The organism is Halarchaeum sp. P4 (assembly GCF_051195175.1).
In the GTDB taxonomy this organism is placed as follows: domain Archaea; phylum Halobacteriota; class Halobacteria; order Halobacteriales; family Halobacteriaceae; genus Halarchaeum.
In genome coordinates this window covers 428,063-480,317 of sequence record NZ_JBNTKC010000002.1, presented here as the reverse complement: position 1 = coordinate 480,317, position 52,255 = coordinate 428,063, and the positions used below count along the sequence as shown (strand labels likewise).

Below are 52,255 nucleotides of genomic sequence, written 5' to 3'. Positions count from 1 at the left end.
GGTGGTTACTCGCTCTCGCGTGCGAGCGCGAGCGAGTAGGTGAAGCCGTAGTAGGCGACGACGCCGCCGGCCATCGCGAGGTAGTAGGCGATGTCGGGCGCGCCGAACCCGCGGAAGAGCACCGTGACGAGGACGACCCACGCGATGGCGAACACGAGGTCGAAGAGCATCCCGTCGTGGTGCTCGACGACGTGGTCGCGGACGGCGTCGAGGGCGCTCATTCCGCGGCCTCCTCACCCTCCACGTCCACGACGAGCACGGGGACGCGGGTACGGCGAAGTACTTTCTCGGTGACACTCCCGAGGAGGGTGCGCGAGAGACCGGAGCGGCCGTGCGACCCCATCACGATGAGGTCGACGTCGGTCTCGTCGACGAACTTCCGGATGGCGCGCGCGGGCGACCCGGTGCGGACGTGCTCCTCGACGTCGAGGCCGCGTTCGCGTGCGGCGTCCGCGACGTAGCCGGTCGCCTCCTCGGCTTCGGCCTTGACTTCGGGCATCTCGTCGAGTTTGCCCTGTCGCAGCCGGTCGACCTGCTCGGTGCCGAGCGAGAGGTTGGTGGCATCCACGTCGATGACGTAGAGCGCGTGGACTGTAGCGTCGTATTTCGCGGCGAGGTCGACGGCGCGCTCGACGGCGGCCTCCGCGACGTCGCTGCCGTCCGTGGGGACGAGGATGTTGTCGTACATCAGTCGTCACCACTCACGACGTCCTCGGCGGCTTCCTGGCGGTTCATCGGCTCGGGGCTGTGACACTGCCTGACAAGGCGTTTCGTGTCGAGGTCGGGCTCCGGCGTCGTCATCGAGACGGCGATGGTGACGACGAAGACGATGGGGACGGCGACGAGCGCAGAGCCGATGGCGGGCACCCACTGTGCGAGCACCGGCGAGATGATGCCGTCGGAGCCGGCCATCCCGGCGAGGAGGCCGTAGGACGGCAGCACCTCGTTGAGCATCGGGATGAACCAGATGACGAGGCCCGTCGTCATGCCGGCGAGCGCGCCCTGGCGGTTCGTGTTCTCCCACCAGAGGCCGAGGAAGAACATCGGGAACAGGACGGCGCCGGCGAGCGAGAACGCGTAGGAGACGAGCGCTGCAATGGGTGCGGCGGGGTCGAGTGCGGCGAGCGTCGTGAGCACGCCGAGCGCGATGATGCTGAGGCGACCGACGAGCACCTGCTGGCGCTGGGTCGCGTCGGGGTTGATGAGGCGCTTGTAGATGTCGTGCGAAATCGCGGAGGAGCCGGTGATGAAGAGGCCGGCCGTGGTCGCGATTGCGGCGGCGATACCGCCGGCGGCGACGAAGCCGACGAACCACGTCGGGAGGCCGGAGAGTTGCGTGGCGAGCACGACGATGACGTCGCCGGCGGCGCTCGTCATGCCGGGGTCGCCGTAGACGGCGCCGATGTTCTTCGCGTAGAGGTCGGTGCCGAACGCGGCGAACGCGGGCGCGCTGAAGTAGAGGAGGCAGATGAAGCCGAGTCCCCAGACGGTCGACCAGCGCGCGGTACGCTCGCTCTCGACGGTGTAGAAGCGCACGAGGACGTGTGGCAGTCCACAGGTCCCGACGATGAGGCTGAATGCGGTGGCGATCCAGAGGTAGTAGCCGCCGTTGACGAACGGCGCGCTGAACTCGCGGCCGAGCGCGGCGAACATCTGGCCGTACTCGATGTGCGGGAGGACGGTGGAGTAGCCGTTCACCCAGCCGACGGCGTAGAGGCCGACGAGGAACGCGACGATGAGGATGGTGTACTGGACGGCCATGTTCTTCGTCGCGCCGAGCATCCCGGAGAGGGTGAGGTACCCCACGGTAATCGCCATCATGAGGACGACCATCGACTGGTAGCCCGACAAGCCGGGGATGCCGATGTCGCCGAAGATGTAGAGGCCGACGAGGCCCATGCCGCGCGCCTGCCCGATGGCGTAGACGAACCCGATGAGGAACGTCGTGACGGCGGCGATGGCGCGCGCGGTGTCGGAGTTGAAGCGGTCGCCGACGAAGTCCGGGGCGGTGTACTTCCCGAAGCGACGCATCTGCGCCGCCATGAAGATGAGGAGGATGAAGTAGCCGGCGGACCAGCCGACGACGAACGCAAGGCCGTAGAACCCGGAGAGGGCGATGAGTGCGGCCATTCCGAGGTAGGACGCGGCGCTCATCCAGTTGGCGCCGATAGCCATGCCGTTCTCGACGTTCCCGATGGAGCGCCCGGCGACCCACATGCTCTCGGTGTCGGCGACTTTGAAGACGAAGCCGATGACGAGGAAGGAGCCGAGCATCACCGTGACGAGGATGGCCGGCAGGAGCTTGAACGAGACGTTCAGCCCCTCGGGGAGGAGGCCGGCCTGCAGGACGAGTGCGTCGATCATTCTGCGGCCTCTCCGTGGCTGATGCCGTACTTCTCGTCGAGCTCGTCACGCTTGCGGGCGTACCAGAACGCCAGTACGAGCGCGCCGCCGGGCGCGCCGATGGCAACGAGGAAATAGTGGAGTGGGAAGCCGATGACGGGCATCGTGGTGGTCATCGCGCCGGGCGCGACGGCGGTGAGCGTTACCGGCCCGAAGACGATGACGGCCCACGCGACGAACCCGGTCCAGATGACCCGGAGGTGGTCGCGCATGAATGGCGTGCTCGGCCGGAGGAGGTTCACTTCGGAGGTGAGGTAGTCTGTCTCGCTGTGCGTCTGCGTGCCACCCGCGACTGCGCCGCCGTCCGGTTCGGCGTGCGGGCGGTCCGACGTATCGTGACTGTCTTTCTCTGTCATGGTATGTGGACCCATCCACCGCGCTCGGCGATGATCTGTCGAGAACGCGGCGGTTCTGGAGCCAGTTCGTCCGTTGAACTCGTTTCTCTCTCACCCGACTGCCGTCGGGGAATCCATAACAATCGTTACCAACAGACGGAATAAATGTTTCCATTAATCATGTGCCAGTGCGGGGTCAAAATACCCCCCGTTCACGCCCGCCACCGACGTACCACGAACTCGCCGTACCCCCCGTAGGCGAGGTCTAGACTCCCCATCCACCAGTTCCATCGGGACGCCACGCGCTCGTCCGGCGCGTCGCGCAAGTGCTCCGTCGCCTCCGCGGGCGTGAGCGGGCGGCCTGTGTCCGCCTCGTACTGCCTGCTCGCCGCGAGGTCCGCCGCAAACCGCGCGACGGCGTCGTGTTCGCTCTCGCTCCCCGCGAACGCCTCGAACGCCGCCCGGAACTCTGCTCGCGTCGCGCTCATGCGTCCCCCTCCGTCCCGCGTGCGGAAGACACTGGCCCCGGGCGTGCGGCGCTCGCCGAACTCGCGACGCTCGCGGCCCGGGACGTCACCGAGACGCGCCGGAAAGGCTTTTGCGCGGCCCGGTAGACGTACCGCCCATGAAGGTCCTGCTGGGTATCGGCGGCAGCGACGACTCGCTCGAAGCTCTCGACCGGACGGTCGAGCGGGCCGTCGAGGCCGGCGACGAACTGACGGTCGCGGTGCTCGACAACCCCGAGAGCGAGCGCTCCGCGGAGGAGGTCATCGAGCACGCCACCGAGGTCATCGAGGACGCCGGCCTCGACGCCGACGTCCGCCACATCACGGGCGACCCGGGGAGCGAAATCGTCCAACTCGCCGAGCGCGAGGAGTTCGACCAGGTCGTCCTCGGCGGCGGCGAGCGCAGTCCGATGGGGAAGATTCGGCTCGGCCACATCGCCGAGTTCGTCCTGCTGAACTCGCCCGTTACCGTCACGCTAGTCAGATGACAGACGACACCGCCACCGACGCGGGCGACCCCGGCGGCCCGTTCCCCGTCCCGCCGCTCTCCTTTACCGACGCGGAGGGCCACGAGATATCGGTTCGCCCGCTCACCGCGGCGGACGGCCCCGAGTTCGAGGCGCTCGTCGAGATGTACGTCGACTTCGACCCGAGCATGCGCGCGCAGGGCATCCCGCCCACCGGTGAGTCCCGCGTTCGGGAGTGGCTCGAAACGCTCGTCGGCGGCGACGACGGCTACAACGTCGTCGCGTGGGACGGTGAGGCCGCCATCGGGCACGCGACGCTCGTCCCGGACGGCGAAGCCGGCTACGAGCTCGCCATCTTCGTTCACCAGGACTACCAGGGCTGTGGCATCGGGACGCGACTCATCCGCGCGCTCCTCGGCTACGGCATCGAGAACGACGTCGAGAGCGTCTGGCTCACCGTCGAGCGCTGGAACCACGCGGCCGTCGCGCTCTACGAGAAGGTCGGCTTCGAGACGACGAGCGCGGAGAGTTTCGAGTTGGAGATGGCGATGGACCTCTCGGACGCTCAGACCGAGAGCACGGGCTGACTCGCGTAGAGCAGCACGTACTCGGCGACTTTCTCGAGGACGGCACCTGGCGGGTCGGCGCTCGAACGGCCCTCGCGCGGCAGGACGATGAAGTCCGCGCCCACCTCCTCTGCGCTGTCGAGGATGACGCTCCCCGGGTGGTGGGTCTTGCGCTGCGTGGAGAAGCCGTGCATGATTGACGTCGCGACGTCGACGCGCCCCTCGGCGTACGCGCGGACGTCGTCGAGGAACGCTCCGTGGTGGTCCGCGACGCCCTCGTCACCCGTCTCGATGTCGGGCGTGACGTCGTCGCCGAGGACGAACAGGGCGTGGACGTCCGCGTCGTAGCGCTCTGCGACCGCGACGGCGTACTCGGCGGCGGTCCCGGACGCCTCGCTCCCGTCGACGGGGACGAGGACGGTCTCGACTTCGAGGGTCATGTCGGGGCGTGCGCGGGCCGCCACCAAAAGCCCACCGAGGAGTGGGAATTAAGTGCGGACGCGGCGACGTCCCGCGTATGATAGACACCGTGGTCGTCGCGACCGACGGCTCCGAGAGCGTCCAGCGCGCCGTCGACGTCTCGCTCGACCTCGCGCGGCGCTTCGACGCCACCGTCCACGCGCTCTCGGTGGTGAACGAGAGCGAGGTGACGAACGCGCCCGAGGACGTTCGCGCCGAGGTGGAGGAAACGCTCGAGGAGCGCGCCGACGAGGCGCTCGCGGGCGTCGCGTCCCACACCGACCAGCCGGTGACCACGGCGGTCCGCGAGGGCCGACCCGCCGACGAGATACTGTCGTACGCGAAGGCGGTGGACGCGGACGTCGTCGCGACCGGCACCCGCGGGCGGCACGGCGAGAACCGCCTGCTCATCGGGTCGGTGGCCGAGGACGTCGTCCGCAACTCCCCCGTCCCGGTGTTGACGGTGCGGCAACTCGGCTCGGACGAATCGGCCCGCTAACCGTCGGCTTCTTCCGGCTACGGGCACTCCCACCGATATGGAAGACTGGGTCATCGACGACGACACCCTCTCGCTCGAACGGAAGTCCCGCCTCCCGGGCCGAGGGTTCTTCGTCCCCGACGACATCTCGGCCGCCCAGAAGGACGAGGAAATCCGCGAGCGCGTGGAGGATGCGGACGTCATCGTCGTGGCGGACCCGGACGCTGACGGCCTCGCGTGTGCCGCCATCGTCCGCGAAGTCCACGGCGAGGCCGCCATCGTCCCCGCCAGTCCGCACACCCTCGAAGACGGCCTCGAACGCGCCGCCGAGTACGGCCCGAAGGACGCGACGGTCTACGTCTGTGACCTCTGTCCGGACCGCTACAAGTACGTCGAGTCCGAACTCGAACGCCTCGTTTCGCACGCGAGCGCGGTCCACTGGTACGACCACCACCAGTGGACCGACGAGGCGATGGAGGGCGTCCGGGGCGCCGGCGTCGACCTCGTCGTCGGCGAGTCCGACGAGGAGTGCACGGCAGACGTCGCGGTCCGCTCCGTCGAGGCCGACCTGCCGCGCCACCTCGTCGAACTCGCGGCGGTCACGCGCGACCACGACCTCTGGATCAAGGAGGACCCGCGCAGCGACGACCTCGCGGACTACTCGCACTGGTCGGAGGACGAGGAGTACGTCGAGACGGTCCGCGAACACGGCCCCGACCTCCCGCAGGACGTGATGGACTTCCTCGAGGAGGAGCGCGTCGAGAAGCAGGCGCTCATCGAGAAGGTCACCGAGCGCGCCGAAATCGTCACCGTCGAAGCCGGCGGCGAGGAAATCGAGGTCGGACTCAGCTACGGCCGGTGCTCGCAGAACGAGGTCGCGGAGAACCTCCGCGAGCAGGGCGCTGACGCCGCAGTCGTCGTCAAACCCGCGGGGTCGGCCTCCATCCGCGGGAGCGAGGGCTTCGAGCGCTGTCACGAAGTTGCCCGCCAGGTGAACGGCGGCGGCCACCCGCGCGCGGCCGGCTGCAAGCCCGACATCTACGACGACATGCTCGACTACGCCCACCACTGGTCGACGGGCGGCGCGGTCGCGACGCAAGTCATCCTCTCGGCGTTCCGCGCGCTCCCCGAGGAGCCCGCTGACGACGAGGAGAGCGAGGAGTAACTACAGTTCGCGGACGAACGCCCGGAGTCGCTCGGCTTCGCGCTCTTTCTCGGCGTCCGCGTACCAGTACTCGAACCAGACCAGCGGCGCGAGCGTCGTGAGCAGGAGGTAGTCCCCGTAGCGTGCGCCGTGCTCGGAGCGTCCGTACCCCTCGTGGAGCGCCGCCCGAACGCGGCGGCGGCACTCGCTGTCGTGTGGCGCGCGCCCGCAGAGGTACTGCTCCGTCTCCGCGAGCGTGTACGCTCGGTCGGTGACGCGGACGTTCCCCCAGTCGAGCACCGCGGCGGTCGCGCCGTCGGCGTCCAGCAGGAGGTTCCCCAGGCGGTAGTCGACGTGCGCGAGCACGGGGTCGGCCTCGTGCGTGGCGACGCGCTCCAGCGCCGCCTCGACGCGGTCCGCCAGGTCGCCGTAGAGGTCGTCGAAGCGCCCGCTCGCCACTTCGGACGCGCTCGCGGGGTCGAGCTCGTCGAGGTGGTCGCGGACGATGCCCGCGAGCGAGTCGACCCAGTCGTCGTGTACGTCGGTGAGTGCGATACCGCCGTTCCCGCCCGGGAGTTCGACGGCCGCGTCACGCTCGGCGTCGCGCGCCGACCAGACCCGCCCGTAGGCGTCGAAGTCACCGATGGCGTGTAGCTCGGCGAGGAACTCTCCGGCGTCCCGCGCGGCCCGCTCGCGGCCCGCGATATCGAGGTCCCTGTCGGCGCGGCCCTCGGGGACGTACTCGGTGAGGACGAACGGCGCGGGCAACTCGTCGTGCGCGTCCACGAACCCGACGAGGCTCGGTACCGGAATCGACGTCCGGGTGGCGACGAGAGCGAGCAGCCGCGGTTCGACCCGAAACCGGGGTGGGTCGACGAACTGCGCGGCTTTCAGGACGTAGTCGCCGTTGGCGCCGCTGACGCGGTAGACGGCGTCCGTCCCGTCCGCGATGGGTTCGACGCCGCGCACCCGGACCCCGTCGTCGACGGCCGCGACCATCGCGCGGACCGTCGCCGCGTCGAACGGGTCGGCGTCGGCCGCGTCGAACCCCGCGACCATCCTAGCGCTCGCCGCAGAGCCAGCGCTCCGAGTAGGACGCGCCGCAGCTGCAGTGCGCGTAGGCGTGGACGACGGCGCCCTCCGCGTAGAGGCCGCCGACTTCCTCGTTCTGCGCCTCGGTGAACGCGAAGACGAACTCGACCTCGTGGTCCTCGCCGTCGCCGGCCTCCGGGCACTCGCCGCCCGCGAGGTCCGCGTCAATGTGGCCGTCCGACCCCATCGCGCCCTGCGCGAACTCCATCGCGTCCATCCCGGTGGTCTTCTTGAAGACGCTTCGGCCCTTCTCGCCGTCGACGACGAGCACGACGCCCTCGTCGGTGGCGACGGCATCGTCGCGGTCCGCGAGCGCCTCGACGTTCGAGACGGCGGCCTCGGTGAGGTAGAGTGCGACGTCCTCGTGGCGCTCGCCCGCGAGGAATTCGGTGTACCTGTCGGTCATACACGACCTAGTGGCTCGCGCAAGAAAAGCGGCGTGTGTCGGCGCGATGTGTCCGCGCTACTCGCGGGGCGGGCGGCCCGCTCGCGCGTTCGGTCGCCCCTCCGGGCCGACCTACTCGCCTTCCTCGCCGTCCTCCTCGTCCTCGCTGAGGAGTTCGGCGACGGACTGCTCGCCCGTCTCGACGACCTTCGCGTTAATCTGGACCGTCGCGTCCGAGACTTCGCTGCCGCGAACGCTGATGCGGCGGCGCTCGCCGTCGCGCTCGGGGTTGAAGCCGACGCCGCCCTTCGCAAGGACGTCGTCGAGGCCTGCACCGGGGACGTTGGGGCGCATCGGGCGCCCGGCCGCGTCGGAGCCGCCGGTGATTTCGAGCGTGCAGCCGGTCAGTCCAACGGCGTCGCCATCGACTTCGTCGCCGATATTCCGACCGATGAAGCGGTTCGCGTCCTGTCCCTCGACTTCGACGGAGTGAGCCGTCCCCTCGACGGGGTCGGCCACCACGACGTTGAACGTAGCCATACCCGATGGGTGGCTTGCGCGCCCTAAAAGTACGTCGAAACCCCCTACAGCGGGTCGGCGACACGCTTTTGGCCGTCACCGGGGTACCTCGGGTATGAGCGAGGACGACGCGACGCCGGACGCCGAGCAGGCCGAGTCCGACGGCGGGAGCGACCCGACGCCGGGCGTCCCCGACGACGTCCAGAAGTACGACCGCTTCAAGAAGATGGACGGCGCGGAGTACGAGCGCGTGAACGAATTCCTCCGCGACCGGACGTACATCACTGCCCGCGAGTGGGCCATCGCGCGCCTCTGCGCGGACTTCCGGACGGAGACCGGCGTCGAGATGACGAAGATCGGCGAGAACCTCCCCGAGCTCGTCCCCTTCATGACGGACACCTACACGCCACAGGCCGTCAATCAGGCGCGCTCGGCGTTCGAGGACAAGGTGACGAAGGCGGGTGCGACGTTCCTCTACGGCGCGATGAGCGACTTCTTCACGGCGGACGAACTGGACGACCTGATGTACGAGGCGACGGAGGTCGCGAAGTTCCTCCTCGAAGTCGAGGGCGTCGAGCTCTCCGTCGAGGAGGAACTCGACGCGGAGGACCGCATCTCCGGCGTGATGCAGGACGTCCGGGAGGCCAGCGACGAACTCCGGCGTTCGGAGTCGACGTGCCCGAACTGCGGGCACGAGATGTCCGGGGACGCCGGCCACGCGGACGACTGACGCTCAGTCGGCGTCGTCGCCGACCGCGTTCTCCCGTTCCTCGGAGAGTTTTCCGGCGAGCACGGCGTTCACGACGGCACCCACCAGCAGGACGAGCGCCGCGACGTAGAGCCACGTGAGGAGGAGCATCACGGCGCCAAGTACGCCGTAGGCCTGATTCGCGCCGGCGTAGGCGACGTAGGCGCGGAAGACGACGCCGAGGCCGAGCCAGCCGGCGGCGGCGACGGCGGCCCCGGGAAGCGCGTCGCGCAGCGACACCTCGGTGTCCGGGAGGACGTAGTAGAGCGGGAGGAACGCCACGGTCAGGCCTCCGAGGAGGAGGACGGGCCCGAGCAGGTCGAGGAGGAGTTGGTCGACGACGACGGTGAGCGCGACGCCGATGCCGACGAGCGCGACGGCGGCGGCGGCGAGGCAGGCGAGCGCGACGGCCCCGTCCTTCACGGCGTTGACGAAGCCGGCGTCCTCGGTGCCGTAGACGACAGCGAACGCCGTGTTCAATCCCCGGAACACTTTGAGTGCGCTCCACGCGAGGACGGCGACGCCGAGGAGGGAGGTGCCGAACGCGCCGGTCTTGCTCGTCAGCGCGCCGCGCAGGAGTTCGGCGGCGTTCGGCGAGAGGAAGCCCTGCAGGACGGAGACGACGGCGTCCGCCGCCCCGGGGCCGCGTATCGCGGCGGCGAGCGCGAACACGAGGACGAGTAGCGGGACGAGCGAGACGAACGCGGCGTACGCGATGGCGCCCGCGACGAACGGGAGGTTCCGGTCGCGGACGACCGCGACGCTCTCCACAATCGCTTCGCGGAGCCGTGCGACCGAGACGTCGCTCATACGTGACCCGTCGGGCGTCCGCGGGTTGAACGTTCGGGCTTCGACGGCCCGATTTCGCTCTCAGCGGACGTTCTCGCGGGTCGCCACTCCTCGCTCGAGTTGCCCCGAACCCTCGCTAGCGCTCGGCTTCGCGGACGTTCTCGCCGTCTGCGTCGCCGAAGCGTTCGCCGTCGGCCTGCCAGACGAACTCGCCCCGGCGCATCGTCCAGACGGGGAAGACGCCCTCGAAGCCCGCGAACGGCGTCCACTCGCACTTCGAGTGGAGGTCGTCGCCGCGAATCGCGCGGACGTCATCGGGGTCGTAGAGCGCGAGGTCGGCGTCGTACCCCTCGGCGACACGGCCCTTCGACTCGACGCCGAAGATTTCGGCGGGGGCCGCCGCGGTCACGTCGCGGACCCGCTCGACGGTGAGGTCGGTGTCGTGCGTGGCGGCGAGGAGGAGGGGCACCATCGTCTCGACGCCCGGCACGCCCGAGGGCGCGTTCCAGACGTCGGCGTCCTTCTCGTCCCGCGTGTGGGGCGCGTGGTCGGTGGCGACGACGTCGACCGTCCCGTCGACGAGGCGCTCGAAGAGCGCGGCGCGGCGCTCCTCGCTCCGCAGCGGCGGGTTCATCCGGCCGAACGTCCCCAGCTCGTCGTAGTCCTCGGTCGAGAGGAAGAGATGGTGGGGCGTCACCTCACAGGTGAGACCGCCCTCGCGGGCGATGTCGACGGCTTCCGGCGTCGAGGTGTGCGCGAGATGGACCTGTGCGTCGGCGTCGCCGGCCACCTCGACGGTGCGCTCGGCGGCGGCGATTTCGGCGTCGGCCGTCCGATAGTCGCTCCACGCGGCGACGTCGTCGCGCTCCGTGGCGCTCTCGTCGAAGCGCGTCGCGTCCTCGGCGTGCACGGTGACGGGGACGTCCGCGTCTGCGGCGCGCTCGACGGCGTCCGCGAAGAGGTCGGCGTCGATGCCCATCTCGCCGGTGGAGTCTGCCAGGAACACCTCGCCGAGCGCGAACAGCGGACGCTCGAAGAGCGAGTCGGGGTCCCAGTCCTCGGTGACGCCACCGTTGATGCCGTAGTCGACGAGCGAGTCGTCGGCGAACGCCGCCTTCTCGTCGAAGGCATCGCCGGTCGTCGTCGGTGGGTCGGTGTTGGGCTGGTCGACGACGGTGGTGACGCCGCCCGCCGCGGCGGAGCGACTCCCGGTCGCCCACGTCTCCTTCTGGGCCGCGCCGGGCTGGCGGAAGTGGACGTGGACGTCGATTGCGCCCGGGAGGAGGAGTCGTTCGGCCGCGTCGATGACGTCGTCGCCGTCGAGGGCCTCGCCGACGGCGTCGATGGTCCCGTCGTCGGTGAGGCGGACGTCGCGGACTCGGCCGTCCGCGAGCGTCGCGTCGCGAATCACGCGCATACCCGCATCTCGCGCGTGCGTCGCCTAAAGCTGACGGAGAGCGCGCGTGGCAGTGTGGTCGGCGCTCCGGGTGTCAGCGCGGCCTAAACGCGTCGGGTCGCGGGGACCGCACTTTTGACCGGGGCGACTGTACTCCTCGCGTGATGAATATCGAGGACGCCGTCGGAGTCTCCGAGCGGTTGATGCGCTACCTCGAAGTCGTCGCGGCGTTCGTCCTCGTCGGACTGTTCGCCGTCGGCGTCTTCGACTTCCTCCTCCAAATCGTCGCGCTCGTCCGCTCCGGCGCAATCGCACAGACCGAGGCCATCATCAACCTCATCGACGAGATACTGCTCCTCTTCATCATCGTCGAAATCTTCCAGACGGTCGTCGCGTACGCCCAGGAGCGCAGCGTCATCCGCATCGTCATCGCGGCGGGTCTCATCGCCGTCGCGCGGAAGATAATCAGCTTCCACTCGGGTGATTACGCCGGTTCGACGGACGCGACGATTGCCGCCACCGGCTACGCCGTTCTCCTGTTGGCGCTCGTCGCCGCGCTCTACGTCGTCCAGCGTACGAACGTCGCGACGCCGGCCGACCAGGACGTCTAAGGAATCCGGGGTGAGAGTCGGCGTCGGCCGAGAACTTTTCACGTGTGGAGTGCGTTGCACATAACAGCCGCGTTCCAGCGCGTACCCTAGGGGCGCTGGACCGTGGCCTCTCCCCAACCGGTCGGGGCGCCGGTCGCGGAGGGCCACCCGGAGACCCCGGGTGTACCGGCGACCGACCATCTGGGAACCCGGCATTTGAGGGGTGTCAGCGGCCACTGACACCCCGACGCCGGCTCAACCACGTTCCACTGATTCTGCACGCGCCAGCGCCGGCGCCGTCCTACTCGTACTCGATAGCGTCGCGCGTCGCCGTCTCGCCGAACAGCCACGCCGCGTGCTCGGTCGCGTACTCCCGGTGCTCCTCGTCGATGTAGCCGAGCGCGTCCTCGACGACGACCGGCCGGTAGTCCCGGAGGCCGGCGCTCGAGGCCGTGTGGAGGACGCAGACGTTCGCGAGCGTCCCACAAATCACGAGGTCGTCGATGCCGTGCGTCTCGAGGTATCCCTCGAGGTCCGTCCGGTAGAAGGCGTCGTAGGTGTGTTTTTCGACGACGTGGTCGGCATCCGGGAGCTCTGCGACGAGCTCGGCGTCCCACGAGCCCTCGACGACGTGCTCGCCCCAGCGGTCGAACTCGTCGTAGTAGTGGGTGTCCTCGAACTGGCCCTCAGGGTGGACGTCGCGCGTGTAGACGACGGACGCGCCGGCGTCGCGGGCCTGCTCGACGAGCTCGAGACAGGGGTCGATGGCGTCCTCGCTCGCGGGCGCATAGAGGCTCCCGTCGGGGTGACAGAAGCCGTTCTGCATGTCGACGACGACGAGCGCGGTACTCGACGAATCGAAGGTGGGCATACGTGAGGACGTGCCCGCGAGTCCCTTAGAAGTTCACTCGACGCGGACCGTTACCTTGCCGACGCCCTCGCCGGACTCCAGCCGGCGGTGGGCCTCGGAAACCTCGGAGAGCGTGTAGTCCACGTCGTCGAGGACGGGCCGGAGGTCGCCCTCGTCGACGAGTGTTGCGACGCGCTCGAGGATCTCGCCGTGACGCAGGCGGCCGGCGTGGTCGTCGTGGAGGAGCGGGATGAGCATGAAGACGGTGTCGAAGCTGAGCCCCTTCGTGTGGACGGGGTCGACGTCGACGGGGCCGTGCGAGACGGTGGAGACGACCCGGCCCTTTAACCCGGCAGCCTCGAAGGAGTCCTCGAGGTTGTCCGCGCCCGTCCCGACGGTGTCGAAGACGACGTCGAAGCCGTTCCCGTCGGTGTACTCCTCGACGTAGTCCGCGACGTCGCGACCGTAGTCGAAGGCGTAGTCCGCGCCGAGCGCTTCGGCGAGGTCGCGCTTCTCGTCGGTGGAGGCGGTGGTGTGGACGACGCCGCCCTCGAGGCTCGCGAGCTGGACGCCGATGTGGCCCACACCACCAGTACCGCCGTGGACGAGGACGTCCTCGCCGGGTTCGACGCCGGCGCGCGTCACGAGGCCGTCCCACGCGGTGATTGAGACGAGCGGGAGCGCGGCGGTCTCGCGCATCGAGAGCGACGCGGGCTTGTGCGCGAGCGTCGCGGCGTCCGCCGTCGCGTATTCGGCGAGCGTTCCCGTGGTGCCGGCGACGCCGCCCGGACAGCCGTACACCTCGTCGCCGACGTCGAAGCGCTCGACGCCCTCGCCGACCGCGACCACCGTCCCGGCGAGGTCGCCGTGGAGGACGGCAGGGAACTCGGCGCCGATATCGGCGGCGAACCCGCTGCGAATCTTCGTGTCCACGGGGTTGACGCTCGTCGCCGCCACCTCCACGAGCACCTCGTTCGCGTCGGGCTCGGGGACGTCGAGTTCGGCGGCCTCGAAGACGTCCGGCTCGCCGTGTTCGCGGATGACCTGTGCGTCCATCGTCTCGGGAATCTCGGGCATGGTTCGGTGTGAGGGTGCCGCCCGCAAAAACGTCGCCGTGCCGGCGGACGGTTCCGCGACGGCGCCGGGTGTGGACGAATTAAGGCACCCGAGCGTGTTGCGACACCCATGCGCGAACTCGACCGTTGTGACTTCTGTGCGGAGCGCGCCGACGGCGTCTACGAAGTCCTCCCGCCCGAGGTTGACGCCGCCGAGCGCCGACTCGTCCTCTGTGCCGACTGCCGCGACACCCTCTCCGGGGTCGTCGAACCGCTCCTCGACGCCCTCGAGGCGCGCGACGCTGACGCGGCCGCGTCACGCGAACCGAGCGTCACCGTCGAACCGACCGCGTCCGCGGACACGCCGACCGTCGAACCGACGCCGGACGCGACGAGTTCCGACGCCGATGTCTCTGCAGATGTCGACGAACTTGAGCCGGAAACCGAGGCCGATGTCGGGGCCGGTGAGGCCGACGAGACGGACGCCGCGTCGGACGGGGCCGGCGTCGCAGCCACGCCCGCGGACTCCTCGGCCGCCGAGCCGGCAGACACGGACGACGCCGAGCAGGACGACTCTGAGCCGAACGACGCCGAACCGTCGGACGGCGAGTCCGCCGTGTCGACCGCCGCGAACGCCGCGCGGCCCACGGGCTATCGGCGCGTCGTCCGCCTGCTCCGCAACCGCCCGGCCGCGATGACCCGGACGGACCTCGCGGAACTCGCGGAGGGCGCCTACGACCTCTCCGCGCGCGAAGTCGAGGCCGTCGTGGACGTCGCAATCGAGAACGGCGACTTGGAGGAGACGGCCGAGGGCCTGCGCGCGGCCTGACGCCTAGAGTTCGCCCTTCGTGCTCGGCGTATCGGAACGGTGCTCGTCGATGCGGGTGGCGTCGTCGAGCGCGCGGGCGTTCGCCTTGAACAGCGCCTCGACCTCGTGGTGGGCGTTCTCGCCCGTAACCTCGCAGTGGAGGGTGAGGCCGGCGTGCTCCGCGAACGACTGGAAGAAGTGCGCGGCCATCTGGCTCGTGAACTCGCCGATGCGTTCCTGGCTGAACTCCCCGTCGAAGTCGTAGTAGGGTCGCCCGGAGACGTCGAGCACCACGGAGCCGACGGCTTCGTCGAGCGGGACCTTCCGGTCGGCGTAGCGGACGATGCCGCGCTTGTCGCCGAGCGCGTCCTCTACGGCTTCGCCGAGGACGATGGCGGTGTCCTCGACGGTGTGATGGTCGTCGATGTGGAGGTCGCCGTCGCACTGGACGGTGAGGTCGAAGAGGCCGTGCTTGGCGAACGACGCCAGCATGTGGTCGAAGAAGCCGATGCCGGTCTCGACGGTGCTCTCGCCGTCCCCGTCGAGGTCGATGGTGACGTCGATGTCAGTCTCGGCGGTCGAGCGCGAGGCCGCGCCCGTGCGTGTGCTCATACCGTCGCCTTGCGCCGGACGGCTAAAGGCCGTTGCGCTCCCCGCGTTCTCGCCTCGCGCCCCTCAGACGAGGCCGACGACGCCGAGGAGCGCGAACAGCAGGTCGCCGTAGACGAACGCGATGGCGAGGCCGAGGACGAGCGTGACGAAGAAGGGCGTCCCGGGCGTCACCCAGACGGCGTCGCGCTCCGCGAGCAGGTCGAGGCCCTCCCGGAGCGTCACCGGACTCGTTCCGTAGGCGGTGCCCTCGATGTCCTCGATGAACGCCGCCGCGCCCCACGGGTCGTCGTACGTCTCCCGCTCCGTCTCGCTGTCCGCGCCCGCGCTCGCCCCGCCGTCCGACCGCGCTGGGCCGCGGTGTATCGCGCCGTCGGTCGGGTCGTTCGGTTTGTCGGGAAGCGTCGCCGGGTCGCGCAGCTCGGGGTTCGCGCGGAGCTCGGCGAGCGTGACGCCGCGCCAGCGACAGTACATCCGGAGGGCGTCCAAATCGAGGCCGCCGGTGAGCCGCGTTCCCTCGGCGTCTTCGAGGAGACTCCCGTGTTCGCTCGGTAACTCGTCGACGGGAATGCGTTTCCCGACGGCCATCACGGGCGCGATGTCGCCCCGGAGGGCGTTCGCGACGAGTAGGTAGATGGGGTAGGCCATCCCGAGGAGGAGGGCGTTCGTGAGGACGGTGAGCGAGAACACCCGGACGTTCGCGGGGACGAGCGGGAGGACGAAGCCGTCGAAGTAGTAGGCCGGATAGGTCGGGAGGAGGACGCCGATGGCGACGAGCGCCTTCGCGTCCGCGCCGCCGAAGCCCGCCGGGATGTAGTAGAAGAGCGCACCAAGGCCCCCGACGATGAGGACGCTGACGGCGGTCTGGAGGACGAACGCCCGGAAGGCGAAGCCGTACGGCCGCTGGTAGGCGTGCCACCCCTCCCACGCGAGGCAGGCGACGCCGAGCAGGAGGAGCGGCGGCCAGAGCCAGTTGGGGACGCGGCGCGTCTCGACGTCCCGATACGCCCCGTAGGCGAACGCGGGGACGGCGAGCAGGCGGAGCATGTCGGGGACGGACGCGTCCACGAGCGGGGTCGAGACGAGGGACGGCGCGGCGAGCAACGTGTCGAGGGCGGACGCGAACACGGGAAGAGAGGCGAGTGAGAGGGGCAAAGGGGTTTCGACAGACGACGGGCAGCCACGCTACGCAGGGGGATAAACGAAGGAAGGTGGGTGTGCGAACGCCGCGTCAGACGACGCGGGACGCTATACCGCGTTAGATGACGCGGTTCTGGAGGTAGTCGAGGTGCTTCGCGTTGTAGACGATCTTGACCTCGTCGGTCGCGGGGGAACCGATGCAGGTCAGGCGAACGTTCTTCTCCTCGACCTCCTCGTCACTGAGGATCTGCTGCATGTCCATGTTGATCTCGCCCTCCTTGACGATGGACGCACAGTTCGCACACGCGCCGGCGCGGCAGGAGAACGGCCAGTCGTAGCCCTGCGCTTCGGCGGTTTCGAGGATGTAGCCACCCTCGGGTACGTCGAGCTCGCCGTAGTCTTCGTCGTCGAGACCGGCGTCGTCAGCCTTCTCGAAGAGGTCGTCGTCGTCAATGTCCCAGCCCTGGTCCTGGACGACTTCGTAGTTGAGGTATTCGACGGTTGGCATCACCCGGGGGTTCTGTGTCCGTAATGAAATGCCTTGCTGTTTCACCCAGTCCAGACACGTATTTCGCGCACAGGTAGTGCCGTGTCAGATTTTTCGACGTGACTAGGTCACAATGGGCACGAAGCTGAACAGCGCGAAGGAGGCGGCGGCGGCGACGGAGGGGGTGAGCACCCAGAGGATGACGACGCGCCCGACGGTCGCGGGGTCGAAGAGGTCGGCGGCGGCGAGTTCCTCGGGGTCCTCCTCGCCGATTTGGGGTACGTCGCGCGGGGTGTCGGCGCGGTCGGCGGCGAGCGACCCGACGGAGACCGGGGCTTCGGCGTCGCCGCTGAGCGCGTCGTTCGCGCGGACGGTCCGGGTGGCGCGCCCCCATCCGAGGCCGACGATACACATGGTCGCGGAGACGGCGAGGCTGGCGGGGATGCCGAGGTAGGAGAGGAAGGTGATGAGGCTGGCTGAGACGACTTCGACGATGAGCGCGGCGAGCAGGGGGAGGTCGGTGAGGTCGTTGCCGACGGTGTCGAGGGTGCGCCGGGCGATGGTGAACGCGCCGACGGCGATGGCGGCCCCGGCGAGGACGACGCCGACGCCGGCGTCCATGTAGCCGCCGCCGACGAGCGGGGCGACGGCGTTCGCGGTGTTCGAGGCGCCGGCGGAGAACGCCATGTAACAGCCGATCCCGACGACGAGGACGGAGGCGACGAACTGTCGGGTGGTGGCCTCCTCGGAGACGCCGGTGGGGTAGGAGAGGCGACCCCCATCCGCCCACGAGAAGAGGCTGCCTTCGGCGGCGTCGAGGCGGAAGGCGGCGTCCATGTAGGGGTAGGCGTAGCGGCCGATGACCGCACAGACCCAGAAGGCGATGACGGGCGCGACGACCCACGCGGAGACGATGCGGCCCATCGTCGCCATCTGGAGGGTGCCGGTGGCGGCGCCGAGGCCGGCGATGGAGCCGACCGCGGTCATCGACGTGGAGGCGGGGACGCCGTAGCGGTTGGAGACGAGGAGGGCGACGCCGACGAAGAAGAGGACGCCGACGGAGGCACCGAGCGTGAACTGCTCGCTCGGGACGATGTCCCCACCCATAGTCTTGATGACGTTCCGACCGACAGTCCACCCGCCGAGGAGCGCGAAGACGGACATGAGCGCGGCGGCGCCGAACTTCGTGACGACTTTCGACCCGACGGCGGGCCCGAAGGCGACGCCGGTCGAGGAGCCGCCGATGTTGTAGCCGACGAACGCCGCGACCAGAATCCCGACGACCAGTAAGAACTCCGGCATTGCCCGGGGGTACGTTCGGGGCGGGTTTGAAGCCGGTGGTACCCGATCGTCCCGACGCTGTCCGTCGATGCCCGCGCGCCGCGGACGCGGACGCTTTTTCACCCCGCCGCCCGCACTCGGTGGTATGTTCGAGGAGTTCGAGGTCGTCCCCGCGGTGGACGTACAGGACGGCGAAGTCGTCCAGTTAGTGCAGGGCGAACGCGGCACGGGCAAACGCTACGGCGACCCGGTGGAGGCCGCCAAGCGCTGGCTCGAGGCGGGCGCGCGGACGCTCCACCTCGTCGACCTCGACGGGGCGTTCGAGGGCGAGCGCGCGAACGCGGACGCCATCGCGTCCGTCGTGGAGGCCGTCGGCGACGACGCCGAGGTGCAGGTCGGCGGGGGCATCCGGACGTTCGCGGACGCCCGCGACCTCCTCGAAGTCGGCGTCGACCGGGTCATCCTCGGGACGGCCGCCGTCGAGAACCCGGACCTCGTCGCGGAAATATCGGAGACCTACCCCGAGAGCGTGCTCGTCAGCCTCGACGCGAAGGACGGCGAGGTCGTCGTCTCCGGGTGGACCGAGGGGACCGGCCTCGACCCGGCAGAGGCCGCGACGAAGTACGCCGAGCGCGGCGCGGCGGGCATCCTCTTCACGGACGTCGACGTCGAGGGCCAGCAGACGGGCGTGCGGACGGACGTCGTCTCCCGGGTCGTCGAGGCCGTCGACATTCCCGTCGTCGCCTCCGGCGGCGTCGCCACCGTCGAGGACGTCGTGGCGCTCCGGGACGCTGGCGCGGCCGCCGTTGTCGTCGGCACCGCGCTCTACGAGGGCAACTTCACGCTCGAGGAGGCGACCGCCGCGCTCGACGGGTAACGGCGGGCCGACCCGGACAGGTCCGCTTCGACAGAAGACCTATCCTCGCGCGTCCGTAATCTCGACTATGAGCGACAGCGAGTTCGGCGTCGACCTCGACTTCGGCGAGGACGGCCTCATTCCGGCCGTCGCGCAGGACGCCGACACCGGCGAGGTCCTGATGCTGGCGTACGCGAACCGCGACGCGGTCGAGAAAACCGTCGAGACCGGGCGCGCACACTACTACTCGCGTTCGCGCGAGGAACTCTGGGAGAAGGGCGCGACCAGCGGCCACACGCAGGAAATCGAGGAGGTGCGCGTCGACTGCGACGGCGACTCGCTCCTCTACGTCGTCGAGCAAAACGTCGGGGCCTGCCACACCGGCCACTACTCCTGCTTCCACCGCACCATCGACGGCGAGGAGGTCGGGGAGCAGGCGTTCGACCCTGACGCCGTCTACGAGTGACGTCGTGAGCCACGCGATACCCGACACCACGAGCGACGCCGACGACGTCGTCGCCGACCTCCGCGAGGCCCGCGAGGAACGCGACAGCGCCGAGGCCGCCGTCGAGGAGTACGGCGCAGATGCCCTCGAAACCCTCCGCGAACACTACGAGGACGCCCGCCGCCTCCTGCGCACCTACGAGGGGTCCGCGACGGGCTCCGGCGACTTCCAGGCGTACATCGAGTTCGAGAGCGAGGTCGCCGACCTCGTCGAATCCGTCGACGACGACCTCCCGGCAGCCGACGCCTTCGAGGCCTACGACGACGCCCTCGACAAGCGCCGCGTCACCGAAGACGACTTCGAGCGCGCACGCGACGCCCTCGACCCCGTCGCGGAGCGCGTCGAGTTACTGGACGAGCGCGAGGACGCCCGCGAGGCCTACCAGCAGGCCCGCCGGGCCGCCCGCGAGGTCCGCGACGACCTCGACGCGGAGGTGTCACGCCTCGAACGCGTCGCCCGCCTCGCCGAGGCCGACCCGGACGCTCCGGTCGCGGACCTTCGCGAGCCGATCGAGGCCTACGACACCGCCGCGCGCGCCGCCGTCGAGGACCGCCTCGGCGCATGGCCCGCCCGCGACGTGCTCGACTGGCTCGACTCGCTCACCGCCTTCCCGCTCGTCGACGCGCCTCGCGTCCCCCCGGACCTCCTCACATACGTCCGCGAGCACGACGCCGGCGCGGAGTCCGTCACCGACCTGCTCGACTACGCCGACCAGTCCGTCTCGAAACTCGACCACTACGTCGCGGACCCCGCGGCGCTGAAGCGCGTCGTCGGCGCGAACCGCTCGTTCCTCCGGCGCATCGACGGCGACTTCCTCACGCTCGGCTGGCCGCCCGACCCCGCGGACGTCCTCCGGTATCGCGCGGACGAACTCGTCTCCGCGCTCGACCGACTCGGCGCCGACGACGCCGTCGCCCGCCTCCGTGACGTGCAGGCGTTCGCCCGACGCGAGCGCTACGCGACGCTCCGGGAGGCCGCCGTCGCACGCGACGAACTCACCCAAGAAGAGCGTCAACGGGTCGCCGCCGGAGACGTCGAGGCCGACCTCAAAGCCGCCCGCGAGGCCCGCGAGCGCGTCGCGGAGGCGCTCGACGAATACTGATTACTGTGCCGCGCGCAGGGCGTCCGCGAACGACGACGCGAGTTCTTCGGCGCGCGACTCCGAGCGTGCCTCCGCGTAGACACGCACGACCGGTTCCGTCCCCGAGGGCCGCGCGAGCGCCCACGCGTCACCGTAGTCGAGCCGATAGCCGTCGATGGTCGTGACGGCCGCGTCCGCCGCCTCAGCGTACTCCTCGGCGGCGGCGAGCAGCGCCTCGCGCTCCGCGTCGTCCTCGTACTCGACGTTCACGCGGACGTTCGCGTAGCCGTCGTAGGGCGTCAGGACGTCGCTCGCGGGCGCGTCGGCGTCGGCGAGCAGTTCGAGGAAACGCGCGCCCGTGTACGCGCCGTCCCGGGTGATGCGGTAGTCCGGGAAGATGACGCCACCGTTCCCCTCGCCCGCGACGGGGACGCGCTCGCCCTCCTGCTGGAGTTGGCGGATGCGCGTCATGATCTGCGTGGAGCCGATGGGCGTGAGTTCGAGGTCCGCGTCGCTCGCCTCGCAGACGTCCACGAGGCGCTGGCTGACGTTGACCGCCGAGACGGCGACGTCGCCCGCCGATAACTCGGCGTCCGCGAGCGCCGCGAACGTCGCGTCGCCCGCGACGTACTCCCCGCGCTCGTCGTAGAAGATGGCGCGGTCCGCGTCGCCGTCGTGTGCGATACCGACGTCCGCGTCGCTCGCGCGCACGAGCCGCCCGAGGTCCGTGAGGTTCTCCTCGACCGGCTCGGGGTCGCGCCCCGGGAAGTGGCCGTCCGGCTGGGCGTTCACGGTGACGACGCGACAGCCGAGTTCGCGGTAGAAGTCGGGGCTCGTGAGCGCGCCCGCGCCGTGGCCGGGGTCGAGCGCTACTGTCAACTCGGCGTCCGCGATGCGCTCGCGGTCCACCGCCTCACAGAGCATCTCGACGTACTGCTCGCGCGCGCCCTCGACGGTCGTGTCCGCGCCGGTCTCGTCCCACGCCACCGTCTCGAAGGACTCGCCGAGCAACGCCTCCTCGACGTCCTCCAAGGCGTCCACGGAGAGCTCGACGCCGTCCGACCCGACGAGCTTCAGCCCGTTGTACTCGGGCGGGTTGTGCGACGCCGTCACCATAATCGCCGGGACGCCCTCGTCGGCGGCGTACGCCTGTAACGCGGGCGTCGGGAGGACGCCGAGGCGTTCGACGTCCTCGCCCGCCGCCGCTAGGCCCGACGCGACGGCGTTCACGAGCATCCGTCCGGTCTGTCGTGTGTCGCGGCCGACCGCGACGCGCCCCTCGCCGAGCACGGTTCCGACGGCCCTCGCGACGTCCAGCGCGAACGCCGGCGTCACCTCCTCGTTCGCGACGCCCCGCGTCCCGCTCGACCCGAACACCTTCATGGGCGTCCCTTCCGTCGGCCGCCTCAAAGTGGTTTCCTAATGGCTGTGTGAGCCGCTATCGTGGCCCTTCCCGTTCCCCGGATTGCGGTCCGCGAGGCTGACGAAGTACGCCCCGTCGTCGTAGAAGTAGACGCCGCGAAAGCCGTCGCCGCAGTGTGCGGCGAGGTCCGCTCCGAGTTCGTTCCCCGCCTCCGCGTCGAGGTAGACCGGCTCGCTCCACGTTCCCCGCTCGCCGTCCGCCGCGCGCGAGAGCACCGTCTCGAGGTTCGAGTGGTTCGAGACGAACGACTCGCCGAGTTCGCACGTGTGGTCCGTCGCGTTCGGGTCCGCGGGCATCGCGCGGAGTTTCCACTCGCCAGACGGCCCGAGGAGCCCACTCAGACCGCTACAGCCCGCAAGCGCGCTCGCGAGCCCCGCCGCGCCCGCCGCGAGGTACTGACGCCGTCGCATACTCACCTCTCGGGACTCGCGCGTGAAGTACCGCGCGGTCCGACGCGCCCGCCACGCCGTCCTGCCCCCCACCTGGTCGGCGTCCCGCGGGCGCAACGTTTTCCGCACGCCCGTCCGCCTATGGGAGTATGAGCGACCACGACATCAGCATCGACGAGAAGCGCGTCTACGCCGACCGGGCCGCCACCGAGTCCCTGCTCGTCGGCACCGACCGCGGTCTCGCCTCCGTCGCCGTCTCCGGGGACAAGATCGGCGAGTTCGCACTCCTCACCACGACCGAAGTCCGGGACGTCGCCGCCTACGAGGGCACCGTCGCCGTCGCGGACCGCGAGGACGTCCGCGTCGGGAACGCCGAGGGCTTCGCGGAGACGGGCTTCGGCGACGCGACCGCCGTCGGCTACGACGACGGCACCCTCATCGCCGCCGGACCAGAGGGTCGCGTGGCCGCCTACGACGGCGAGTCGTGGAATGCGCGCGGGATGGCGCCCGAAGCGCGTCACGCGGACGGCCCGCTCCTCGCCACCGTTGAGGGCGTCTATCGCGTCACCGACGACGACGTGACGTATTCGGGGCTCGACGACGCCCGGGACGTTTCGCGCGCCGGCCCGTGGGCCGCCACCGCGGACGGCCTCTACCGGCTCGGCAACGGCTGGCTCGACGAGCGCGAGGGCGACGCCACCGCCGTCGACGCGCGCGCCGACCACGTCGTCGCCGTCCTCGACGATACTCTCTACGAGTACGACGGGGACGACTGGCGGGCCCGCGAGGTCCCCCTCTCCGACGTCGCCGCCGTCGCCTACAGCGAGAGCGCGCTCTACGCCGTCGACGCGCAGGGGACGGTCGCCGTGGACGCCGGCGACGGCTGGCGCACGCGCACCATCGGTCTCCCCGGCGTCTCCGCGGTGGCCGTCACCGAGAGCGCGCAGGGCGCAGACGGAAACGCCTAACCCGACGCTGGCACACTCTACAGCCATGATAGTCAGTGGGTCCGCCTCGCAGGGGCTGGCGGCGGCGCTCGCCGCCGAACTCGGCGAGGAACTCGCACGCGTCGAGTACGAGTCGTTCCCGGACGGCGAGCGCGTCGTCCGCGTCCCGCCCGTCGAGGGTCGCGCCGTCGTCGTCGCGTCCACCGTCGACGACAGCGCGCACGTCGAACTCCTCCAGCTGCAGGACGCCGTCCGCGAGGCGGGCGCCGAGGAGGTCATCACGGTCATCCCCTACATGGGCTACGCCCGGCAGGACGAGGCGTTCGAGCCCGGCGAACCCGTCTCCGCCCGCGCGATGGCGCGCGCGATTTCGACGGGGACGGACGAAGTCTACACCGTGAACGTCCACGAGCCCGCCGTCTGCGAGTTCTTCGATGTCCCCGCGACGAACGTCGACGCGACGCCGCACCTCGCGGACCCGCTCCCCGAGGACCTCCACGACCCAGTCTTCCTCGCACCCGACGCCTCCGCGCTCCCGCTCGCCGAGTCCGTCCGGGACGCCTACGGGCCGGGCGACGCCGACTTCTTCGAGAAAACCCGCCATTCGGGGACTGACGTCGAAATCACGCCGAGCGAGACCGAGGTCGCGGGCCGGGACGTCGTCGTCGTGGACGACATCGTCGCCACCGGCTCCACGATGAGCGAAGCCATCGGCCTGCTCGATGACCCCCGGCGGGTCTTCGTCGCCTGCGTTCACCCGCTGCTCGCCGCGAACGCCCGCACCAAACTCGCGAAGGCCGGCGTCGACGACGTCGTCGCCACCGACACCATCGAGCGCGTCGTCAGCGCCGTCTCGGCCGCGCCCGCCGTCGCCGACGCACTCGGGCGCGAATAGCGCGCCCGGCACCCGGATTTTTCCTCCCGCGGCGCGGACAGGACGTATGGACGACGCGACCGTCTTCGAGTTCAAACTCCTCGTCGCCGGCGTCGGGCTAATGGTGACCGGCGCGACGCTCCTCGGACGCGCCTCCCTGTATGCGATTCTCGGCCTCATCGCCCTCGGTGTCGGCTTCCTCATGCTGCTCGGTGGCTTCGCCGACCAGTCCGCGCGCTACGCGGACGAGTGAGAAACACGGGAAAGTAAGAGCGGAACCGAGAGCGCGAACTACTTAGACCTGCTGCACGCCGAGGCGCATCCGGACGCCCTCAACGTCCTCGTACTCCTCGACGACGGTGTTCGCGTCAGATTCGTCGACTTCCTCGAGTTCGCGGGCGCGGACCTCCTCGGTGATGAGGTCCTCGCGCTCGCTGACGAGTTTTGCGACGCGGTCGTCGAAGACCATCACGTCGAGGCGAATCTCGGTCTCCATCTCGAGGTCGAGCTCCTTGCGGAGTTCCTGCACGCGGCGGATGATTTCGCGCGCGTACCCCTCGGCCTCGAGGTCGTCGTTCAGCTCGGTGTCGACGTAGACGGTGCCGCCCTCGAAAGCGGCGGCCGCGACGTCCTCGGGTGTCTCCTCGCGGAACTCCACCATCTCCGGGGTGAGCTGGACCTCACGGTCGAGCGCGTCCGCGACGGCCTCCTCGAGCAGGTCGAGGTCGTCGTCGTCGACGCGCGCGGCGTTCAGCGCCTCCATCACGTCGCCGGCGTCGCCGCCGAAGGCGGGGCCGAGCACGCTCATGTCGGCCTCGGCGCTGTACTCGACGTCGCCGAACGTCTCGCCGGGGTTCAGCACCTCGATGTGGCGGGCGTTCAGGCGGTCGGCGAGCAGGCCGCGGTAGTCGTCGACCTGTTCGGCGACGCGCTCGTCGTCCGGGGAGACGACGATGCGCGCGACCGGCCAGCGGAGCTTCCGGCCGGCCTGCTGGCGCGCGTGATTCCCGGCCTCCTCGATGCTGCGGGCCGTGCTGATGGCGTCCTCGAGTGCGGGCTGGCGGAAGCGCTCCTCGACCTCCGGCCAGTCGCACATGTGGACGGTCGGGTGGCCCGAGTCGCCCGTGAGGTAGCCATACATCTCCTCGGTGACGAACGGCGCGTACGGCGCGAGGAGCGCGACGACTTCGAGCAGGACCTTGTGGAGCGTCGCGTACGCCGCGGTCTTGTTGTCGTCCACCTGCTCGGTCCACACGCGCTCGCGGATGAGCTGGATGTAGTAGCGTGAGAGGTCCTCGACGACGAACTCGCGGAGCGCCTCGAGCGCGCGGTGCTGCTCACGACTCTCCCAGTAGTCGTTCGTGTCGTGCTTGAGCTTCTGGAGCTTCGAGAGGAGCCACTCGTCCTCGACGGTGAGGTCGAGTTCGTCGACCGTCTGCGCCTCGGGGTCGAAGCCGTCGGCGCGCATGTAGGGGAGCGGGAAGCGGAAGACGTTCCAGAGGACGTTCAGGTCGCGCGCCATGTTCCCCATCTCGTCCCACGAGAAGCGCATGTCTTCGCCCTGCGGGTCGACGCTGAGGAGGAACATCCGCATCGCGTCCGCGCCGTGGCGCTCGATGGCCTCGTCCGGCTGGACGACGTTCCCGACCGATTTGGACATCTTCCGGCCGTCCTCGTCGTTCGCGAAGCCATGCATGATGACCTCGTCGTAGGGCACCTCGCCCATCGCCGCGGTGCCCATCCCGAGCTGGCTCCAGAACCAGCCGCGGGTCTGGTCGTGGGCCTCCATGATGAGGTCCGCCGGCCACAGCTCCTCGAAGTCCTCCTCCTGCTCGGGGTAGTTCAGGGTGCCCCAGGAGGCGACCGAGGAGTCGAGCCAGACGTCGAAGACGTCCGGGACGCGCTCGTAGGTCACGCCGTCCTCGGTGATGGTGACGTCGTCGACGGCGGGCTTGTGGATGTCCATGTCGGGGTCGAGGTCCTGGTCCGCGCGCTCGACCAGTTCCTCGCGCGTGCCGATGACGATGCGGTCCTCGGGCGTCTCGCCCTTCGTCCCCTCCGCAACCCAGATGGGGACCGGGATGCCCCAGTAGCGCTGGCGACTGACGTTCCAGTCGGGCGCGTTCTCGATGAAGTCCCGGAAGCGGTTGTCCCGCGCCCACTGCGGATGCCACTCCGAGTCCTCCATGTTGTCGAGGAGTTCGTCCTTCACGTCGGTGATGGTGATGAACCACTGGTCGGTCGCGAGTTGGAGGATAGGCGTGTCACACCGCCAGCAGTGGCCGTAGGAGTGTGTGACCGTGCCGGAGGCGAGGAGGAGGCCCTTCCGGGCGAGGTCCTCCATGATGGCGTCGTCGGCGTCCTTCACGAACTCGCCCTCGTACTTCCCGCCCTCCGCCGTGTAGGTGCCGTCGCCGGCGACCGGACAGAAGACCGGCAGCCCGAGCTCCTGGCCGCGCTCGAAGTCCACGTCACCGTGGCCGGGCGCGGAGTGGACGAGCCCCGTGTCCTCGGCCTCGACGTAGTCCGCGTGGTAGACCTCGTGCGTCCCCGCCGTGTCGGGGTTGTCCGGCACTTCCTCCGCGAGCGGGTGCTCGTACTCCCAGCCGAGCATCTTCGCGCCCGGGAAGGAGTCGAGGACCTCGTAGTCGTCGTAGCGCCCCTTCTTCAGGACGTCCTCGACGCAGGCCTCCGCGACGTAGATGACGTCCTCCTCGACGACGTCGCCGCTCTCGCCCATCTCCGCACCGCTGTCCGTCTTCACTGCGCGGACCTGCTGGTAGGTGATCTCCTCGCCGACGGCGACGAACTCGTTCGCCGGAATCGTCCACGGCGTCGTCGTGTAGATGACGAGCGACCCCTCGCGGTCCTTGAGAGGGAACTTCACGTGGACCGTCGGGTCCTCGACGTCCTCGTACTCGACCTCGTTGTTCGCGATGGCGGTCTCACAGCGCGGACACTGGCTGATGGAGCGCTTTCCCTGCTCGACGAGACCGCGCTCGGCCGCGCGGTTGAACCCCCACCACGCCGCCTCCATGTAGGTCGGGTCGACCGTCTTGTAGGGGTTCCCCCAGTCCATCCAGACGCCGAAGGACTGGAAGTCCGACTGGAGCCCCTCCAGTTGCTCGTCGGCGAACTGCTTGCACTCCTCGATGAAGTTCTCGACGCCGTACTCCTCGATGTCCTGCTTGGAGTCGAAGTCGAGTTTCTCCTCGACCTTCGTCTCGATGGGGAGGCCGTGCATGTCGTAGCCCGGCCGGTCCGTGACGTCGTAGCCGTTCATCCGGTAGTAGCGGATGTAGGCGTCCTTGAGGGACTTGTTCCACGTCGTCCCCATGTGCGCCGCACCGGAGGTGTACGGTGGGCCGTCCACGAAGAAGAAGTCCTCGCCGTCCTCGCGGTGCGCCTTCGTCTTCTCGTAGGCGTCCACCTCGTCCCAGTAATCGAACACCCGTTCCCGGACGTCCTCCGGGTCGTACCGCTCCGGGGGTTCGGCGAATCGGTCCATGACTCATCCGTCTCCCTCCTTCGTGAAAGGAGAATCGGTCCGTCAGAGCGACGCGGGGGATCACTGTCGCCACCGACGCCGAAGCCCTCGGCGCACTCGGCGTCGTCCGCTACCCGCCCGTCTTCGGCGTCGCGCTCCCGCTCACCGAATAACTAAGGATGCGCCGGTCCACGACTCGCGTATGAGCGCCGACTGCATCTTCTGTCGCATCATCGAGGGAGACATCCCCGGCCGCATCGTCGCCGAGACCGAGGACGCCCTCGCGTTCCTCGACGCGAACCCGCTCGCCGCCGGTCACACGCTCGTCGTCCCGAAGACGCACGCTCAGCGCCTCGCCGACCTCGACGCTGAGGAGTCGCGCGCCGTCTTCGACCTCGTCCACGACCTCGTCCCCGACATCGAGGACGCCGTCGACGCGGACGCCGTGAACGTCGGCGTGAACGACGGCGAGGCCGCCGGTCAGGAAGTTCCGCACGTCCACGTCCACGTCGTCCCGCGCTTCGAGGGCGACGGCGGCGCGCCCATCCACGCCGTCGCCGGCGAACGCCCCGACCTCAGCGACGAGGAACTCGACGACATCGCCGCGAACATCGAGTAACCTGCCGCCGGGCGAACGACTAAGGCCGCCCCGAACGGTCCTTCTCCCGTATGTCTGTACCAACTGTTACCCTGCAGAGCGGCGACGAACTCCCGGTCGTCGGCGTCGGCACGTGGGACATCGGTGGGAAGACCGTCAAGGAGTCCGTGCGCGCCGGCCTCGAGGCCGGCTACACGCACGTCGACACCGCCGAGGGCTACATGAACGAGGCCGAAATCGGCGACGTCCTCGAGGACTACGAGCGCGACGACCTCTGGCTCACCTCCAAGGTCCTCCCGAAAAACCTCGCCTACGACTCGCTCATCGAGTCCTGCGAGGAATCCCTCGAGAAACTCGGCACCGACTACCTCGACCTCTACCTCGTCCACTGGCCGAACCCCGCCATCTCCATCCGCGAGACGATGGACGCGATGGCCTACCTCCACGAGGAGGGCCTCGTGAAGAACGTCGGCGTCTCCAACTTCAGCGCCTACCAGCTCAGCGCCGCCCAGCACGTCAGCGACGTCCCCATCGCCGTCAACCAGATCGAGTACCACCCCTGGTTCCAGCGCGACGACCTCGTCGACTACTGCCGCGAGACGGACACCGTTCTCGAGGCCGCCGCGCCGCTCGCGCGCACCGAGGTCTTCGGCGACGAGGTGGTGCAGGACCTCGCCGAGAAGTACGACAAGTCGCCCGCCCAGATCGTCCTCAAGTGGGCCGTTGAGGACGACATCGTCGTCCTCCCGAAGTCCTCCTCACCCGAGCACGTCCGGCAGAACTTCGAACTCTTCGACTGGGAGCTCGACGAGGCGGACCACGCCCGTCTCACCGAACGCGACCGGAACCATCCTGTCTACGACCACCCCGCGCGCGACTGGTCGGGTGACGTCTACGGCATCCACCAGTAGCTGACACGCCACCGAACTTTTCTTCGCCGCCGCCGCAGACACCGGTATGTCAACAGCCCGGACTGCCGCTATCGTCGGCGCCGCCGGCGGCGTCGGCGCGACCCGCCTCTGCGTCGAGGGCGGCGCGCTCCTCGCCGCCGCCGGCGAGGACGTCCTCGTCTTCGACGTCGCACACGCCACGCAGGGCCTCTCGACGTACGTCGACGCCCGCCTCGACCCGGACGCGACGGCGCTCCTCACCGACCCGGACATCGACATCACCGACGCCGCCTACCCGCTCGACGCACCGGGTGACGGCACGCTCGCCCTCGCGCCCGCCCACGCACCCCTCGCCCGGAGCGCCGATGCGCTGACCCCCGAAGCCGGCGAGCGCGTCGGCGACCGACTCACGGAGGCCACCGAACAGTACGACTACGTCCTCGTCGACACGCCGCCGATACTCACCAACCCCGCCGTCGGCGCCGTCACTGCCGTGGACGTCGTCGCCGCCGTCACCACCGCCGACGACCGCGGGACGGACGCCCTCTCGCGCGAACGCGGCCGCTTCGCCGACGTCGGCGTCGACGCGGGCGTCGTCGCAGTTAACCGCGCGAGCACCCGCGACCTTCCTGATGCGGACGTCGCGATTCCCGAGGCCGCACTCGGGCCGGAGAGCGAGGCGCCCGCCGTCACGCCCGCCGACCCCGACGACTACACCCGCGCCGTCGCGTCGCTCCTCGGGGAGTGTTTCGCCCTCGACGAACTCGTCGACGACGCCGCGCCCGGATTTCTCGGGGGTCTACGCCGCCGACTCTCCTGACTACCGGAGGTCCGCCGGCGCGTCGAACGTCTCCGCGAGCGCGTCTCGCTCGCGCGCGGCGAGCGCGCGCGACTCCGCAGGTTCGCGGGCCGCCGCGACGACGTCCGCCGCACCCTCGATGGGGTCGTGCGTCTCGCAGTACGCGCCGAGCGCGAACTCGGCGTCGCTCGCGCCCGAGAGCGTCACCGCGTCACCGCGCGTCAGCTCGCCGTGCAGCCAGTCGCGCACGACGTCGCGCGCGAGCGGCGAGAGCGGGGTGACGCCCGCGACGCCGAGGCGGTGGAGGACCTTCGCGCCCATCGTCGGTGCGAGCCCGGCCGCGCTCGCCGCTGCGCCGACGCTCGTCCCCGCGCCGTACGCGTCGAGCAGGGCCGCCGCCGCGTCTACCGGGCACGGCAGGTCGTCCGCGTAGGGTGCGAGTCGCTCCGCGAGCGGTACGTCCGTCGCGTCGACGGTGGCGACCCCGCGGTCCTCCTGGTGCGTCGTCACCGTCAACCCCGCGGCGATGTCCGAGAGTCCCATTACTCACCTCTCGTCGGCTCGACTACATGAACACACCGTTCGGTCCGTCGCGTCAAGCCCCGTATCCACCGATTTCGAACGTACCGGTGACCGGTACGTTCCGCGGGTCGAAATCACGTCGAACCCCCCGATTCGTCCTTCGCTTAAGTAGGGGTTCGGCGCCAAGTATGAAGTATGAGTCAGGCAACGACGTCCTGCCCCGAATGCACCGGCACCCTCGAACGCGACAGCCAAGAAACAGTCTGTACCGACTGCGGCCTCGTCGTCGACACCGACCGCCTCGACCGCGGCCCCGAATGGCGCTCGTTCGCCGACGACGACACCAACCGCGAACGCACCGGTGCGCCGCTCACGCGCTCGCGACACGACCGCGGCCTCAGCACCGAAATCGGCTACTCCTCGCGGCTCACCGGCCGCAAGCGCCGCCAGTTCGCCCGCCTCCGCCGCCAGCACAACCGCGCGACCATCCCCACGAAGGCCGACCGCAACCAGATATACGCCTTCACCGAGATTCGTCGTCTCGTCAGCTCGCTCTCGCTCACCTACGGCGTCCGCGACCAGGCCTGCGCGCTCTTCGACTCCGCCCAATCCGAGGGCCTCATCCGCGGGCGCTCGCTCGAGGGGTTCGCCGCGGCCGCCGTCTACGTCGTCTGTCGGACGAACGGCGTCGCGCGCACTGTCGGCGAGATCGTCGCCGTCGCGCGCGCCGACGAGAACGAACTCCGGGCCGCCTACGCCGCGATGAACCGTGAACTCGGCCTGCCGACCGGTCCCATCGACGCCCGCGAGTACATCCCGCGCTTCGCCACCGAACTCGACGTCCCGCGCGCCGTCGAGCGTCGCGCGACCGAACTCGCCGCCGACGCCAGTGACACCGGCGCGACCGGCGGCCGCAAGCCCAGCGGCGTCGCCGCCGCCTGCCTCTACGCCGCCGCCAAAGAACACGACCATCCGCTCACCCAGAAGGACGCCGCCGACGTCGCTGGCGTCACGCCCGTCACCGTCCGCAACGCCTTCTACGACCTCCAGTAAGCGACCTCGTTTCTTCGCCGGTTCCGCCCGACTTCTTCCGTAGCGACGCTCCGCCGTAGCGACGTCTCAGAGCCCGCACGCTCGAACAGTATCCGCGAGCGCCGCGAAGCCACCGACCGCCGGTGCGTCCGGGAAGAGCGACGTCACGGGCCGTCCCGTTTCTCGCGCTCGTGGCACCGCGTCGTCCGCCGGAATCGGTACTGCTGGCGCGCCCAGCGCACGCTCGACGGACTCCGGAGCCTCGTCCGCGCGGTTATAGGCGACGACAGCAAGCCCCGCATCAAACGTCCGCGCGAGTTCGCGCGCCCGAATCGCATCCGCGAGCGCCGGGCGCTCCGGCGCGGTGACGACGACACAGGCGTCCGCGACGGCGAGCGGCACGCCGACGTCCGCACGCATCCCCGCTGCACAGTCCACCACGACATCGCCGTACGCGTCCGCGACCGCTTCGAGCGCGTCGCCGAGCGCCCCGACGTCACAGGCCCGCGCGCCGGCGAGCGTCCGCCCGCACGGCAGCATACTCACCGCGCCGCCCTCACGGACGGCCTCAATGGGGTCTGCGCGGCCCGCAAGCACGTCGTGGAGGTCGGGGCCACGCGCCGTTGGCAAGTCGGCCATCGCGAGGTCCGCGTCCACCACGACGGCCTCACGGAGCGCCGCGAGCTCGAACGCCACCGTCGACTTCCCCACACCTCCCTTCCCGCCGACGACGGCGAGAATCACGCCTCCCTCCGGTCGAGGCGGTGGAGTCGCCCGCGGACCGCGGCGAGTGTACGTTCGTTGGCGGCGGTGAGCGTCCCAGCCGCGACGCGCGCTTCCACGCCGTCGAACCACGTGGCTACTGGCGTCGGAATGCCAGTCTGAGCACCGTCACCCAGCGGAACGCCCGCGGCGGGTGGACGCGGGTCACCGAGGTCACGGACCGCGTCCGCGACGCTCCGCTTCGGCGATTCCTCCCCGGTCGGGTCGTCACGCGCGAGCACGCACGGCTCGCGTCGCGCCGCCGCCCGGCACGCGTAGCCGAGTGCGAGCGTCTCGCCCGCTCCGACGGCGCCCTCGTAGCCGTCCTCGTCCCACCCGTCCGCGACGATGCCGTCCGGACGCGGCGGGAGAACGGGTGCGTCGAGCGCGTTCGCGACCCGGACGCGGCGCCGGGTTTCGCCATCGTTCCGTAGAATTACCGTGACGAGCGACACGCCGTCGCGTTCGGTCGCGCCACTCGAGAAGTCGACAGTCATGCCCCGGGATGGCTCCGTTCCCGTATTTAAACGCGCGCCCGGGTGAGCACGACGGGCGCGTCGAGACACGCCGCGGCGCGCGACGCACGCTCGAAGGGGCCGTCCGCCACCGCGATGACGACGGGCGCGCGCACCCGGGCCACGCGGACGACGGCGAACGCGTCGCGCCACGGGCCGTCCGGTACCGCGCGTCGCGCCCGCTCGAACGACGGCCGCATCCGCGCCGCGAGGTCGGCCCGCGCTGCGCGCGCCAGCCGTCGCTCCCGGTCTTCGAGGCGGAGGCGGCGCTCGCGGAGGTCGTGCACCTCCCGGACCTCGCGCTGGAGGCGCTCGAGCGTCTCGACGGCCGCCGCCCGCTCCGTCTCCGCGTCGACGAGCGTCGCCACGGCCGCTCGGTGGTCCGCGCCGACCGTCTCGTCGTCGGCGTCGGCCTCGCGGAGTGCCGCGACCATCCCGCCGAGGCGTTCGACGCGCTCGCGGAGCGATTCGACGTCCGCCGAGACCGTCGCCACTCGCTCGCGTGCCGTCTCCAGACCCTCGACCTCCGGCACGTCGTCGGCGAGTTCCGTGCGGGCGGCCGCGATTTCGTCGTCCTGCTCGGCGTGCTCGCCACGCGACCGGGCGGCCGCGGCGAGTGCCCGCGTCACGGCGTCCGCCGTCCGGAGTGTCGAGCTATCGACGAGCCCGACGTGTACATGGACGGTACTCGGTGACGGACACGCAATCCAGCCGTCGGCGTCGTGTATCGCGGCGAGCGCGTCCTCGTGGGTGACGTCGTGCTCCCGCAGGTCCAAGGCGTTCGTCCGTACGACGCGGCCGTCGACGCGTGCCCGCATTCAGCCCTTCAACTCGGCGTTGCGCATCGCCTCCGGGTCCGGGAGGTCCGCGCCCGCCGCGAACTTCGCGTAGGACGTGCTCGGGGAGTCGCGTGCCTCGTAGGCCGCCGCGGCTTCGCGGACGTTCGCGGGGACGTCCCGGTATTCGTTCAGCGGCTCGGTGCGCTCGACCTCGACGGCGGTACCGAAGCGCTCGCGCAGGCGACACGCGACGAACGCCGCGTACTCCGTCTCGCGGAGGAGGACGGCGCGACCGAACCGACGCACGACGACGTCCTCGTGCGTCGAACAACTGTTCCGGAGGGCTTGGCGGGCGGCCCGCGAGTAGGCGACGACAAGTAACACTGCAACGTACCTAGCTACCGACGGATAAAAGGTAGCCGCTCAGGAGGGGTCTGACTACTCGATGCGCGACACTGACACGCGGACGTCCGGGCCGACGAGGTCTTCGACGCGCTCGCGTGCCTCGCGCTCGCTCTCCGCGAGCACCACGAGGCCGTCCGCGGCCGGGTCGCCGGACGCGCGCCACGCCGCCAACCCGCCGTCGTACTCCGTCGCGAACGTCCGCAGTATCGCGCAGACGCGCTCCTCGGCGCTCGCGAGATCCGTCTCCCCTTCCTCGAGCGCCGCTAGTGTCTCCTCGACGTTCCGGAGCGCGCTGATGCGGTCCATCGACTCCCGATACACCGCCGGCGAAGAAAAGGCTACGCGTCCGCGACTGTGGCCCCGCTCAGGTCGTCCGCAGGTGGCCGGTGGAAGGCTCGTAGACCTCGCCCTGCTTCTTGAGCTTCTCGATCTCGTGTTCGGCCTTCGAGCGCTCCGTGCCCGTTTCCTCGGCGCGCTGGAGGACTTCCTCGACCGGCGCGCCCTCCTCGAAGTCCCGCTCGACGTCCTCGATGAGCGCCTTCAGGTTCTTGATGCGGTCGCGCTGGCTCTTCGAGGTCCCCGTCTCGACGACGTCCGCGTCGAACTCTCCGGTTTCGGGGTCGACGCCGATGGCTTCGAGACAGGATCGGACGATGGCGATGACGCGGTCGGCGTCCTTCTTCTCGACCGTGTCGGAGAGTCGAACCCGCGCGGAGGCCTCCGCGAGCCGGACGAGCGCCTCGAGCTTCCGCGCCGTCACCGGGACGGGCGCGTCCTCGTCCTGTCCCTTCGAGCGCAGGTCGACGTAGAAGTCCTCGATGGCCTGCCGGGCTTCCTCGCTCATCGCCGGATAGACGTTCCGCCGGGAGTAGGCGATGTACTTCCGGAGGAGTTCGGCGTCGATTTCGGGGGCGACCTCGTTCGTCTGTGCATCCACCTCGTCCTCGGTGTAGTTCGCGGACGCGAGGTGCTCGCGCTGTGTGTGGAGTTCGCCCGCGTAGTTCGTCTGGAGGATGTGTTGGGCGAGCTTCGCGTCCTCCTCGGGATCGGGCTGGTCCGTCACCGTGAAGATGAGGTCGAAGCGCGAGATGAGCGCCGGCTCGAGGTCGATCTGTTCGCCGATGGGTTCGTACTGGTCGAAGCGGCCGTACTTCGGGTTCGCGGCGCCGAGCAGCGAACACCGCGACTTCAGCGTGGCGTTGATGCCGGCCTTCGACACGGAGATGGACTGCTGTTCGAGCGCCTCGTGCATCGCCGAGCGGTCCTCGGGACGCATCTTGTCGAGTTCGTCCACCGCCGCAATCCCCTGGTCAGCGAGGACGAGCGCGCCCGCCTCGAGCGTCCACTGCTGGCCGTCGCCGAAGTCGTCGCGGACCGCGGCCGCCGTCAGCCCCGCACTCGAGGACCCCTTCCCGGACGTGTAGACCGAGCGCGGCGCGATGTTCTGGACGTAGGCGAGTAGCTGTGACTTCCCGGTCCCGGGGTCACCGATGAGGAGCATGTGGAGGTCGCCGCGAATTCGGGAGCCGTCCGGGAGGTGTTTCGTCACGCCCGAGAACAACTGGAGGAGTATCGCGAGCTTCGCCTGCCGGTGGCCGTAGATGGAGGGTGCGATGGAGTCCACCATGTCCTCGTAGATGTTCGGACGCTGGGAGATCTCGATGATGGCCTCCTTGTCCTCGTCGGTGATCTCCATGTCCTCGAACTGCTCGTCCTCGATCTCGACGTAGTTGCCCTCCATGTAGACGTCGAAGATGGGACTCTCGTTCGAGCCTTCGCTCTGGTCGAGCCGGAGGGCACCCGTTGCCGTGACGTGGTCGCCGGGCGTCACCTGACCCGTCAGGTCATCCTCGACGTGCACGTCGATGTTCTCGGGCGTCTCGCCGCCCGCGAGCCCCTCGGGGTTCTCCTGAATCCGGAGTTTCTGGGCGTCGATGAACTCGGACTTCTCCGGGTCGAGCTTGAACGGCCCCTGGCGCTCGCAGGACTCGCACTGATAGGGCTCCTGGAAACCCGAGTCGGACTGGGGGACGCGCGTCTCGTAGTTACAGCGCTGACAGACGAAGACGGCCTGCTCGATTTTCGGGCGGACCTCGGTCGCCTTCCGGACGATCCCTTGCACGCCGACGAACGTGTTCAGGTGCTCGGAGCGGAGCGCCCGGATGTCCGTCGTCTCCGCGATGTTGCGGACTCGGACGTGCGCCTGACCGAGCGAGACGTCGATGGGGAGGTCGTAGCGACGGAGGGCTTCCTCCGCCGCCTCCTGGTGGCGGTCGGGGTGTCGGAGGTAGTCGTCGGCGAGGTCCGCGTCGAACTGGTAGAGGTCGGCCCAGTCGACGCGGAGGCTCTTCTGGTCCCGGGGGTAGTTCCGGGCGAGGTCGCCGACCTTGTCACTGTAATATCGGCGGAAGAACGTCTCGAATCGGTCGACGAGGTCCTGGTCCTGAGCCTGAGCCATTCTGCTCACGTAGGTAACGCGTGCGGCCGTAAGAAGGTTCGCAAAGGCCGGTGAAACTGAACGGGCAGACTCACGCCGGCGACCGGCGGCGAGCGACGCCGCGGACGCACCCGTCGCTCGCCAGTGACGCCGTCAGAAATGGGATCGCCCGGATTTGAACCGGGGTCTTGGGCACCCAAGGCCCAGAGTATACCAAGCTAACCCACGATCCCGTACCTCTCAGTAGCCATCGCGCGGCGGTAAGTGTTACGTTGTCGCCGTCCCCGTTGTCGGTATGGTCTCGACGCTCGAAGTCGGCATCCTCCTGCTCGCGCTCGCGGCGCTCCTCGGTGCCTATCGGGTCGTTCGTGCCGTGAAGCCGTTCGTCGTCAACGCGGTCGTCGGCCTGCTCACGCTCCTCGCCGTCGAGGCGGTGTTCGGCGTCTCCGTCGCGGTCACGCCGCTCACGCTCCTTGTCGTCGCCGTCGCCGGCCTCCCGGGCGCGTTGCTCGTCGCCCTCCTCGCGGTGTTCGGCGTCGCGTTCGTCTCCGGACTGCTCGTGCCGCCGCTCCTCTGAGAACTGTCTCCGCAGAAACCCGACCAAACCGTCGCCCGTCGGCGCTCCCCTCAGTCCTCTTCGCCGAGGAGCTCGATGTCGGCGACGATGCGGTAGGGGTCCTTCTCCTTGCGCACACCGTCGAGCATCTTGAACGCCTCGTCGGGGTTGAGGAAGTGCGTCGTCACCGTGCGACCCAGCGGCGTCGGGTCGAGGCCGTCGATGAAGCCGTACTCGAGGAGTTTCCCGATGGCGTGTTTCGTGGGGACGTCGCCGACCATCCGTTCGCTGAGCCGTTTCGCGGCGGGGCCGCCGACGACGACGTTCGCGAGCACTTCTTCGATGGCGGCGTTCTGGTCGTAGGACGTAATGACGTCCTCCATCTCTCCCTTGAGGAGTTTGAACGCGACTTCGTCCTCGGTCATCTCCATCGAGTTGTGGTAGACGGCGTCGGGCTCGACGAGCATGTAGACTTTCCCCTTGTCGTGGTAGTCGGGCCGACCCGCGCGCCCGAGCATCTGCTCGAACTCCTGGACGGTGAGCCACTCGATGCCCATCGCGAGCGTGTCGAAGACGACTTGACTCGCGGGGAAGTCGACGCCGGCGGCGAGCGCGGCGGTGGTGACAACGGCGGCGAGGTCCTGGTCGCCGAACTGTCGTTCGACCTTCTTGCGCTCGCCGTAGTCGAGGCCGGCGTGGTAGGCGGCGGCCGGGTAGTCGAGTTTGCGCGAGATTTCGTGACAGCGCCGCCGCGAGTTCGTGAAGACGATGGTCTGCCCCCGATAGCCCTTCGAGGACTCCTTGTCGTACTCGCGGCGGACGAGTTTGTTCGTGATGCGCGGTTTCTCCTGACCATCCGCGAACGTGACGTGGCGTTCGATGGGGATCGGCCGCTCCTCGAACTCGACGAGGTTCGCGCGGAGTTTCTTCGCGAGCGTGCCCGGGTTCCCGACGGTCGCGGAGAGGTAGATCCACTGCGCGCCCGTGTAGTTCTCGTGGGACTGCTCGCGCTGCTCGCAGTAGTGTTTGAGGCGCGTGATGAGGCCGTCGAGGCGGTGGCCCCGGCCCTCCTCCTGGAGGGTGTGGACCTCGTCGATGACGACGGTCCCGATGTCGCCGAGGTCGCGGCCGGTGCGGAGGGCGTGGTCGATGCCCTCGTAGGTCCCGACGATGACGTCGGCGCTCGGGTCGAACGCCTGGCCGTCGTCGCGGATGCGCGAGGACCCCACCCTGATGGAGACGTCGACGAGGTCGCCGTATTCGTCCTTGAAGTCCTCGTGTTTCTGGTTCGCGAGCGCGACCAGCGGCACGAGGAAGAGCATCTTCCCCTTCCCGCTGAGCGCGCGATGGAGCCCCGCGATCTCGCCGATGAGCGTCTTCCCGGTCGCCGTCGCGGACACCACGAGCTGGTCCTCGCCCTCGACGAGGCCGCTCTCGACGCTGAGGCTCTGGACGGGCAGGAGGGTCTCGAAGCGGTCCTCGAGGAGACCCTGCACGCCCGGGTGGAGGTCGAGGTCGCTGACGGGGTAGGGGTCGACGTCGTCGGTGTTCGCGGACACCTCGTCGAACTTCGTGAGGTCGGGGTCGAGTTGGCCCTCGAGTAGGCCGACGATGCGGTCGAGGTCGCCGACCTCCAACAGGAGGTCCTCGAGGCGTTCCTCGGCGGCGCCGGTCAAGTCACCCTTGAACGCGAGTTCGCGTTCGAGTTCGCGGATCGCGCAGTCCTGACAGATGCGCTCGCCGTCGGCTTCGACCGACGTCTCCTCCGTAATGGGCGAGTAGCGCCCTTTGCCGGCGCAGTAGCGGCAGGTCCGGACGACTTTCGCCTTGTCGGCGAGCTGATAGCCCTTGAGGAGATCGCGGACTTCGCGACGGCCGTCGCGGCTCGTCTGCTCGGAGACGCGGATACGCGTCGCTCGCCGGGCGATTTCGACGAACTCGTCTGGCGACCGGGGGTCCTCGTCGCTCCCGGTCTTCAGTCGGAACTTCCCGGGGCGCGGCCCCGCGTCCGTCTCCTTCGTCACGAGGCGCGCTTGGAACAGCCGCTCGCCGTCCCGTTGGGCGACGACGGTGTAGTCACCGTTCGCCTCGTGGAGGAAGAGCGTGTCCACCCGTTGGACCTGCTTCGACACGAAACGGACTAGGGCGCCCGGCTATTTCAGGCGTTCGCTCCGACCCTGAGAGAAAGTCCATGCGGGCCCGAGCGAACGCGAGGGACCGCGGGACGAACGAGCGCCGGCGCCGCGAGTCGTGGGACGATATATCGAGTCCGACGGTGAGGGGCCGCGGAGTTCGCGACGTCAGAGGCGAAGCGAGACGCCGCGACTCCCGGCTGGCCACCGACGTTTAAGCCCGTCACGTCCAAAGCACGTTGTATGCGGAGCTACAAGATTGGGAGCGCCTTCGGCATCCCTATCAAGCTCGACGTCACTTTCCTGCTCGTCCTCCCGGTGCTCGCGGCTCTCATCGGCTGGCAGACCGAGCAGTGGGTCACACTCCTCAATCAAACGTGGAATCTCGGACTTCCGACAGGCACGCTCTCGCAGGGCGTGACGCCGTGGCTCCTCGGCATCGCCGCCGCCGTCGGCCTCTTCGCCTGTGTCCTCCTGCACGAACTCGGGCACAGCCTCGTCTCGATGCATTACGGCTACCCTATCGAGTCCATCACGCTCTGGTTGCTCGGCGGCGTCGCGAACCTCGAAGACCAACCCGAGGACTGGAAGCAGGAGTTCTTCATCGCCGTCGCGGGGCCTGCCGTGAGCGTCGCACTCGGCGTTGTCTGCTACCTCCCGCTCAGCGCCGGCGTCTTCTCCGGCGCGCCCGAACTCGTCTTCGTCGTCGGCTACCTCGCCATCGCGAACATCGTTCTCGCCGTCTTCAACCTCCTCCCCGGCTTCCCGATGGACGGCGGGCGCGTCCTCCGCGCGCTCCTCGCGCGCAAGCGCTCGTTCGCCCGCGCGACCCAACTCGCCGCCGAAGTCGGGAAGGTCGTCGCCGTCCTGCTGGGTATCGTCGGCCTCTTCGGCAACCTCCTGCTCGTCGCCATCGCCTTCTTCATCTACATCGGCGCCTCCTCGGAGAGCCAGCGCACCGTGATGAACGCCGCCTTCGAAGGTGTTACTGTCCGTGACGTCATGACGCCCGCGAGCGACGTGAAGACGGTCAGCCCCGACGACACCGTCGCCGAACTCATGGAGCGGATGTTCGACGAGCGCCACACCGGCTACCCCGTCATGGAGAACGGCCGCGTCGTCGGCGTCGTCACGCTCGAGGACGCCCGGAGCGTCGACCCCGTGGAACGCGACGCCTACCACGTCTCGGACGTGATGAGTGGCGACGTCGAGACCATCGACCCCGACGCCGAGGCGATGGAGGCCCTCGAGCGGATTCAGGAGAGCGGCATCGGTCGCCTCATCGTCACCGACGGCAGCGAGATGGTCGGACTCGTCACCCGTACCGACCTCGTGACGGCGTTCAACATCATCCAGTCCGCGGGCCGAGGCACCCAGGTCCCCTCGCCGGACCCGAGCGAGCACGCCGACACCGGCGGGAAGGGGCGCGGACGCACGTCGTAACGACTGACTCACGACGGCGCACTGCTCCTCACACGCCTCTGCTCGTTCTGTCGAACCCGTCGCAAAACTGGCCGCACGACGACGCCGAGCGGACGCGCTGCTCGGTGGGTGACGTCTCGAGAAGTGAGGTCCAGGTGCGAGAATTGAACCGTTTCGAGACGTGCTCACTTCGCTGCGCGCGCCTCGTAGGGTTCACTTCTCGACGGACTTCACACTCCTGAGGTAGTTCGTCGCGAGAAGGTCCAGGTGCGAGAATTGAACCCGCGTCTCAGCCTCCACAAGGCTGAAGGATAGTCCACTACCCCAACCCGGACACTGCACTCTCTCGTAGCGCCCTCGCGTTAATAGGCGTTACGAAACGCCGGATGGAACGCGACACGTTTTTCGGCGGAGCGCCCCTATCCGCGGGTAGTGGCAGTCACGGACAAAATCTACATCAAGAACCACCGCCAGCTCGTCAGCCAGTTGGACGCGAACTTCCCGAAGGGCGCGTTCAGCGGCGCGACCCTCGACGTGCTCTTCGGCGGCGGGAACTTCGACCAACTCAACGAGGCGACCGCGGAGCGCGTCCTCGAGTTCTCGAAGGACTTCCTCGACTGCGACTGCCAGTCGAACCCCTACTGTGGCCATCCCGAGGAGAAGTTCATCGCCTACCTCCTCGACTTGCGCGCGCAGGGCCTCGACCCGGAGGCGATGGTCGACGTGATGACGGACGACTACATGGTCTACGCCTACCCGGGCGACCTCTACGGCTTCCTCGACGACGCCGTCCGCACGCTCGAGGCGACCGAGGACCTCGCGAAGGTCGACGGCCGCGACGAGCAGGCGCGACGCGCCGCGAACGCCCGGCAGGAACTCGAAGGCCACTAGGCGGACGCGCCGACGGAAAGACGGACGCTTTTGCACCTGCGGCACCGAACACGCCACAATGGAGTACGTGGAGGAACGGCGGGACGCCATCGAGGAACACCTGCGCGAGGTGCTGGGGCGCGTGGAACCCCCGGCGCTCCGCGAGGAACTCGAGCAGGCGACGCTCGCCGGCGGGAAGCGCGTCCGTCCGACGCTCGCGGTGCTGTGCTGTGAGGCGGCCGGCGGGGAGGGCGAGGACGCGCTCGACTACGCCGTCGGCGTCGAACTCGTCCACAACGCGTCGCTCGTCGTCGACGACATCATCGACCGCTCGGAGCTCCGGCGCGGCGAGCCCTCGGCGTGGGCGGAGTACGGCTACGGCCCCGCCATCATCGCCTCGGACGGCCTGCTTGGTGAGGCGTTCGCGCTCTTCAGCGACGACGCGCGCGCGCTGGAGACGGCGGCGGACTCGCTCGTCGAACTCGGGCAGGGCGAGGCGACTGAACTCGTCGACCGGCCGACGAACCAGGCCGAGTACATGGAGCTCGCGCGTCGGAAGACGGGCGCGCTCTTCCGCGCGGCCGCCGAACTCGGCGCGATTGCGGCGGACACCGACGCCGACACCGTCGACGCCTTCGGCGAGTACGCCGAGCGCGTCGGCGTCGCCTTCCAACTTCGGGACGACGTGCTGGACGTCACGGCGGACACCGACGCGCTGGGCAAGCCCGCCGGGACGGACGAGGAGATGGACCGCCCGTCCGTCCTGCGCGTCACCGACCGCTCCGTCGAGGAAGTGAACGCGCTCGCGGAGGCCGAGTCGGACGCGGCGCTCGCGGCGCTGGAGGACGCGGCGCTCGAGGACGGACAGGCGCGCGAGTATATGGAACAACTCGCGGCGTTCGTGGTCGAACGCGAGCGGTAGCTTTGTGGCCGTTGGCGCGAACGCGAGCGGTAGGAGTCGATGGCCGGTCGCGAGGCGCGAACGGCCGAGAGCGGTCTGTTTCTGCTTAGGCGACGCGCGCGTCGGCGTCCTCGTCTTCGTCGCGGTCCTCGATGACGGCGAACGCGAGTGTGCTGAGAACGCTCATCAGCGTTCCGCCGGTAAGAACGGCGGCGAGCGTCGCGAGCGACACCGTCTGGAGGAAGAAGCCGCTGAGCGCATAGAGGACGGCGGCGATGGCGAGCACGTAGAACGGCGCGTTGAGGTACTGCCACTTGAACTGGTCGTGGAGGTACTCGTCGGTGATTTGGCCGACGCTGGAGGTGAGACCGGCGGCGGCGAACCACGTGACGGCGCCGTTGACGAGGGCGGCGATGACGGACGTGACGGGGAGCGACCCCGAGGTGGCGCGCTGGTGTTCGTGGAGTTGGTTGGCGCCCTCGACGCCGCCGATGACGAGGAGCGCGGCGGCGACGACGTACGTGATGAGCGTCACGCGGCCCGTGTAAAGGCTGTCGCGGGCGCGCTCGACGAGGTCGTCGAGGACTTCGGCGAGGCCCAACCCGCGGAAGAGCGCATAGAGGCCGAGCGCGGCCGAGGAGAGCCCGAGCACCGCGCCGGGGAGACCGAGGAAGGACGCGAGGACGGCGAGCGGATAGATGAGCAGGAGGACGCCGAGCGGGACGAGAATCGTCCCGCGGGTCTCCGGGTCGTTCAACACCTGCTTGATGGTGTAGTACATCGACTCGAGGTCCTGCGCCTGCCGGACGACGACGCGCTGCACGCTATCGATGCGGACGCGCGAGCGGATGACGGGGAGGACGGATTCGTCCTGCGCGCCGTCGGTCACGACGACGGCCCGGACTTCCTCGCCAGTCTGGAGGCCGGCGAGCACCTCATCGACTTCGTCGCCGACCGCCCGGTTCGCCTGCACGTCGCTCCCCTCGAGGCCGGTGACGGCGGCGACTTCGACGGACTCCTCGCGCCCGAGGTCGTCGTGGAGGTGGACCCCCTCGAAGAGGACGTTCACGTCGCTGTCCTCGGGGTCCGCGGTGGCGAGCGCGACGGCGCCCTCCTCGACGGCGTCCCGACCGACGACGGGCGTTTCGAGGCCCGTCTTCCGACCGAGGTCGTCGTCGAGGTCGACGCAGAGGACCAACAGCATCACCCACCCGTAAGCCGTGGACAGTTATGGAGGTTTGGGGACTCCCGGACGGCGCGGAACCCGAAACCCGTGCGGTTTTTGAGTCCTCGGGCGCTACAACGGTGATACCGAATGATTTCGAAGGGCTGCGAGCAGTGCGCGCAAGGGGGCAAGATGGTCCTCTTCGTCTATGGATATTGCGACCAGCGCGACTGTTTCTACTGCCCGCTGGGTGAGAACAGGAAGAACGTCACGCAGGTCTACGCCAACGAACGCCCGGTCGAGAGCGACGAGGACGTCATCGCGGAGGCGAAGAAGATGGACGCGCTCGGCACCTCCATCACGGGTGGTGAACCGCAGGAGGCGATGGAGCGCACCACGCGCTATCTCCGCCTCCTCAAGGACGAGTTCGGCGAGGACCACCACACCCACCTCTACACGGGGATTACGGGTGGCCGCGAGAACATGCGCCGCCTCTCGGAGGCGGGCCTTGACGAGATTCGCTTCCACCCGCCTTACGAGCTGTGGGGCGACCTCCACGGCACCGAGTGGGAGGAGATTCTCTATATCGCCCGCGAGGAAGGACTCACGCCGGCGTTCGAGATCCCGGGTATCCGCGCCGAGCAGGAGTTCCTCGACTTCCTCGACGAGGGTGCCGCGGAGTTCTGCAACGTCAACGAGTTCGAGATGAGTGACGGCAACTACGAGCGGATGCAGGAGGCGGGCTACGAACTCCAGGACGGCCACATGTCCGCCGTCGAGGGGTCGAAGGACGCCATTCTGGAGGAGATGGCCCAGCACGAGAAGGTCTACTTCTGCACGAGCGTCTTCAAGGACGCCGCCCAGCACCGCTCGCGCCTGAAGCGTATGGCGGAGAACGTCCGCCGGGAGTTCGACGAAGTCACCGAGGACGGCACGCTCGTCTACGGGAAGACGTACACCCCCGCGGAGCGCTTCGACGAACTCGGCGTCCCCGAGGAGTTCTACACCGCGAAGAGCGAGCACGTCGAAGTCGCGTGGTGGCTCCTCGAGGAGATGGTCGAGGACGGCGACGTCGAGGACGGCGAAATCGTCGAGCAGTACCCGACCTACGACGGGCAGGTCGTCGAACGGACCCCGCTCGCGTAGAACTGGCACTCCCCTGTTTGTCGCGTCCCGCCCGCGTTCTCACCCGCTCGGCAGCCGTCGCGAACCATTACTCCGAAGAACGGCCGTACACGGTATCCTCGCCACTTATCCGAGGTGGACGGACTCCTCTTCCTCGCTTTCCAGATCGTCGAGGTGGATGACGTCGTCGACGTCCTCCGCGTCCTCCAGTTCGTCACGTAGGGCGTTGATGTACGCTTTGTGCTCCTCGAGTTGCTCGCGGAGGTGTTCGGCTTCGAGTTCGAGGCGCTCGTGCTCTCGGACGAAGCTCTTGGGAACCTCGACTTTCGGCGGGAACTCGGCGCCGTCGACGTCCTCGGCGACGTCGTCCTCAGGGACAACGCGGACCTGCCCGTCGTTGGCGACGAGCGCGTCGACGTAATCCCGGAAGACCGCGGACAACGAGAGGTCGCGCTCCTCCGCGATGTCGCGGAGGGCGTCGAACGTGTCCTCGTTCACGCGGAACGAGATGGTCTTGTTCTTGTTGCCCATAGACCCTAGAACTGGGCCTCGGGCCTTAACTCTTCGTCAGACGAGCGGTAGGCGAGCCGCGCCGACTCAGGCGGGCTCGGCGACTTCCTCGTCCGTCTCGTCGAGCGACTCGAGGGCGTCGATGGCGGCCTGTTTGTAACGCCGGAGGGGGAGGTCGTACTCCTCCTCGGCGCGGCGGGCGTACTCGTTGCCCTCGTCCTCGAACTCGTCGATGCGGTCGAGGGTGCGCTCGGCCGTCTCGACGACCCAGCGGTCGCGGGTCGCCGTGTCCACCTCGGTGATGGACTCGGGGCGCACGGAGACGTTGACGGTCCCGTCCTCGGTCTCGTAGGTACGGGGTTTCCCGACGATGGCGACGTAGGTGGGCGTCTCGAGGTCGCGGAGCGCCGACGCGGCGTCCGGCTGGTACTGGCCGGCGTAGACGAAGAACGTCCCGGTCGGGTCGACGACCCGGCCGCGCCAGTACTCGGAGTCCTCGCCGACGTCCTCCGTCTCGGTGAGGGTGCCGACGAGGAAGACGCGGTTCGACTTCTCCCCGGTCGGGAGGAGGCTGTAGAGCGGCGCGCGCTCGTCGTCTGATTCCTTGAAGGTGAACGTGGCGTCGTTGAACTCGGTGGCGAAGACGCGGCGGGCGACCTCGCGCGTGGGGGTGGACTGGTTGCTGGACATCTACATCGACCTCGCTTTGATGAGGACGGATTCGGCGTCGGTGGGTTCGGAGAGCTCTTCGACTTCGTTCGCGAGCACGTAGCGCCCGAGCGTCGGGCCCGTCACGCGGTAATACTGCCCGAGCAGCATCTCGCGCATCTCGTCGGCGACGACGGTCGTGTCGAGCGCGTCCATCGCCTGCTGTTTCGCCTCTTCGAGGCTGATGCCGGTGAGGGCCTCGGTGGCCTCCTCGTTGAGGATGACCTCGTGGACGTCCTCGCCGTCGTCGAGGACGCCCTTGATGCGGAGGTCGAACTCGCCTTCGACTTCGCCGTGCTCCGAACAGCGGCCGTTCTGGAGGACGCGCGTGCAGTCCTCGTGGGGACAGCGCTTGATGAGCCCGCTGCCGGACTGGATGTCGACCAGCGCGCCCTCGACGGACGTCTCGTCGTTGCCGACTTCGATGTCCTCCTCGAGTTCGGTGATGGTCGTCGTCCGGTTGAGCTTCACCGAGTAGCGCCCCTGGTACTCGTCGGTGACGACGTTCCCGAGGCGGTAGACCTGCCCCTCCTCGAGTTCGTCGAGGTCGGAGGCCGCCCACTTGGTGAACTTGATGGTGCCGGACTCGTCGCCGAGCAGGCCGACCTGCGCGACGCTGTCGCTCCGGGGCTCCCAGAGTTCGACGACTTTCGCGGTGATGTCGACCCACTCGTCGGGGGCGTCGACGTCGGCGGCCTGCACGGTGGGGTTGCCGCCGCGGCCGAGTTCGTCACGGTCGATGCCGGCCTCGTCGAGATAGTGGCTCTCGACGGAGCGGCGCGCCTCGTCGAGCGGAATCTTGTACTCATCAACGTACTGTTCGAGGCGCTCCTCGATCTCCTCGACGTCCACGTCGAGGTGCTCCGAGAACTGGTCGTGTAGCTGCTGCGCAGTCTGCTGTATGTCGCTCATAGTCGGGGGTTCCGTCTCCGCGTGTGTTTCAGGTGGGAGACGAGAACGGATACGGCCTACTGGTTCTTAAAGTCTCCCTCACCGGGGCGAAAGTGGTCGCGAGTGAGCCACAGGCCTATGTCGCAGCGGACGCTACGACGTCGTATGACTGAGGACGACTCCGGGTTCGTCGGCCGCCTCGCGCGGACGGCCGGCCGGCGGTACGCCGAGGCCGTCGCCGCCTACCGGGAGGGGCGAACGAGCGGCGAGTTGCCGCGCGACGACGCCGACCGTGTCCGTATCGTCTGCCGGCGGCACGCGGAGAAGCGCGCGGTTGCGCTCGACGACGAGGGGAAGCCGGCGTGCTTCGACGCCGACCACCCCGCCTGTGAGGGCTGTCTGGAGGACCTGCGCGACGGGCAGGTGGAGACGTGGTGAGGACTGTCGCCGTCCTCCTCGCTGGCGGGACGGGCACGCGCCTCTACCCGGCGAGCCGGAGCCATCGGCCGAAGCAGTTCCTCTCCTTCGGCGACGACGACCGCTCGCTCCTCCGGCGCGCCGCCGACCGCGCGGCGTTCGCGGACGACCTCTACGCCGTCACGCGCGAGGCGTTCGCCGAGGACGTCGCCGAGCACGTCCCCGAGGCCGACGTGCTCGTCGAGCCGGACGCGAAGGACACCGGGCCGGCGCTCGCTTACGCGAGCCACCGCGTGCACGAACAACACGACGACGCCGTCGTCTGCGCGCTCCCCGCCGACCACGTCGTCGGCGACGGCTTCCGCGAGGTCGTCCGGCGCGGCTGTCGGGTCGCCGCCGACGCCTCCAGACTCGTGACGTTCGGCGTCCAGCCCACCCGCGACGCCACCGAGTACGGCTACATCGAACCCGGAACGGACCACGGCGATTACGCGGACGTCGCTGCCTTCCGCGAGAAACCCGACGGAGAGACGGCCGAGCAACTCCGGGAGGCGGGCTGTCTCTGGAACGCCGGCCTGTTCGCGTGGCGCCCCGAGGTGTTCCTCGAGGAGGCGGCCGAGGGCTCGCTGGCGCCGCTCGTCGATGCCCTCCGCGACGGCGACCCCGAAGGCGGCTATGACGCTGTCGACGCCGTCAGCGTGGACTACGCTGTGATGGAGCGCACCGAGCGCGCCGCCGTCGTCCCGGCCGATTTCGACTGGGACGACCTCGGGTCGTGGGACGCCCTCGAACGCGTCCTCGACACGGACGGGAACGGGAACGTCGTCGCGAGCGACGCGCTCACCGTCGACGCGTCGGGGAACGTTATCGCGAGCGACGACATGCACGTCTCGATAGTCGGTGCCGATGACCTCGTCGTCGCCGCCTACGACGACCGCGTGCTCGTCCTGCCGAAAGAAGAGAGTCAGCGCGTCCGCGAGGTCGTCGCGGAACTCCGCGAGGACGACTTGTTCTAGTTCTGCCGCAGGCGCCCGCCGTCGATGGGGAGCGAGACGCCGTTGACGTAGGAGGCGCGCTCGCTCGCGAGGAACGCGACGACGTCGCCGAGCTCCTGCGGGTCGCCGACGCGCTCCATCGGGATGCCGACGCCCCAGTCCTCGATACCGGTCTCGTAGTCCGGGTACTCGCCGCGCTCGACGGCCTGCTCGACGAGTTCCTGGATGCGCGGCGTCTCGAACGGCCCGGGGAGGACGGCATTCGCGCGGACGTCCGGCGCGAGCTCGACGGCGAGCGTCTCGATGAGCCCGATGACACCTCGACGGACCGCATTCGAGAGGACGAGGCCACCGATGGGCGTCTCGACGCTCGTGGACGTGATGGCCGTAATCGTGCCCTTGTCGCTCTCGGAGAGGTAGGGGTGGGCGGCCTGTACCGTCCGGACGGCGCTCATCACGAGCAGGTCGTAGGCCTCGTACCAGTCGTCCTCCCCGATGTCGAGGAACGGCCCGGAGGGCGGCCCGCCCGCGGAGAGCACGAGGTGGTCGATGCCGCCGAAGAACTCGACGGTCGCCTCCACCAGCGCCTCGACGTCGTCCGGGTCCGTGATGTCCGCCGTGACGCCCTCGACGTCGGCCGTCGCCTCCTCACGGACGTCTTCGAGCGCGGCATCGAGACGCTCCTCGTCGCGCCCACAGAGCACGACGTTCGCGCCCTCGGACGCGAGTGTCGTCGCCGACGCCTTTCCGAGTCCGCTCGTGCTCGCCGTGACCAGTGCCGTCTCGCCTGTCAAACCGAGGTCCATACGCGGGTCGTGGCGCTGCCCCCACAAAAACCATCGCGCTCCGGACGTCTCACCCCGGTTCCCGTAACGTTTGAACCGGTGGGTAGCGTTGTAACGGTCGTGAGAGTCACGTCGTGGGGCCGGAGATGGGTGGCCGGGGCCGGAGCCGGGCGAACGCGTCGGCGGTGCCCCGACTCCGGACGACGACAGGAGGTGACGCGAGCGTGAACGTCGAGTTCGACGACCTCGACGGGGCCGTCAGGGTCCACGACCGCATCGAGAGCGTTACCTACACTGTCGAGACTGGCGTTGAGGGATTCGACCGAATCGACACCGACCGGTTCCGGCTCCCGGTCACGCACGCGATCGCCGTCGAGACCGACTGTCTCACCCTTCCGAACCTCACGGACGTCTTCGTCCGCGACGGTCCCGCGGTCGCGCTCGACCTCCCGCCCGGAAAATGCGGCAGTGTCGAATCCGGAACGTACGAGATCGAGATTAGCTCTGCGCCGGTCAAACTCTACATCCGAATCCAAGACGCCGCTGTCACGGTTGACTCGCGTGAGGACGCGACAGCTATCGAGTTTGACCGGACTGCGCGCGTCGCCATCGGCGTCCGGTCGCTCCACGAGCACCCCGCCGGCACAATCACGGTCCGCGACGACCCGCGCGACCTGATGCGCGCCGTCTCCGCCTTCGGGTCGGCACTGAAGACGACGAGCCCCGAGCGCTCCTTCCCGACGATGCGTGGCCACCCGCCGACCATCGAGCGCGGCGACCGGTTCACCCTTCCTGACAACGTTCGGCCACGCGACACGGGCGTCCGCATCGAGGTTCCGGAGCGGTACGAGGCCGTCTACAGCATCGCGACACTCGCGTACTATCTCGGCGCCGAAGTCGTGCCGAACCCGTCGCCACGAATCGTCACCGCCGACCGGACGTTCGACCTCCCCGAAGACGACCTCGCGGCCGCCGCAAACGACGTCCTCCGACACTGCTTCACGCTAGACTGCGTCGTCCGGACCGAGGGCATCTACCCGATCGACCTCGCGGAACGCCGTGAGCTCCTCGACCGCGTCGACGTGGACCCGGCCGCCCTCTACGAGGCCCCGCTCGACGAACGCACCGCCGCCTACCTCGACATCCCACGCGAGGCCACCGAGGACCTCCTCGAGTGGCACCTCACGACCGACGTCGAACCGGCCGCCGAACACGCCGAAATCATTCCCTACGTCGTCAACGACCTCTCGTTCGTTCGTTCCCCGTCGCCGACGACCGAATCGCGGACGACACGACCCGAACCGGAGTCCGTCTCGGAGTTCTTCCGTGCCCCCTCTGATGCGTTCGTCCGATCGGCGGAGGGCGACGCGGTGCGCACGACGGACGTCGCGTCCGAAACCACCAACCATGTCGTCTCACCCCCGCCTGCGGAGACGATCGGGCACGCGTGGGTCGGCGACGGCTATCCCCGCGGCGCCTCGAAGCCCACCGTCGACTCCTACCGGCGCCGCCTCGACAGGGAGACTGAACAGGACGCCGTTATCGACGTCCACGTCGTCTGCAACGACCCGGAGATGCGCGAGGAAGCGGAGAACCTCTACGGTTTCCGCGACATGATCGAGTTCGACGTCGAGACCGACTTCGACCTCACGATGGCGGAGACGCGCGACGTCCTCACCTCGGAGACCGACCTCCTCCACTACATCGGCCACATCACGGAGGACGGCATGCAGTGTCGCGACGGCACCCTCGACGTCCGAACGCTCGAGGACGTGAACGTTGATGCGTTCATCCTGAACGGCTGTCGCTCCTACGCGCAGGGGATGGCGCTCGTCGAGGCGGGCGCGCTCGGCGGCGTCGTCACCCTCGACAACGTCTTCAACCACGTCGCGACCGACGTCGGCCGGTCGATCGCCCGCCTCCTCGACAGCGGGTTCGACCTCCACGGCGCCCTCGATATCGCGACGGAGAACGTCGTCACCGGCTACCAGTACACCATTGTCGGGAACGGGGGAACGACGCTTTGCCAGCATCACATGGGGTGTCCGACGCTCGCGATCATAGACACCGACGACCTCGAACAGGGGTCGCTGCGCGTCTCTTTCCGTAGCTACCTGACGTGGGACTTCGGCCCCGGAACGTTTGCGTCACCACTCGTCTCCGACTCACAGACGCGCTATCTGCTGAACTCCCAGACTCGGTCGTTCGAGGCGTCACAAAACCGCTTCCAAGAAGTACTGTCGTCCGGTCGGTCACCTGTGCTCCTCGACGGCGAACTCCGCTGGAGCGACGAACTCGTTCTCTCCGAAATTTAGGGACCACACGTCGGCGCGAAGTAGCCGGCCGACGCGGAACTGGCCGACGCGAGCAGCATCGTGAGGGTGAAGAGCGCGCCGATCATGCGGGGGTTCTCGGTGAGGTACGTCGTGATGTCTTTCTCGGACATACTTCACCCGATGGCCGGGACAACAGAAACTCTATCTTATAAGTCGTGGAATAAAACCAAGGCAATTTTCCCCCTGCACCTAACTCCATAAGCCGACTCACGGGTTCGAAACCGGTCTGTTCGGCCCGAACTGTAATCGTCGACCCTCACCGTGCGCTTCGACTGCCCCGCACGCGGACGTCGAGTGGTTGGGGTCGCGTTACTGGCCCCAGAAGTTGTCCCGGCTGCCGAGTCGTTCGCGCGACGACCCGGACGACTCCTCCTCGTCGTCGGACGTCCCACTCTCGCTTTCGCTCTCGTCGTCCCCCTCTTCTTCCTCGCCTTCGTCCTCTTCGGGAAGCTTTTCGATGAGGTCGGCGCGCGCGTAGTTCGGCTTCACGGTCGTCACCTTCGCCTTGACGCGCGCCGGCGGGAGGACGCCGTCCACCATCACGATGAAGCCCGACTCCTCCTGTCGGCCGACGCCGGCGCCGGACTCGTGCATGTCGTCGACCTCGAGGACGACTTCCTCGCCGGGGACGACGGGCGCCGTCTTCAGGTCAGAGATCGGCTGGCTGTAGTGCTGACACCAGTCCATACCTCCCCGGTCGCCGAAGTGCTGGCACCCCATGCCCGAAATCTGCTCTTGGAAGTTGGGGCATTCGTCCGCGAGTGGGCAGTCTGCCATACGAACAGTTACCCTCGGGGAACGCAAAACGCTATCGGACGTTCTCGAGGCCGCGTCGTGGCGACGTCGGGCGCCCTCACTCCTCCTCTTCGTCCGGGAGCGTGATGAGGTTCTCCCGGCCGATGCGAAGTTTCTCGACGCGCCCTTCCTCGGCCATCGAGGAGAGCAGTTGGGAGACTTTTGCGTCCGACCACCGCGTCTCCGAGACGATGTTCGACTGCTTCATCCGCCCGCCGTGCTCTTCGAGCAGGCGCTCG

61 protein-coding genes and 2 tRNA genes (1 of these 63 only partly in view) are annotated in these 52,255 nt (G+C 69.0%); 25 read left to right on the top strand and 38 right to left on the bottom strand.

Features of this window, described 5'->3' with window-relative positions; translation table 11 throughout:
• Positions 1–5 precede the first annotated feature (5 nt).
• The 5 genes from ACQUS8_RS10685 to ACQUS8_RS10665 form a co-directional block, all read right to left on the bottom strand.
• Positions 6–221, bottom strand: a complete 216-nt coding sequence (locus ACQUS8_RS10685; protein WP_435100744.1) for a hypothetical protein — start codon at positions 219–221, stop codon at positions 6–8.
• On the bottom strand, positions 218–688 hold the full coding sequence (locus ACQUS8_RS10680; RefSeq protein WP_435100742.1) for a universal stress protein: 471 nt from the start codon (positions 686–688) through the stop codon (positions 218–220). Before ACQUS8_RS10680 ends, ACQUS8_RS10685 begins: the two co-directional genes overlap by 4 nt.
• Positions 688–2,364, bottom strand: coding sequence for a sodium:solute symporter family transporter (locus ACQUS8_RS10675; RefSeq protein WP_435100740.1), 1,677 nt, complete (start codon positions 2,362–2,364; stop codon positions 688–690). Before ACQUS8_RS10675 ends, ACQUS8_RS10680 begins: the two co-directional genes overlap by 1 nt.
• On the bottom strand, positions 2,361–2,759 hold the full coding sequence (locus tag ACQUS8_RS10670) for a DUF4212 domain-containing protein (RefSeq protein ID WP_435100738.1): 399 nt from the start codon (positions 2,757–2,759) through the stop codon (positions 2,361–2,363). Before ACQUS8_RS10670 ends, ACQUS8_RS10675 begins: the two co-directional genes overlap by 4 nt.
• A gap of 191 nt (positions 2,760–2,950) precedes the next feature.
• Positions 2,951–3,226: a hypothetical protein gene (locus tag ACQUS8_RS10665; protein ID WP_435100736.1), complete on the bottom strand. Its 276-nt coding sequence runs from the start codon at positions 3,224–3,226 to the stop codon at positions 2,951–2,953.
• Positions 3,227–3,363: 137 nt separating this feature from the next.
• On the opposite strand from ACQUS8_RS10665, the gene ACQUS8_RS10660 reads away from it, so the two are divergent.
• Positions 3,364–3,732 carry a universal stress protein gene (locus ACQUS8_RS10660; RefSeq protein WP_435100734.1) on the top strand — a complete coding sequence of 123 codons (369 nt, stop codon included), beginning with the start codon at positions 3,364–3,366 and terminating at the stop codon, positions 3,730–3,732.
• Positions 3,729–4,298, top strand: coding sequence for a GNAT family N-acetyltransferase (locus tag ACQUS8_RS10655; RefSeq protein WP_435100732.1), 570 nt, complete (start codon positions 3,729–3,731; stop codon positions 4,296–4,298). Before ACQUS8_RS10660 ends, ACQUS8_RS10655 begins: the two co-directional genes overlap by 4 nt.
• Here ACQUS8_RS10655 and ACQUS8_RS10650 read toward each other — a convergent pair.
• Positions 4,277–4,717, bottom strand: coding sequence for a universal stress protein (locus ACQUS8_RS10650; protein WP_435100730.1), 441 nt, complete (start codon positions 4,715–4,717; stop codon positions 4,277–4,279). The two genes, ACQUS8_RS10655 and ACQUS8_RS10650, sit on opposite strands and share 22 nt — an antisense overlap.
• A gap of 77 nt (positions 4,718–4,794) precedes the next feature.
• Here ACQUS8_RS10650 and ACQUS8_RS10645 point away from each other — a divergent pair, with 77 nt between their 5' ends.
• Together ACQUS8_RS10645 and ACQUS8_RS10640 are read left to right on the top strand one after the other, a co-directional pair.
• Positions 4,795–5,235: a universal stress protein gene (locus tag ACQUS8_RS10645; RefSeq protein ID WP_435100728.1), complete on the top strand. Its 441-nt coding sequence runs from the start codon at positions 4,795–4,797 to the stop codon at positions 5,233–5,235.
• A gap of 37 nt (positions 5,236–5,272) precedes the next feature.
• The gene (locus tag ACQUS8_RS10640; protein WP_435100726.1) at positions 5,273–6,379 is read left to right on the top strand and encodes a DHH family phosphoesterase; all 1,107 of its coding nucleotides are present in this window, start codon (positions 5,273–5,275) and stop codon (positions 6,377–6,379) included.
• Here ACQUS8_RS10640 and ACQUS8_RS10635 read toward each other — a convergent pair whose 3' ends face one another.
• The 3 genes from ACQUS8_RS10635 to ACQUS8_RS10625 form a co-directional block, all read right to left on the bottom strand.
• Complete coding sequence (locus tag ACQUS8_RS10635) at positions 6,380–7,417, bottom strand: phosphotransferase family protein (RefSeq protein WP_435100724.1); 1,038 nt, start codon at positions 7,415–7,417, stop codon at positions 6,380–6,382.
• A 1-nt stretch (position 7,418) separates the two neighbouring features.
• Positions 7,419–7,856 (bottom strand): DUF5807 family protein, encoded by a 438-nt coding sequence (locus tag ACQUS8_RS10630; RefSeq protein ID WP_435100722.1) that lies wholly within the window; start codon positions 7,854–7,856, stop codon positions 7,419–7,421.
• A gap of 111 nt (positions 7,857–7,967) precedes the next feature.
• The gene (locus ACQUS8_RS10625) at positions 7,968–8,375 is read right to left on the bottom strand and encodes a 30S ribosomal protein S6e (RefSeq protein WP_435100720.1); all 408 of its coding nucleotides are present in this window, start codon (positions 8,373–8,375) and stop codon (positions 7,968–7,970) included.
• 94 nt (positions 8,376–8,469) lie between these two features.
• Between ACQUS8_RS10625 and ACQUS8_RS10620 the strand changes: the two genes are divergently transcribed.
• A complete protein-coding gene (locus ACQUS8_RS10620) occupies positions 8,470–9,084 on the top strand; it encodes a DUF5806 family protein (protein ID WP_435100718.1) in 615 nt (204 codons plus the stop codon).
• 3 nt (positions 9,085–9,087) lie between these two features.
• Here the strand turns inward: ACQUS8_RS10620 and ACQUS8_RS10615 are convergent, their stop codons facing one another.
• Positions 9,088–9,912 carry a YihY/virulence factor BrkB family protein gene (locus ACQUS8_RS10615; protein ID WP_435100716.1) on the bottom strand — a complete coding sequence of 275 codons (825 nt, stop codon included), beginning with the start codon at positions 9,910–9,912 and terminating at the stop codon, positions 9,088–9,090.
• A 115-nt stretch (positions 9,913–10,027) separates the two neighbouring features.
• The gene (locus tag ACQUS8_RS10610) at positions 10,028–11,308 is read right to left on the bottom strand and encodes a dihydroorotase (protein ID WP_435100714.1); all 1,281 of its coding nucleotides are present in this window, start codon (positions 11,306–11,308) and stop codon (positions 10,028–10,030) included.
• 143 nt (positions 11,309–11,451) lie between these two features.
• Between ACQUS8_RS10610 and ACQUS8_RS10605 the strand changes: the two genes are divergently transcribed.
• Positions 11,452–11,898 carry a phosphate-starvation-inducible PsiE family protein gene (locus tag ACQUS8_RS10605; protein WP_435100712.1) on the top strand — a complete coding sequence of 149 codons (447 nt, stop codon included), beginning with the start codon at positions 11,452–11,454 and terminating at the stop codon, positions 11,896–11,898.
• Between the two features lie 280 nt (positions 11,899–12,178).
• Here ACQUS8_RS10605 and ACQUS8_RS10600 read toward each other — a convergent pair whose 3' ends face one another.
• Both ACQUS8_RS10600 and ACQUS8_RS10595 read right to left on the bottom strand, forming a co-directional pair.
• A complete protein-coding gene (locus ACQUS8_RS10600; protein WP_435100710.1) occupies positions 12,179–12,748 on the bottom strand; it encodes a cysteine hydrolase family protein in 570 nt (189 codons plus the stop codon).
• Positions 12,749–12,781: 33 nt separating this feature from the next.
• Positions 12,782–13,804 carry a zinc-binding dehydrogenase gene (locus tag ACQUS8_RS10595; protein ID WP_435100708.1) on the bottom strand — a complete coding sequence of 341 codons (1,023 nt, stop codon included), beginning with the start codon at positions 13,802–13,804 and terminating at the stop codon, positions 12,782–12,784.
• Between the two features lie 108 nt (positions 13,805–13,912).
• Here ACQUS8_RS10595 and ACQUS8_RS10590 point away from each other — a divergent pair, with 108 nt between their 5' ends.
• Positions 13,913–14,611, top strand: a complete 699-nt coding sequence (locus ACQUS8_RS10590; protein ID WP_435100706.1) for a hypothetical protein — start codon at positions 13,913–13,915, stop codon at positions 14,609–14,611.
• Between the two features lie 3 nt (positions 14,612–14,614).
• On the opposite strand, the gene hisB is transcribed toward ACQUS8_RS10590, so the two are convergent.
• The 4 genes from hisB to ACQUS8_RS10570 all read right to left on the bottom strand — a co-directional run bounded on the left by hisB (position 14,615) and on the right by ACQUS8_RS10570 (position 18,128).
• Positions 14,615–15,202 carry an imidazoleglycerol-phosphate dehydratase HisB gene (gene hisB / locus ACQUS8_RS10585; protein ID WP_435100704.1) on the bottom strand — a complete coding sequence of 196 codons (588 nt, stop codon included), beginning with the start codon at positions 15,200–15,202 and terminating at the stop codon, positions 14,615–14,617.
• Between the two features lie 63 nt (positions 15,203–15,265).
• A complete protein-coding gene (locus ACQUS8_RS10580) occupies positions 15,266–16,327 on the bottom strand; it encodes a prepilin peptidase (RefSeq protein ID WP_435100702.1) in 1,062 nt (353 codons plus the stop codon).
• Positions 16,328–16,457: 130 nt separating this feature from the next.
• Positions 16,458–16,847, bottom strand: a complete 390-nt coding sequence (gene fer / locus ACQUS8_RS10575) for a ferredoxin Fer (protein WP_435100700.1) — start codon at positions 16,845–16,847, stop codon at positions 16,458–16,460.
• A 102-nt stretch (positions 16,848–16,949) separates the two neighbouring features.
• Positions 16,950–18,128, bottom strand: coding sequence for an anion permease (locus ACQUS8_RS10570; protein ID WP_435100698.1), 1,179 nt, complete (start codon positions 18,126–18,128; stop codon positions 16,950–16,952).
• Positions 18,129–18,252: 124 nt separating this feature from the next.
• Here ACQUS8_RS10570 and hisA point away from each other — a divergent pair, with 124 nt between their 5' ends.
• The 3 genes from hisA (at position 18,253) to ACQUS8_RS10555 (ending at position 20,570) form a co-directional block, all read left to right on the top strand.
• A complete protein-coding gene (hisA, locus tag ACQUS8_RS10565; RefSeq protein ID WP_435100696.1) occupies positions 18,253–18,984 on the top strand; it encodes a 1-(5-phosphoribosyl)-5-[(5-phosphoribosylamino)methylideneamino]imidazole-4-carboxamide isomerase in 732 nt (243 codons plus the stop codon).
• A 67-nt stretch (positions 18,985–19,051) separates the two neighbouring features.
• Positions 19,052–19,429 (top strand): phosphoribosyl-AMP cyclohydrolase, encoded by a 378-nt coding sequence (gene hisI / locus ACQUS8_RS10560; protein WP_435100694.1) that lies wholly within the window; start codon positions 19,052–19,054, stop codon positions 19,427–19,429.
• Between the two features lie 4 nt (positions 19,430–19,433).
• Positions 19,434–20,570 (top strand): DUF7118 family protein, encoded by a 1,137-nt coding sequence (locus ACQUS8_RS10555; RefSeq protein WP_435100692.1) that lies wholly within the window; start codon positions 19,434–19,436, stop codon positions 20,568–20,570.
• Here ACQUS8_RS10555 and glmM read toward each other — a convergent pair whose 3' ends face one another.
• Together glmM and ACQUS8_RS10545 are read right to left on the bottom strand one after the other, a co-directional pair.
• Positions 20,571–21,932, bottom strand: a complete 1,362-nt coding sequence (glmM, locus tag ACQUS8_RS10550; protein ID WP_435100690.1) for a phosphoglucosamine mutase — start codon at positions 21,930–21,932, stop codon at positions 20,571–20,573.
• Positions 21,933–21,968: 36 nt separating this feature from the next.
• A complete protein-coding gene (locus tag ACQUS8_RS10545; protein ID WP_435100688.1) occupies positions 21,969–22,382 on the bottom strand; it encodes a hypothetical protein in 414 nt (137 codons plus the stop codon).
• Positions 22,383–22,510: 128 nt separating this feature from the next.
• Here ACQUS8_RS10545 and ACQUS8_RS10540 point away from each other — a divergent pair, with 128 nt between their 5' ends.
• From ACQUS8_RS10540 to ACQUS8_RS10530, 3 genes are read left to right on the top strand one after another with little or no spacing between them, the layout of a single operon-like run.
• Positions 22,511–23,329 (top strand): HVO_0234 family beta-propeller protein, encoded by an 819-nt coding sequence (locus tag ACQUS8_RS10540; protein WP_435100686.1) that lies wholly within the window; start codon positions 22,511–22,513, stop codon positions 23,327–23,329.
• Between the two features lie 25 nt (positions 23,330–23,354).
• Positions 23,355–24,203 (top strand): ribose-phosphate diphosphokinase, encoded by an 849-nt coding sequence (locus ACQUS8_RS10535; protein ID WP_435100684.1) that lies wholly within the window; start codon positions 23,355–23,357, stop codon positions 24,201–24,203.
• A gap of 46 nt (positions 24,204–24,249) precedes the next feature.
• On the top strand, positions 24,250–24,435 hold the full coding sequence (locus ACQUS8_RS10530; protein ID WP_435100682.1) for a hypothetical protein: 186 nt from the start codon (positions 24,250–24,252) through the stop codon (positions 24,433–24,435).
• 42 nt (positions 24,436–24,477) lie between these two features.
• On the opposite strand, the gene ileS is transcribed toward ACQUS8_RS10530, so the two are convergent.
• Positions 24,478–27,690, bottom strand: a complete 3,213-nt coding sequence (ileS, locus tag ACQUS8_RS10525; RefSeq protein WP_435100680.1) for an isoleucine--tRNA ligase — start codon at positions 27,688–27,690, stop codon at positions 24,478–24,480.
• Between the two features lie 181 nt (positions 27,691–27,871).
• On the opposite strand from ileS, the gene ACQUS8_RS10520 reads away from it, so the two are divergent.
• Genes ACQUS8_RS10520 through ACQUS8_RS10510 form a run of 3 tightly spaced genes read left to right on the top strand, consistent with a single transcriptional unit; the run spans position 27,872 to position 29,977 of the window.
• Positions 27,872–28,288, top strand: coding sequence for an HIT family protein (locus tag ACQUS8_RS10520; protein ID WP_435100678.1), 417 nt, complete (start codon positions 27,872–27,874; stop codon positions 28,286–28,288).
• Positions 28,289–28,338: 50 nt separating this feature from the next.
• Positions 28,339–29,178, top strand: coding sequence for an aldo/keto reductase (locus tag ACQUS8_RS10515; protein ID WP_435100676.1), 840 nt, complete (start codon positions 28,339–28,341; stop codon positions 29,176–29,178).
• A gap of 46 nt (positions 29,179–29,224) precedes the next feature.
• The gene (locus ACQUS8_RS10510; RefSeq protein ID WP_435100674.1) at positions 29,225–29,977 is read left to right on the top strand and encodes an AAA family ATPase; all 753 of its coding nucleotides are present in this window, start codon (positions 29,225–29,227) and stop codon (positions 29,975–29,977) included.
• Here ACQUS8_RS10510 and ACQUS8_RS10505 read toward each other — a convergent pair whose 3' ends face one another.
• Positions 29,978–30,499, bottom strand: a complete 522-nt coding sequence (locus ACQUS8_RS10505) for a hypothetical protein (protein ID WP_435100672.1) — start codon at positions 30,497–30,499, stop codon at positions 29,978–29,980.
• Positions 30,500–30,673: 174 nt separating this feature from the next.
• Between ACQUS8_RS10505 and ACQUS8_RS10500 the strand changes: the two genes are divergently transcribed.
• The gene (locus ACQUS8_RS10500; protein WP_435100670.1) at positions 30,674–31,531 is read left to right on the top strand and encodes a transcription initiation factor IIB; all 858 of its coding nucleotides are present in this window, start codon (positions 30,674–30,676) and stop codon (positions 31,529–31,531) included.
• Positions 31,532–31,597: 66 nt separating this feature from the next.
• Here ACQUS8_RS10500 and ACQUS8_RS10495 read toward each other — a convergent pair whose 3' ends face one another.
• The 7 genes from ACQUS8_RS10495 to ACQUS8_RS10465 form a co-directional block, all read right to left on the bottom strand.
• A complete protein-coding gene (locus ACQUS8_RS10495) occupies positions 31,598–32,254 on the bottom strand; it encodes a MinD/ParA family ATP-binding protein (protein ID WP_435100668.1) in 657 nt (218 codons plus the stop codon).
• Entirely contained in the window at positions 32,251–32,769 is a 519-nt protein-coding gene (locus ACQUS8_RS10490; protein ID WP_435100665.1) for a hypothetical protein, read from the bottom strand. The genes ACQUS8_RS10495 and ACQUS8_RS10490 overlap by 4 nt, the downstream gene beginning before the upstream one ends.
• A 26-nt stretch (positions 32,770–32,795) precedes the next feature.
• The gene (locus tag ACQUS8_RS10485) at positions 32,796–33,605 is read right to left on the bottom strand and encodes a hypothetical protein (protein WP_435100662.1); all 810 of its coding nucleotides are present in this window, start codon (positions 33,603–33,605) and stop codon (positions 32,796–32,798) included.
• Complete coding sequence (locus tag ACQUS8_RS10480; protein WP_435100659.1) at positions 33,606–33,950, bottom strand: hypothetical protein; 345 nt, start codon at positions 33,948–33,950, stop codon at positions 33,606–33,608.
• A gap of 54 nt (positions 33,951–34,004) precedes the next feature.
• A complete protein-coding gene (locus tag ACQUS8_RS10475) occupies positions 34,005–34,277 on the bottom strand; it encodes a hypothetical protein (protein ID WP_435100656.1) in 273 nt (90 codons plus the stop codon).
• A 58-nt stretch (positions 34,278–34,335) separates the two neighbouring features.
• Entirely contained in the window at positions 34,336–36,429 is a 2,094-nt protein-coding gene (locus ACQUS8_RS10470; RefSeq protein ID WP_435100653.1) for a minichromosome maintenance protein MCM, read from the bottom strand.
• A gap of 139 nt (positions 36,430–36,568) precedes the next feature.
• Positions 36,569–36,641 (bottom strand) — tRNA-Pro (locus tag ACQUS8_RS10465).
• Between the two features lie 62 nt (positions 36,642–36,703).
• Here ACQUS8_RS10465 and ACQUS8_RS10460 point away from each other — a divergent pair.
• Positions 36,704–36,985 carry a pro-sigmaK processing inhibitor BofA family protein gene (locus tag ACQUS8_RS10460; protein WP_435100650.1) on the top strand — a complete coding sequence of 94 codons (282 nt, stop codon included), beginning with the start codon at positions 36,704–36,706 and terminating at the stop codon, positions 36,983–36,985.
• A gap of 50 nt (positions 36,986–37,035) precedes the next feature.
• On the opposite strand, the gene ACQUS8_RS10455 is transcribed toward ACQUS8_RS10460, so the two are convergent.
• Positions 37,036–39,096: a DEAD/DEAH box helicase gene (locus ACQUS8_RS10455; protein WP_435100647.1), complete on the bottom strand. Its 2,061-nt coding sequence runs from the start codon at positions 39,094–39,096 to the stop codon at positions 37,036–37,038.
• A gap of 243 nt (positions 39,097–39,339) precedes the next feature.
• Between ACQUS8_RS10455 and ACQUS8_RS10450 the strand changes: the two genes are divergently transcribed.
• Positions 39,340–40,539 carry a CBS domain-containing protein gene (locus tag ACQUS8_RS10450; protein WP_435100644.1) on the top strand — a complete coding sequence of 400 codons (1,200 nt, stop codon included), beginning with the start codon at positions 39,340–39,342 and terminating at the stop codon, positions 40,537–40,539.
• Positions 40,540–40,779: 240 nt separating this feature from the next.
• Here ACQUS8_RS10450 and ACQUS8_RS10445 read toward each other — a convergent pair.
• A tRNA-His gene (locus ACQUS8_RS10445) sits at positions 40,780–40,852 on the bottom strand.
• 98 nt (positions 40,853–40,950) lie between these two features.
• On the opposite strand from ACQUS8_RS10445, the gene ACQUS8_RS10440 reads away from it, so the two are divergent.
• Both ACQUS8_RS10440 and ACQUS8_RS10435 read left to right on the top strand, forming a co-directional pair.
• The gene (locus ACQUS8_RS10440; protein WP_435100641.1) at positions 40,951–41,409 is read left to right on the top strand and encodes a DUF5814 domain-containing protein; all 459 of its coding nucleotides are present in this window, start codon (positions 40,951–40,953) and stop codon (positions 41,407–41,409) included.
• Positions 41,410–41,467: 58 nt separating this feature from the next.
• Positions 41,468–42,310 (top strand): polyprenyl synthetase family protein, encoded by an 843-nt coding sequence (locus tag ACQUS8_RS10435; protein ID WP_435100638.1) that lies wholly within the window; start codon positions 41,468–41,470, stop codon positions 42,308–42,310.
• An 85-nt stretch (positions 42,311–42,395) separates the two neighbouring features.
• Here ACQUS8_RS10435 and ACQUS8_RS10430 read toward each other — a convergent pair whose 3' ends face one another.
• A complete protein-coding gene (locus ACQUS8_RS10430; protein ID WP_435100635.1) occupies positions 42,396–43,493 on the bottom strand; it encodes a DUF373 family protein in 1,098 nt (365 codons plus the stop codon).
• A 111-nt stretch (positions 43,494–43,604) separates the two neighbouring features.
• On the opposite strand from ACQUS8_RS10430, the gene ACQUS8_RS10425 reads away from it, so the two are divergent.
• A complete protein-coding gene (locus ACQUS8_RS10425) occupies positions 43,605–44,600 on the top strand; it encodes a radical SAM protein (RefSeq protein WP_435100632.1) in 996 nt (331 codons plus the stop codon).
• Between the two features lie 105 nt (positions 44,601–44,705).
• Here ACQUS8_RS10425 and ACQUS8_RS10420 read toward each other — a convergent pair whose 3' ends face one another.
• The 3 genes from ACQUS8_RS10420 to ACQUS8_RS10410 form a co-directional block, all read right to left on the bottom strand.
• Positions 44,706–45,110: a CopG family transcriptional regulator gene (locus ACQUS8_RS10420; RefSeq protein ID WP_435100629.1), complete on the bottom strand. Its 405-nt coding sequence runs from the start codon at positions 45,108–45,110 to the stop codon at positions 44,706–44,708.
• A 66-nt stretch (positions 45,111–45,176) separates the two neighbouring features.
• A complete protein-coding gene (locus ACQUS8_RS10415) occupies positions 45,177–45,779 on the bottom strand; it encodes an RPA family protein (RefSeq protein ID WP_435100626.1) in 603 nt (200 codons plus the stop codon).
• Positions 45,780–46,709 (bottom strand): replication factor A, encoded by a 930-nt coding sequence (locus tag ACQUS8_RS10410; protein ID WP_435100623.1) that lies wholly within the window; start codon positions 46,707–46,709, stop codon positions 45,780–45,782.
• Between the two features lie 144 nt (positions 46,710–46,853).
• On the opposite strand from ACQUS8_RS10410, the gene ACQUS8_RS10405 reads away from it, so the two are divergent.
• Positions 46,854–47,126, top strand: a complete 273-nt coding sequence (locus ACQUS8_RS10405; RefSeq protein ID WP_435100620.1) for a DUF7091 family protein — start codon at positions 46,854–46,856, stop codon at positions 47,124–47,126.
• The gene (locus ACQUS8_RS10400; RefSeq protein ID WP_435100617.1) at positions 47,120–48,121 is read left to right on the top strand and encodes a mannose-1-phosphate guanylyltransferase; all 1,002 of its coding nucleotides are present in this window, start codon (positions 47,120–47,122) and stop codon (positions 48,119–48,121) included. The genes ACQUS8_RS10405 and ACQUS8_RS10400 overlap by 7 nt, the downstream gene beginning before the upstream one ends.
• On the opposite strand, the gene ACQUS8_RS10395 is transcribed toward ACQUS8_RS10400, so the two are convergent.
• On the bottom strand, positions 48,118–48,906 hold the full coding sequence (locus tag ACQUS8_RS10395) for an SDR family oxidoreductase (protein WP_435100614.1): 789 nt from the start codon (positions 48,904–48,906) through the stop codon (positions 48,118–48,120). The genes ACQUS8_RS10400 and ACQUS8_RS10395 overlap by 4 nt on opposite strands.
• Before the next feature lie 203 nt (positions 48,907–49,109).
• On the opposite strand from ACQUS8_RS10395, the gene ACQUS8_RS10390 reads away from it, so the two are divergent.
• Positions 49,110–51,200, top strand: a complete 2,091-nt coding sequence (locus ACQUS8_RS10390; protein ID WP_435100611.1) for a hypothetical protein — start codon at positions 49,110–49,112, stop codon at positions 51,198–51,200.
• Here ACQUS8_RS10390 and ACQUS8_RS10385 read toward each other — a convergent pair.
• The 3 genes from ACQUS8_RS10385 to ACQUS8_RS10375 all read right to left on the bottom strand — a co-directional run.
• A complete protein-coding gene (locus tag ACQUS8_RS10385) occupies positions 51,197–51,331 on the bottom strand; it encodes a DUF7503 family protein (RefSeq protein ID WP_435100608.1) in 135 nt (44 codons plus the stop codon). The two genes, ACQUS8_RS10390 and ACQUS8_RS10385, sit on opposite strands and share 4 nt — an antisense overlap.
• Before the next feature lie 199 nt (positions 51,332–51,530).
• Positions 51,531–51,998, bottom strand: coding sequence for a TRAM domain-containing protein (locus ACQUS8_RS10380; protein WP_435100605.1), 468 nt, complete (start codon positions 51,996–51,998; stop codon positions 51,531–51,533).
• Positions 51,999–52,074: 76 nt separating this feature from the next.
• Positions 52,075–52,255 carry the 3' end of a helix-turn-helix transcriptional regulator gene (locus tag ACQUS8_RS10375; protein WP_435100602.1) on the bottom strand. It continues 890 nt past the right edge of the window, so 181 of the gene's 1,071 nt are visible here — the last part of the coding sequence; the start codon falls outside the window, past its right edge — the gene reads right to left on this strand; its stop codon occupies positions 52,075–52,077.

Coding starts and splice junctions, on each gene's coding strand:
- ACQUS8_RS10685 (WP_435100744.1), bottom strand. CDS start 221: ATGAGCGCCCTCGACGCCGTCCGCGACCACGTCGTCGAGCACCACGAC.
- ACQUS8_RS10680 (WP_435100742.1), bottom strand. CDS start 688: ATGTACGACAACATCCTCGTCCCCACGGACGGCAGCGACGTCGCGGAG.
- ACQUS8_RS10675 (WP_435100740.1), bottom strand. CDS start 2,364: ATGATCGACGCACTCGTCCTGCAGGCCGGCCTCCTCCCCGAGGGGCTG.
- ACQUS8_RS10670 (WP_435100738.1), bottom strand. CDS start 2,759: ATGACAGAGAAAGACAGTCACGATACGTCGGACCGCCCGCACGCCGAA.
- ACQUS8_RS10665 (WP_435100736.1), bottom strand. CDS start 3,226: ATGAGCGCGACGCGAGCAGAGTTCCGGGCGGCGTTCGAGGCGTTCGCG.
- ACQUS8_RS10660 (WP_435100734.1), top strand. CDS start 3,364: ATGAAGGTCCTGCTGGGTATCGGCGGCAGCGACGACTCGCTCGAAGCT.
- ACQUS8_RS10655 (WP_435100732.1), top strand. CDS start 3,729: ATGACAGACGACACCGCCACCGACGCGGGCGACCCCGGCGGCCCGTTC.
- ACQUS8_RS10650 (WP_435100730.1), bottom strand. CDS start 4,717: ATGACCCTCGAAGTCGAGACCGTCCTCGTCCCCGTCGACGGGAGCGAG.
- ACQUS8_RS10645 (WP_435100728.1), top strand. CDS start 4,795: ATGATAGACACCGTGGTCGTCGCGACCGACGGCTCCGAGAGCGTCCAG.
- ACQUS8_RS10640 (WP_435100726.1), top strand. CDS start 5,273: ATGGAAGACTGGGTCATCGACGACGACACCCTCTCGCTCGAACGGAAG.
- ACQUS8_RS10635 (WP_435100724.1), bottom strand. CDS start 7,417: ATGGTCGCGGGGTTCGACGCGGCCGACGCCGACCCGTTCGACGCGGCG.
- ACQUS8_RS10630 (WP_435100722.1), bottom strand. CDS start 7,856: ATGACCGACAGGTACACCGAATTCCTCGCGGGCGAGCGCCACGAGGAC.
- ACQUS8_RS10625 (WP_435100720.1), bottom strand. CDS start 8,375: ATGGCTACGTTCAACGTCGTGGTGGCCGACCCCGTCGAGGGGACGGCT.
- ACQUS8_RS10620 (WP_435100718.1), top strand. CDS start 8,470: ATGAGCGAGGACGACGCGACGCCGGACGCCGAGCAGGCCGAGTCCGAC.
- ACQUS8_RS10615 (WP_435100716.1), bottom strand. CDS start 9,912: ATGAGCGACGTCTCGGTCGCACGGCTCCGCGAAGCGATTGTGGAGAGC.
- ACQUS8_RS10610 (WP_435100714.1), bottom strand. CDS start 11,308: ATGCGCGTGATTCGCGACGCGACGCTCGCGGACGGCCGAGTCCGCGAC.
- ACQUS8_RS10605 (WP_435100712.1), top strand. CDS start 11,452: ATGAATATCGAGGACGCCGTCGGAGTCTCCGAGCGGTTGATGCGCTAC.
- ACQUS8_RS10600 (WP_435100710.1), bottom strand. CDS start 12,748: ATGCCCACCTTCGATTCGTCGAGTACCGCGCTCGTCGTCGTCGACATG.
- ACQUS8_RS10595 (WP_435100708.1), bottom strand. CDS start 13,804: ATGCCCGAGATTCCCGAGACGATGGACGCACAGGTCATCCGCGAACAC.
- ACQUS8_RS10590 (WP_435100706.1), top strand. CDS start 13,913: ATGCGCGAACTCGACCGTTGTGACTTCTGTGCGGAGCGCGCCGACGGC.
- hisB (WP_435100704.1), bottom strand. CDS start 15,202: ATGAGCACACGCACGGGCGCGGCCTCGCGCTCGACCGCCGAGACTGAC.
- fer (WP_435100700.1), bottom strand. CDS start 16,847: ATGCCAACCGTCGAATACCTCAACTACGAAGTCGTCCAGGACCAGGGC.
- ACQUS8_RS10570 (WP_435100698.1), bottom strand. CDS start 18,128: ATGCCGGAGTTCTTACTGGTCGTCGGGATTCTGGTCGCGGCGTTCGTC.
- hisA (WP_435100696.1), top strand. CDS start 18,253: ATGTTCGAGGAGTTCGAGGTCGTCCCCGCGGTGGACGTACAGGACGGC.
- hisI (WP_435100694.1), top strand. CDS start 19,052: ATGAGCGACAGCGAGTTCGGCGTCGACCTCGACTTCGGCGAGGACGGC.
- glmM (WP_435100690.1), bottom strand. CDS start 21,932: ATGAAGGTGTTCGGGTCGAGCGGGACGCGGGGCGTCGCGAACGAGGAG.
- ACQUS8_RS10545 (WP_435100688.1), bottom strand. CDS start 22,382: ATGCGACGGCGTCAGTACCTCGCGGCGGGCGCGGCGGGGCTCGCGAGC.
- ACQUS8_RS10540 (WP_435100686.1), top strand. CDS start 22,511: ATGAGCGACCACGACATCAGCATCGACGAGAAGCGCGTCTACGCCGAC.
- ACQUS8_RS10535 (WP_435100684.1), top strand. CDS start 23,355: ATGATAGTCAGTGGGTCCGCCTCGCAGGGGCTGGCGGCGGCGCTCGCC.
- ACQUS8_RS10530 (WP_435100682.1), top strand. CDS start 24,250: ATGGACGACGCGACCGTCTTCGAGTTCAAACTCCTCGTCGCCGGCGTC.
- ileS (WP_435100680.1), bottom strand. CDS start 27,690: ATGGACCGATTCGCCGAACCCCCGGAGCGGTACGACCCGGAGGACGTC.
- ACQUS8_RS10520 (WP_435100678.1), top strand. CDS start 27,872: ATGAGCGCCGACTGCATCTTCTGTCGCATCATCGAGGGAGACATCCCC.
- ACQUS8_RS10515 (WP_435100676.1), top strand. CDS start 28,339: ATGTCTGTACCAACTGTTACCCTGCAGAGCGGCGACGAACTCCCGGTC.
- ACQUS8_RS10510 (WP_435100674.1), top strand. CDS start 29,225: ATGTCAACAGCCCGGACTGCCGCTATCGTCGGCGCCGCCGGCGGCGTC.
- ACQUS8_RS10505 (WP_435100672.1), bottom strand. CDS start 30,499: ATGGGACTCTCGGACATCGCCGCGGGGTTGACGGTGACGACGCACCAG.
- ACQUS8_RS10500 (WP_435100670.1), top strand. CDS start 30,674: ATGAGTCAGGCAACGACGTCCTGCCCCGAATGCACCGGCACCCTCGAA.
- ACQUS8_RS10490 (WP_435100665.1), bottom strand. CDS start 32,769: ATGACTGTCGACTTCTCGAGTGGCGCGACCGAACGCGACGGCGTGTCG.
- ACQUS8_RS10485 (WP_435100662.1), bottom strand. CDS start 33,605: ATGCGGGCACGCGTCGACGGCCGCGTCGTACGGACGAACGCCTTGGAC.
- ACQUS8_RS10475 (WP_435100656.1), bottom strand. CDS start 34,277: ATGGACCGCATCAGCGCGCTCCGGAACGTCGAGGAGACACTAGCGGCG.
- ACQUS8_RS10470 (WP_435100653.1), bottom strand. CDS start 36,429: ATGGCTCAGGCTCAGGACCAGGACCTCGTCGACCGATTCGAGACGTTC.
- ACQUS8_RS10460 (WP_435100650.1), top strand. CDS start 36,704: ATGGTCTCGACGCTCGAAGTCGGCATCCTCCTGCTCGCGCTCGCGGCG.
- ACQUS8_RS10450 (WP_435100644.1), top strand. CDS start 39,340: ATGCGGAGCTACAAGATTGGGAGCGCCTTCGGCATCCCTATCAAGCTC.
- ACQUS8_RS10435 (WP_435100638.1), top strand. CDS start 41,468: ATGGAGTACGTGGAGGAACGGCGGGACGCCATCGAGGAACACCTGCGC.
- ACQUS8_RS10430 (WP_435100635.1), bottom strand. CDS start 43,493: ATGCTGTTGGTCCTCTGCGTCGACCTCGACGACGACCTCGGTCGGAAG.
- ACQUS8_RS10425 (WP_435100632.1), top strand. CDS start 43,605: ATGATTTCGAAGGGCTGCGAGCAGTGCGCGCAAGGGGGCAAGATGGTC.
- ACQUS8_RS10420 (WP_435100629.1), bottom strand. CDS start 45,110: ATGGGCAACAAGAACAAGACCATCTCGTTCCGCGTGAACGAGGACACG.
- ACQUS8_RS10415 (WP_435100626.1), bottom strand. CDS start 45,779: ATGTCCAGCAACCAGTCCACCCCCACGCGCGAGGTCGCCCGCCGCGTC.
- ACQUS8_RS10410 (WP_435100623.1), bottom strand. CDS start 46,709: ATGAGCGACATACAGCAGACTGCGCAGCAGCTACACGACCAGTTCTCG.
- ACQUS8_RS10405 (WP_435100620.1), top strand. CDS start 46,854: ATGACTGAGGACGACTCCGGGTTCGTCGGCCGCCTCGCGCGGACGGCC.
- ACQUS8_RS10395 (WP_435100614.1), bottom strand. CDS start 48,906: ATGGACCTCGGTTTGACAGGCGAGACGGCACTGGTCACGGCGAGCACG.
- ACQUS8_RS10385 (WP_435100608.1), bottom strand. CDS start 51,331: ATGTCCGAGAAAGACATCACGACGTACCTCACCGAGAACCCCCGCATG.
- ACQUS8_RS10380 (WP_435100605.1), bottom strand. CDS start 51,998: ATGGCAGACTGCCCACTCGCGGACGAATGCCCCAACTTCCAAGAGCAG.